This window comes from Blastococcus sp. OS1-29, from assembly GCF_057628075.1.
Window position 1 is genome coordinate 54,883 of sequence record NZ_JBXXJK010000005.1, and the last position, 56,675, is coordinate 111,557.

At 73.3% G+C, this 56,675-nt stretch carries 56 protein-coding genes and 3 tRNA genes (2 of these 59 only partly in view); 12 read left to right on the forward strand and 47 right to left on the reverse strand.

Annotation, left to right across the window (positions count from 1 at the left end; genetic code table 11):
- From rimM to AC2H4J_RS13875, 5 genes are all read right to left on the reverse strand, one after another.
- On the reverse strand, positions 1-251 hold the 5' portion of the coding sequence (gene rimM / locus AC2H4J_RS13855) for a ribosome maturation factor RimM (protein WP_487465453.1). Its footprint begins 289 nt before the window's first position; only the first 251 of its 540 coding nucleotides appear in the window; its start codon is at positions 249-251; its stop codon lies beyond the left edge, outside the window.
- A gap of 12 nt (positions 252-263) precedes the next feature.
- Complete coding sequence (locus tag AC2H4J_RS13860; RefSeq protein ID WP_029339070.1) at positions 264-500, reverse strand: RNA-binding protein; 237 nt, start codon at positions 498-500, stop codon at positions 264-266.
- Positions 501-503: 3 nt separating this feature from the next.
- Entirely contained in the window at positions 504-1,022 is a 519-nt protein-coding gene (gene rpsP, locus AC2H4J_RS13865) for a 30S ribosomal protein S16 (protein WP_487465454.1), read from the reverse strand.
- Between the two features lie 228 nt (positions 1,023-1,250).
- Entirely contained in the window at positions 1,251-2,999 is a 1,749-nt protein-coding gene (locus AC2H4J_RS13870; RefSeq protein ID WP_487465455.1) for a proline--tRNA ligase, read from the reverse strand.
- A 45-nt stretch (positions 3,000-3,044) separates the two neighbouring features.
- On the reverse strand, positions 3,045-3,560 hold the full coding sequence (locus AC2H4J_RS13875; RefSeq protein WP_487465456.1) for a hypothetical protein: 516 nt from the start codon (positions 3,558-3,560) through the stop codon (positions 3,045-3,047).
- 113 nt (positions 3,561-3,673) lie between these two features.
- Between AC2H4J_RS13875 and AC2H4J_RS13880 the strand changes: the two genes are divergently transcribed.
- Together AC2H4J_RS13880 and AC2H4J_RS13885 are read left to right on the forward strand one after the other, a co-directional pair.
- Positions 3,674-4,363, forward strand: a complete 690-nt coding sequence (locus AC2H4J_RS13880) for a response regulator transcription factor (RefSeq protein ID WP_487465457.1) — start codon at positions 3,674-3,676, stop codon at positions 4,361-4,363.
- On the forward strand, positions 4,360-5,604 hold the full coding sequence (locus AC2H4J_RS13885) for a sensor histidine kinase (RefSeq protein WP_487465458.1): 1,245 nt from the start codon (positions 4,360-4,362) through the stop codon (positions 5,602-5,604). The genes AC2H4J_RS13880 and AC2H4J_RS13885 overlap by 4 nt, the downstream gene beginning before the upstream one ends.
- Here the strand turns inward: AC2H4J_RS13885 and AC2H4J_RS13890 are convergent.
- The 8 genes from AC2H4J_RS13890 to AC2H4J_RS13925 form a co-directional block, all read right to left on the reverse strand.
- Positions 5,601-6,707, reverse strand: a complete 1,107-nt coding sequence (locus AC2H4J_RS13890) for an amidohydrolase family protein (protein ID WP_487465459.1) — start codon at positions 6,705-6,707, stop codon at positions 5,601-5,603. The two genes, AC2H4J_RS13885 and AC2H4J_RS13890, sit on opposite strands and share 4 nt — an antisense overlap.
- Complete coding sequence (ffh, locus tag AC2H4J_RS13895) at positions 6,704-8,269, reverse strand: signal recognition particle protein (RefSeq protein WP_487465460.1); 1,566 nt, start codon at positions 8,267-8,269, stop codon at positions 6,704-6,706. The genes AC2H4J_RS13890 and ffh overlap by 4 nt, the downstream gene beginning before the upstream one ends.
- Before the next feature lie 65 nt (positions 8,270-8,334).
- On the reverse strand, positions 8,335-8,487 hold the full coding sequence (locus tag AC2H4J_RS13900) for a hypothetical protein (protein WP_487465461.1): 153 nt from the start codon (positions 8,485-8,487) through the stop codon (positions 8,335-8,337).
- A 132-nt stretch (positions 8,488-8,619) separates the two neighbouring features.
- Entirely contained in the window at positions 8,620-10,983 is a 2,364-nt protein-coding gene (locus AC2H4J_RS13905; RefSeq protein ID WP_487465462.1) for a [protein-PII] uridylyltransferase, read from the reverse strand.
- Positions 10,984-11,026: 43 nt separating this feature from the next.
- Positions 11,027-11,365 (reverse strand): P-II family nitrogen regulator, encoded by a 339-nt coding sequence (locus tag AC2H4J_RS13910; RefSeq protein WP_487465463.1) that lies wholly within the window; start codon positions 11,363-11,365, stop codon positions 11,027-11,029.
- The gene (locus AC2H4J_RS13915) at positions 11,362-12,729 is read right to left on the reverse strand and encodes an ammonium transporter (protein WP_487465464.1); all 1,368 of its coding nucleotides are present in this window, start codon (positions 12,727-12,729) and stop codon (positions 11,362-11,364) included. Before AC2H4J_RS13915 ends, AC2H4J_RS13910 begins: the two co-directional genes overlap by 4 nt.
- Before the next feature lie 199 nt (positions 12,730-12,928).
- Positions 12,929-13,372: a DUF4383 domain-containing protein gene (locus tag AC2H4J_RS13920; RefSeq protein WP_487465465.1), complete on the reverse strand. Its 444-nt coding sequence runs from the start codon at positions 13,370-13,372 to the stop codon at positions 12,929-12,931.
- Between the two features lie 59 nt (positions 13,373-13,431).
- On the reverse strand, positions 13,432-15,777 hold the full coding sequence (locus tag AC2H4J_RS13925) for a putative bifunctional diguanylate cyclase/phosphodiesterase (protein WP_487465466.1): 2,346 nt from the start codon (positions 15,775-15,777) through the stop codon (positions 13,432-13,434).
- Between the two features lie 205 nt (positions 15,778-15,982).
- Between AC2H4J_RS13925 and nicT the strand changes: the two genes are divergently transcribed.
- Entirely contained in the window at positions 15,983-17,092 is a 1,110-nt protein-coding gene (gene nicT, locus AC2H4J_RS13930; protein WP_487465467.1) for a Nickel transporter NicT, read from the forward strand.
- On the opposite strand, the gene AC2H4J_RS13935 is transcribed toward nicT, so the two are convergent.
- Together AC2H4J_RS13935 and ftsY are read right to left on the reverse strand one after the other, a co-directional pair.
- On the reverse strand, positions 17,089-18,645 hold the full coding sequence (locus AC2H4J_RS13935; protein WP_487465468.1) for an FG-GAP-like repeat-containing protein: 1,557 nt from the start codon (positions 18,643-18,645) through the stop codon (positions 17,089-17,091). The two genes, nicT and AC2H4J_RS13935, sit on opposite strands and share 4 nt — an antisense overlap.
- A 44-nt stretch (positions 18,646-18,689) precedes the next feature.
- Positions 18,690-19,892, reverse strand: coding sequence for a signal recognition particle-docking protein FtsY (gene ftsY, locus AC2H4J_RS13940; protein ID WP_487465469.1), 1,203 nt, complete (start codon positions 19,890-19,892; stop codon positions 18,690-18,692).
- 30 nt (positions 19,893-19,922) lie between these two features.
- Here ftsY and AC2H4J_RS13945 point away from each other — a divergent pair, with 30 nt between their 5' ends.
- Positions 19,923-20,720: an endonuclease/exonuclease/phosphatase family protein gene (locus AC2H4J_RS13945; protein ID WP_487465470.1), complete on the forward strand. Its 798-nt coding sequence runs from the start codon at positions 19,923-19,925 to the stop codon at positions 20,718-20,720.
- Here AC2H4J_RS13945 and smc read toward each other — a convergent pair whose 3' ends face one another.
- The 12 genes from smc to AC2H4J_RS14005 form a co-directional block, all read right to left on the reverse strand.
- Positions 20,721-24,227: a chromosome segregation protein SMC gene (smc, locus tag AC2H4J_RS13950; RefSeq protein WP_487465471.1), complete on the reverse strand. Its 3,507-nt coding sequence runs from the start codon at positions 24,225-24,227 to the stop codon at positions 20,721-20,723.
- A 155-nt stretch (positions 24,228-24,382) separates the two neighbouring features.
- Complete coding sequence (locus AC2H4J_RS13955; RefSeq protein ID WP_487465472.1) at positions 24,383-24,574, reverse strand: hypothetical protein; 192 nt, start codon at positions 24,572-24,574, stop codon at positions 24,383-24,385.
- Positions 24,575-24,723: 149 nt separating this feature from the next.
- Entirely contained in the window at positions 24,724-24,993 is a 270-nt protein-coding gene (locus AC2H4J_RS13960) for an acylphosphatase (protein WP_487465473.1), read from the reverse strand.
- Between the two features lie 23 nt (positions 24,994-25,016).
- Positions 25,017-25,892 (reverse strand): bifunctional DNA-formamidopyrimidine glycosylase/DNA-(apurinic or apyrimidinic site) lyase, encoded by an 876-nt coding sequence (mutM, locus tag AC2H4J_RS13965; RefSeq protein ID WP_487465474.1) that lies wholly within the window; start codon positions 25,890-25,892, stop codon positions 25,017-25,019.
- 3 nt (positions 25,893-25,895) lie between these two features.
- Complete coding sequence (rnc, locus tag AC2H4J_RS13970) at positions 25,896-26,642, reverse strand: ribonuclease III (protein WP_487465475.1); 747 nt, start codon at positions 26,640-26,642, stop codon at positions 25,896-25,898.
- A 22-nt stretch (positions 26,643-26,664) separates the two neighbouring features.
- Positions 26,665-26,844: a 50S ribosomal protein L32 gene (gene rpmF, locus AC2H4J_RS13975; RefSeq protein ID WP_487465476.1), complete on the reverse strand. Its 180-nt coding sequence runs from the start codon at positions 26,842-26,844 to the stop codon at positions 26,665-26,667.
- A gap of 2 nt (positions 26,845-26,846) precedes the next feature.
- Positions 26,847-27,374: a YceD family protein gene (locus AC2H4J_RS13980; RefSeq protein WP_487465477.1), complete on the reverse strand. Its 528-nt coding sequence runs from the start codon at positions 27,372-27,374 to the stop codon at positions 26,847-26,849.
- 258 nt (positions 27,375-27,632) lie between these two features.
- Positions 27,633-28,289, reverse strand: a complete 657-nt coding sequence (locus AC2H4J_RS13985; protein WP_487465478.1) for a hypothetical protein — start codon at positions 28,287-28,289, stop codon at positions 27,633-27,635.
- A gap of 73 nt (positions 28,290-28,362) precedes the next feature.
- Positions 28,363-28,851 (reverse strand): pantetheine-phosphate adenylyltransferase, encoded by a 489-nt coding sequence (gene coaD / locus AC2H4J_RS13990; protein WP_487465479.1) that lies wholly within the window; start codon positions 28,849-28,851, stop codon positions 28,363-28,365.
- Positions 28,848-29,402 carry a 16S rRNA (guanine(966)-N(2))-methyltransferase RsmD gene (gene rsmD / locus AC2H4J_RS13995; RefSeq protein WP_487465480.1) on the reverse strand — a complete coding sequence of 185 codons (555 nt, stop codon included), beginning with the start codon at positions 29,400-29,402 and terminating at the stop codon, positions 28,848-28,850. The genes coaD and rsmD overlap by 4 nt, the downstream gene beginning before the upstream one ends.
- Positions 29,403-29,409: 7 nt before the next feature.
- Positions 29,410-31,593: an ATP-dependent DNA helicase RecG gene (recG, locus tag AC2H4J_RS14000; protein ID WP_487465481.1), complete on the reverse strand. Its 2,184-nt coding sequence runs from the start codon at positions 31,591-31,593 to the stop codon at positions 29,410-29,412.
- On the reverse strand, positions 31,590-33,197 hold the full coding sequence (locus tag AC2H4J_RS14005) for a DAK2 domain-containing protein (protein WP_487465482.1): 1,608 nt from the start codon (positions 33,195-33,197) through the stop codon (positions 31,590-31,592). Before AC2H4J_RS14005 ends, recG begins: the two co-directional genes overlap by 4 nt.
- 181 nt (positions 33,198-33,378) lie before the next feature.
- On the opposite strand from AC2H4J_RS14005, the gene rpmB reads away from it, so the two are divergent.
- Positions 33,379-33,561 (forward strand): 50S ribosomal protein L28, encoded by a 183-nt coding sequence (gene rpmB / locus AC2H4J_RS14010; protein ID WP_425427062.1) that lies wholly within the window; start codon positions 33,379-33,381, stop codon positions 33,559-33,561.
- Between the two features lie 254 nt (positions 33,562-33,815).
- Here rpmB and AC2H4J_RS14015 read toward each other — a convergent pair whose 3' ends face one another.
- Genes AC2H4J_RS14015 through AC2H4J_RS14025 form a run of 3 tightly spaced genes read right to left on the reverse strand, consistent with a single transcriptional unit; the run spans position 33,816 to position 35,984 of the window.
- Complete coding sequence (locus tag AC2H4J_RS14015; protein WP_487465483.1) at positions 33,816-34,445, reverse strand: cytidylate kinase-like family protein; 630 nt, start codon at positions 34,443-34,445, stop codon at positions 33,816-33,818.
- Positions 34,433-34,960 carry a GNAT family N-acetyltransferase gene (locus tag AC2H4J_RS14020; protein ID WP_487465484.1) on the reverse strand — a complete coding sequence of 176 codons (528 nt, stop codon included), beginning with the start codon at positions 34,958-34,960 and terminating at the stop codon, positions 34,433-34,435. The genes AC2H4J_RS14015 and AC2H4J_RS14020 overlap by 13 nt, the downstream gene beginning before the upstream one ends.
- Entirely contained in the window at positions 34,944-35,984 is a 1,041-nt protein-coding gene (locus AC2H4J_RS14025; RefSeq protein WP_487465485.1) for a thiamine-phosphate kinase, read from the reverse strand. The genes AC2H4J_RS14020 and AC2H4J_RS14025 overlap by 17 nt, the downstream gene beginning before the upstream one ends.
- A gap of 83 nt (positions 35,985-36,067) precedes the next feature.
- Here AC2H4J_RS14025 and AC2H4J_RS14030 point away from each other — a divergent pair, with 83 nt between their 5' ends.
- Positions 36,068-36,301 (forward strand): Lrp/AsnC family transcriptional regulator, encoded by a 234-nt coding sequence (locus AC2H4J_RS14030; protein WP_487465486.1) that lies wholly within the window; start codon positions 36,068-36,070, stop codon positions 36,299-36,301.
- Positions 36,302-36,374: 73 nt separating this feature from the next.
- Positions 36,375-36,878, forward strand: a complete 504-nt coding sequence (locus AC2H4J_RS14035; protein ID WP_487465487.1) for a DUF3515 domain-containing protein — start codon at positions 36,375-36,377, stop codon at positions 36,876-36,878.
- Between the two features lies 1 nt (position 36,879).
- Here AC2H4J_RS14035 and AC2H4J_RS14040 read toward each other — a convergent pair whose 3' ends face one another.
- Positions 36,880-37,536 carry a hypothetical protein gene (locus AC2H4J_RS14040; protein ID WP_487465488.1) on the reverse strand — a complete coding sequence of 219 codons (657 nt, stop codon included), beginning with the start codon at positions 37,534-37,536 and terminating at the stop codon, positions 36,880-36,882.
- A complete protein-coding gene (locus AC2H4J_RS14045) occupies positions 37,533-38,660 on the reverse strand; it encodes a D-alanine--D-alanine ligase family protein (protein ID WP_487465489.1) in 1,128 nt (375 codons plus the stop codon). The genes AC2H4J_RS14040 and AC2H4J_RS14045 overlap by 4 nt, the downstream gene beginning before the upstream one ends.
- A 62-nt stretch (positions 38,661-38,722) precedes the next feature.
- On the opposite strand from AC2H4J_RS14045, the gene AC2H4J_RS14050 reads away from it, so the two are divergent.
- On the forward strand, positions 38,723-39,511 hold the full coding sequence (locus AC2H4J_RS14050) for a CDP-alcohol phosphatidyltransferase family protein (protein WP_487465490.1): 789 nt from the start codon (positions 38,723-38,725) through the stop codon (positions 39,509-39,511).
- On the opposite strand, the gene AC2H4J_RS14055 is transcribed toward AC2H4J_RS14050, so the two are convergent.
- Genes AC2H4J_RS14055 through AC2H4J_RS14065 form a run of 3 tightly spaced genes read right to left on the reverse strand, consistent with a single transcriptional unit; the run spans position 39,485 to position 42,368 of the window.
- Complete coding sequence (locus AC2H4J_RS14055; RefSeq protein ID WP_487465491.1) at positions 39,485-40,621, reverse strand: cystathionine gamma-lyase; 1,137 nt, start codon at positions 40,619-40,621, stop codon at positions 39,485-39,487. The two genes, AC2H4J_RS14050 and AC2H4J_RS14055, sit on opposite strands and share 27 nt — an antisense overlap.
- Positions 40,618-41,613 (reverse strand): NAD(P)H-dependent glycerol-3-phosphate dehydrogenase, encoded by a 996-nt coding sequence (locus tag AC2H4J_RS14060; RefSeq protein ID WP_487465492.1) that lies wholly within the window; start codon positions 41,611-41,613, stop codon positions 40,618-40,620. The genes AC2H4J_RS14055 and AC2H4J_RS14060 overlap by 4 nt, the downstream gene beginning before the upstream one ends.
- Positions 41,610-42,368 carry a lysophospholipid acyltransferase family protein gene (locus tag AC2H4J_RS14065; RefSeq protein ID WP_487465493.1) on the reverse strand — a complete coding sequence of 253 codons (759 nt, stop codon included), beginning with the start codon at positions 42,366-42,368 and terminating at the stop codon, positions 41,610-41,612. Before AC2H4J_RS14065 ends, AC2H4J_RS14060 begins: the two co-directional genes overlap by 4 nt.
- 145 nt (positions 42,369-42,513) lie before the next feature.
- Here AC2H4J_RS14065 and cofC point away from each other — a divergent pair, with 145 nt between their 5' ends.
- Genes cofC through AC2H4J_RS14080 form a run of 3 tightly spaced genes read left to right on the forward strand, consistent with a single transcriptional unit; the run spans position 42,514 to position 46,106 of the window.
- Entirely contained in the window at positions 42,514-43,140 is a 627-nt protein-coding gene (cofC, locus tag AC2H4J_RS14070; protein WP_487465494.1) for a 2-phospho-L-lactate guanylyltransferase, read from the forward strand.
- A 4-nt stretch (positions 43,141-43,144) separates the two neighbouring features.
- The gene (locus tag AC2H4J_RS14075) at positions 43,145-45,208 is read left to right on the forward strand and encodes an RNA degradosome polyphosphate kinase (RefSeq protein ID WP_487465495.1); all 2,064 of its coding nucleotides are present in this window, start codon (positions 43,145-43,147) and stop codon (positions 45,206-45,208) included.
- Positions 45,192-46,106 carry an NUDIX hydrolase gene (locus AC2H4J_RS14080; RefSeq protein ID WP_487465496.1) on the forward strand — a complete coding sequence of 305 codons (915 nt, stop codon included), beginning with the start codon at positions 45,192-45,194 and terminating at the stop codon, positions 46,104-46,106. Before AC2H4J_RS14075 ends, AC2H4J_RS14080 begins: the two co-directional genes overlap by 17 nt.
- Before the next feature lie 60 nt (positions 46,107-46,166).
- Here the strand turns inward: AC2H4J_RS14080 and leuD are convergent, their stop codons facing one another.
- Together leuD and leuC are read right to left on the reverse strand one after the other, a co-directional pair.
- On the reverse strand, positions 46,167-46,778 hold the full coding sequence (gene leuD / locus AC2H4J_RS14085) for a 3-isopropylmalate dehydratase small subunit (protein ID WP_487465497.1): 612 nt from the start codon (positions 46,776-46,778) through the stop codon (positions 46,167-46,169).
- On the reverse strand, positions 46,778-48,193 hold the full coding sequence (leuC, locus tag AC2H4J_RS14090) for a 3-isopropylmalate dehydratase large subunit (protein ID WP_487465498.1): 1,416 nt from the start codon (positions 48,191-48,193) through the stop codon (positions 46,778-46,780). The genes leuD and leuC overlap by 1 nt, the downstream gene beginning before the upstream one ends.
- A 68-nt stretch (positions 48,194-48,261) precedes the next feature.
- Between leuC and AC2H4J_RS14095 the strand changes: the two genes are divergently transcribed.
- Positions 48,262-48,963, forward strand: a complete 702-nt coding sequence (locus tag AC2H4J_RS14095; protein ID WP_487465499.1) for an IclR family transcriptional regulator — start codon at positions 48,262-48,264, stop codon at positions 48,961-48,963.
- On the opposite strand, the gene AC2H4J_RS14100 is transcribed toward AC2H4J_RS14095, so the two are convergent.
- The 10 genes from AC2H4J_RS14100 to AC2H4J_RS14145 form a co-directional block, all read right to left on the reverse strand.
- Entirely contained in the window at positions 48,960-49,265 is a 306-nt protein-coding gene (locus AC2H4J_RS14100) for a hypothetical protein (protein ID WP_487465500.1), read from the reverse strand. The genes AC2H4J_RS14095 and AC2H4J_RS14100 overlap by 4 nt on opposite strands.
- A 16-nt stretch (positions 49,266-49,281) precedes the next feature.
- Positions 49,282-50,970, reverse strand: coding sequence for a sodium:solute symporter family protein (locus AC2H4J_RS14105; protein WP_487465501.1), 1,689 nt, complete (start codon positions 50,968-50,970; stop codon positions 49,282-49,284).
- Positions 50,971-50,995: 25 nt separating this feature from the next.
- Positions 50,996-52,156 (reverse strand): galactokinase, encoded by a 1,161-nt coding sequence (gene galK, locus AC2H4J_RS14110; RefSeq protein WP_487465502.1) that lies wholly within the window; start codon positions 52,154-52,156, stop codon positions 50,996-50,998.
- Complete coding sequence (gene galT / locus AC2H4J_RS14115; protein WP_487465503.1) at positions 52,153-53,250, reverse strand: galactose-1-phosphate uridylyltransferase; 1,098 nt, start codon at positions 53,248-53,250, stop codon at positions 52,153-52,155. Before galT ends, galK begins: the two co-directional genes overlap by 4 nt.
- 105 nt (positions 53,251-53,355) lie before the next feature.
- Positions 53,356-53,428, reverse strand: a tRNA-Glu gene (locus AC2H4J_RS14120).
- 80 nt (positions 53,429-53,508) lie between these two features.
- Positions 53,509-53,581: transfer RNA gene (locus tag AC2H4J_RS14125), tRNA-Glu, on the reverse strand.
- Between the two features lie 25 nt (positions 53,582-53,606).
- A tRNA-Gln gene (locus tag AC2H4J_RS14130) sits at positions 53,607-53,678 on the reverse strand.
- Between the two features lie 78 nt (positions 53,679-53,756).
- Entirely contained in the window at positions 53,757-54,857 is a 1,101-nt protein-coding gene (locus AC2H4J_RS14135) for a CPBP family intramembrane glutamic endopeptidase (protein WP_487465504.1), read from the reverse strand.
- An 18-nt stretch (positions 54,858-54,875) separates the two neighbouring features.
- Entirely contained in the window at positions 54,876-56,354 is a 1,479-nt protein-coding gene (gene gltX / locus AC2H4J_RS14140; protein ID WP_487465505.1) for a glutamate--tRNA ligase, read from the reverse strand.
- Positions 56,351-56,675, reverse strand: partial view of a fumarylacetoacetate hydrolase family protein gene (locus AC2H4J_RS14145; protein ID WP_487465506.1) — the end only. 494 nt of this gene lie beyond the right edge of the window; only the last 325 of its 819 coding nucleotides appear in the window; its start codon lies off the right edge, out of view; it ends in the stop codon at positions 56,351-56,353. Before AC2H4J_RS14145 ends, gltX begins: the two co-directional genes overlap by 4 nt.

Sequence of the window (56,675 nt, forward strand, 5' to 3'; positions counted from 1 at the left end):
TCGACGTCCTCGCGGGTGGCGTAGACGTCACCGGACGGCGCAGCCAGCTGCAGCAGCAGCGTGCCGCTGTGCCATTTCCGGCCGGTCACCGTGAGCGGCCCGCGCTGCGGCGGGTCGGTCATCAGCACCGCGCCCGGTGCGAACCGCAGGTCCGGGTCGTCGGTGCGCACCTCGACGGTGGCGAGACCACGAACACCGTGGGGTCGGCCGATCCGGCCGACCACCACGGTGTCGTCAGTTTGGTCGCTCAAGGGAGTGCGTGCTCAGCGCCCGTCGGTGTCGACGACGTCGACCCGCAGGCCGCGACCGCCGACGCCGGTCATCACCTGGCGCAGCGCCTTGGCGGTGCGCCCGCCGCGGCCGATGACCTTGCCGAGATCGTCCGGGTGCACCCGGATCTCGAGGGTCTTGCCGCGACGGTTGGTGAGCAGATCGACGGTCACGTCTTCCGGGTGGTCGACGATGCCCTTGACCAGGTGCTCGAGCGCTTCTTCGAGCACGTCTTACTCGGCAGGCGTCTCGGCGGGAGCCGGGGTCTCCTCGGCGGCCGGAGCCTCGGGAGCCTCGGCAGCCGGAGCCTCGGTCGCCTCGGCGGCGGGCGCCTCGGCAGCAGGGGCCTCGGCAGCGGCCTTCTTCGGCGCGGCCTTCTTCTTCGCGGTGGTCGCGTCGGCGGTGGGCTCGTTCATGCCCTCGCGGACGGCCGCCTCGTAGATCGCCTTCTTGTCCGGCTTGGGCTCGGCGACCCGCATGGGGGCCGGCGCCGGCTCGCCCTTGAACTTCTGCCAGTCACCGGTGACCCGGAAGATGGCGGCGACGGCCTCGGTCGGCTGGGCGCCGACGCCGAGCCAGTACTGGGCCCGCTCGGAGTCGACCTCGATGAACGAGGGCTCCTCCTTCGGGTGGTACTTGCCGATCGTCTCGATCGAGCGGCCGTCACGCTTGGTCCGGGCGTCGGCGACGACGATGCGGTAGTACGGCGCGCGCATCTTGCCCAGGCGCATGAGCTTGATCTTGGTGGCCACGGTGGGTGGTGTACTCCTCGAACGCTGTGTGGTTGCTCGCCGGAGCGACGTGTGGGGTTACGCCGGGGCGGAGCGATGGACACGGTCGGCACCGGTGAGAGGGCCGCTGCAGCCGTGTTCGACCAGCCATTGTGCCAGAAGGCGCGCCGGCGCCGACGGCCCCGGTAAGGACCCCGCCCCCCTCACCGCTCGCACGCTCGCGGCGAGCCTCTGGACGGGGCCGAAAAGCTAGCCGCGAACGATGGCCAGAACGCGCGCACCGGCCTCGGCGACCGGGACCTCTTCGCGTTCCCCGGTCGTCCGGTCGCGGACCTCGATGACGCCCTCGGCCAGGCCGCGACCGACGGTGACGATCGTCGGCATGCCCAGCAGCTCGGCGTCCTTGAACTTCACGCCCGGGGAGACCTTGGGCCGGTCGTCGTAGAGCACGGTCAGCCCGGCGCCCACCAGCTCGCCGGCCAGCTCCTCGGCCGCCTCGAAGACCGCGGCGTCCTTGCCGGTGGCCACGACGTGCACGTCGGCCGGGGCGACCTCGCGCGGCCAGACCAGGCCGAGCTCGTCGTGGTTGGACTCGGCGATGGCCGCGACCGCGCGCGAGACCCCCACCCCGTAGGAGCCCATGGTGACGGTGACCAGCTTGCCGTTCTCGTCGAGCACCTTGAGGTCGAGCGCCTCGGCGTACTTGCGGCCGAGCTGGAAGATGTGGCCCATCTCGACCCCGCGCGCGAGCTCGAGGGGCCCGGAACCGTCCGGGGCCGGGTCGCCGGCACGCACCTCAGCGGCCTCGATGACGCCGTCCCAGGTGAAGTCGCGTCCGGCGACGAGGTCGAACACGTGCTTGCCGGGCTGGTTCGCACCAGTGATCCAGCGGGTCCCCGGAACCACCCGCGGATCGACCAGGAAGCGGATCTTCGACTCGTTCTCCGCACCCAGCACCTGCGGGCCGATGTAGCCCTTGACCAGGGCGGGGTGCTGGTCGAACTCGGTGAAGGCATCGACCTCGGCCGGCGCGACCTGTGCCTCGAGGCGCTTGGCGTCGACCTCCCGGTCACCGGGCAGACCGATCACCAGCGGCTCCCGCGTCCCGTCGGGATGCACGAGGGTGACGACGACGTTCTTCAGCGTGGAGGCCGCGGTGTAGCCGGCGTCCGGGAACATCTCCCGCGCCACCGCCACCAGCGTCTCGATGGTCGGGGTGTCCGGGGTGTCCTCGACGTGCGCCTCCGGGAGCCCCTCGAGCGGGATCGCGTCCGGGACGACGGTGGTGACCGCCTCGACGTTGGCCGCGTAACCGCCCGCCGAGCGGACGAACGTGTCCTCCCCGATCTCGGTCGGGTGCAGGAACTCCTCGCTCTTCGAGCCGCCCATCGCCCCCGACATCGCCGACACGATCACGTAGTCCAGCCCGAGCCGGTCGAAGATCTTGATGTAGGCCTCGCGGTGCGCGGCGTAGGAGCGGTCGAGACCGGCGTCGTCGACGTCGAAGGAGTAGCTGTCCTTCATCGTGAACTCGCGGCCGCGGAAGAGCCCCGCGCGGGGCCGCGCCTCGTCGCGGTACTTGGTCTGGATCTGGTACAGCGAGACGGGCAGGTCCTTGTAGGAGCCGTAGAGGTCCTTCACCAGGAGCGTGAACATCTCCTCGTGGGTGGGCCCGAGCAGGAAGTCGTTCCCCCGCCGGTCCTGCAGGCGGAAGAGGTTCGGCCCGTACTCGGTCCACCGGCCGGTGGTCTCGTAGGGCTCGCGGGGCAGCAGCGCCGGGAAGTGCACCTCCTGCGCGCCCATCGCGTCCATCTCCTCCCGGACGACGCGCTCGACGTTGCGGAAGACGCGGAAGCCCAGCGGCAGCCAGGTGAACCCACCGGGGGCGGCCCGCCGGATGTAGCCGGCGCGGACGAGCAGCCGGTGGCTCGGGACCTCCGCGTCGGCCGGGTCGTCACGCAGGGTCCGCAGGAACAGGGTCGACATCCGCAACAGCACGGAGGAAGTCTCCCAGGCCCGGCGAACCTATTCCGCCGCCGGTCCTCAGCCGTCGGCCCCGTGGCCCCCACCGCTGCGGCCGGAGGAGTCGTCGCCGGGGGCGTCGTCGGCGCCGTGACCCCCGTGGTCATCACGACCCGAGGTCGACGACGGGGTCACCTGCGGCGCGGACGAGTCGTCCAGGCGGAAGACCGGGACGCCGTCGGCGCAGGTCACGTGGACCTCGACCTTCTGCTGCGCGGCCTTGAACTCCGTCTGGCCGACCCCGTTCGAGTCGTCGACCGACCAGCCGGCGGCGGGAACTCCGGCGAGCACCGGGGATCCGCTCCCGCAGTCGGCGTACACGGTGCCGCCCACGGTGACGAATTGGTCGGCGGCCGAGGTCGCCGAGGGCACGGCGGTCGGTGAGGCCGACCCGAACGCCAGGGTGGTGGTCGCCCCCACCGGGGACGCCCCTGGGGCCGCCGACGCGTCGACCAGGGACACGGCCAGGAAACCCAGGCCGACAGCTGCCGCCGCCGATGCGGTCCACGCGGCTCCGAGTGCGATGGTGCGCTTCATGCCGCAGACCCTCCGCCGTCTTGGGTTAAGGCCACCCCAAGACGCCGTCAAGGCCGTCACCGGATCGGGGCGGGACGTCCCGGACGGGGGGCGGCCGCATTACCGTCGCCACCGTGGCCCAGCTCCTGGTGGTGGAGGACGACGAACGCATCCGTGCGGCGCTGATCCGCGCGCTGCGCGAGCGGGGGCACGCGGTGAGCTCGGCGGCCACCGCCCTGGAGGGCCTCCGGCAGGCGGTGGACGAGCGACCGGACCTCGTCGTCCTCGATCTGGGACTGCCCGACCTGGACGGCCGCGAACTGCTGCGCATGTTGCGCGCGGTCTCCTCGGTGCCGGTCATCGTGGCGACGGCGCGGGACGACGACCAGAGCGTGGTCCAGGCGCTGGACGCCGGGGCGGACGACTACGTGGTCAAGCCGTTCCCGGCCGGCCAGCTGGAGGCGCGGATCCGTGCGGTCCTGCGCCGGGCGGCGGGCGCGGCCGATGCGGCGATCGCCCCGGTCACGGTCGCGGACCTGCTGGTCGACCCGCGCACCCGCCGGGTGACGCTGGCCGGGGAGCCGGTCGAACTTGCCCCCAAGGAGTTCGACCTCCTCGCCCACCTCGCCGCCCGCGTCGGCACCGTCGTCTCCAAGCGCGAGCTGCTCACCCAGGTGTGGCAGCTGCCGTACGGGGGGTCGGACAAGACCGTCGACGTGCACCTGTCCTGGCTGCGCCGCAAGCTCGGCGAGTCGGCCGCGGCCCCCCGCCTGCTGCAGACCGTGCGCGGGGTGGGCGTGCGCCTGGCGGAGCCCGACGCGTGAGGCGCCAGATCACCCTGCTGGTGGCCGCGACCACCTCGATCGTCCTGCTCGCCTTCCTTCTGCCGGCCGCCTCCCTGGTCGCCAGGGTCGCCGAGGCCCGCGCCCTGGACACCGGGCAGGCGCAGCTGCAGTTCCTCATCCCGGCCGTCGGCCTCGACACCCGCGAGCAGGTGGCGGCCGCCCTCATCGGCACGTCGGGGAACCTCGACGTCGGCGTGCTGTGGACCGACGGCCGATGGCTCGGTGATCGGGGGGCGGACGCCCCCGACACCACCAGCCCGAGCGTCGTGGCCACCGAGGCGGGCACCCGGCTGGTGCAGCCGGTGCAGCGCTCGGACGGGACGGCGGTCATCGACGTCCTCGTCCCGGCCGCGCAGCTGCGGGCCGGCGTGACGCGGACCTGGCTGGTGCTGGCCGGGCTCGGCGTCGTCCTGCTGGTGCTCGCGCTCGCCGTCGCCGACCGCGTGGCGCGCTCCCTGACGCGTCCGGTGGACGATCTCGCAGCCACCGCGCACAAGCTGGGCAGCGGAGACCTCGACGCGCGGGCCACCCCGGCCGGGCCGCACGAGGTGCGCCAGGTCGCGACGGCGGTCAACCGGCTCGCGGGGCGGATCGGTGAGCTGCTGACGGCCGAGCGCGAGACGGCCGCGGACCTCGCGCACCGGCTCCGCACGCCGCTCACGGCCCTCCGGCTGGATGCGGAGGCGCTGGCCCCGGGCGACCGCGAACGGCTGCTGGCCGACGTCGACGCGCTCAGCCAGGGTGTGGACGAGGTCATCTCCGAAGCCCGCCGGACGGTGCGGGAGGGTCTGGGCACGGGCTCCGACGCCGTCGCCGTGGTAGCGGAGCGGGCGCACTTCTGGTCCGCCCTCGCCGAGGAGGAGGGCCGCTCGATGACCGTGCACGCGGACGGCGGGCCGCTGCCCGTGCGGGTCCCCGCCGGCGACCTGGCGGCCGCGGTGGACGCACTGCTCGGCAACGTCTTCTCCCACACCCCCGAAGGGACCCCTCTTGTCGTCGCCGTGCGGCCGAGGACCGGCGGCGGGGCCGAGGTGGTCGTGCGCGACCGCGGCCCCGGGTTGGCCGACGACGCGGTGGCACGCGGGCGCAGCGGCGGGGGGTCCACCGGGCTCGGTCTCGACATCGCGCGGCGGACGGCCGAGGCCAGCGGGGGGCGGCTGCGGATCGGCTCGGCGGCGTCGGGCACCGAGGTCACGCTGGAACTGGGCGCACCCGCCTAGCCGACGACCCGACCGCGCAGCACCATCCGCTGCGGTCGCTGCAAGGTGTCGAGGTCGTGCCGGGGGTCGCTGTCGTACACGACGACGTCGGCCGGCGCGCCCTCCTCGATGCACGGCAGCCCGAGCCATGACCGGGCGCCCCACGAAGCAGCCGCCAAGGCCGCCTCAGCCGGCAACCCCGCCGCGTGCAGCGCGCGCACCTCGTCGGCGATGACCCCGTGCTCGATGCCGCCGCCGGCGTCCGTTCCGGCGAACACCGGCACACCGGCCTCGTACGCGGCACGGACGACGGCCCCCGACCGCGCGTACAGCCGCCGCATCGTGCTGGCGTACGCGGGGAACTTCGCCTCCCCCGCCGCCGCGAAGCCGGGGAAGTTCTCCACGTTGACCAGCGTCGGGACGACGGCGGTGCCGCGCCCGGCCATCTCGGCGACGAGGTCCTCGGTCAGTCCGGTGCCGTGCTCGATGCAGTCGATGCCCGCGCGGATCAGGCCGGGCAGCGCGTCGGTGCCGAAGGTGTGCGCCGTGACCCGCGCACCCTCCTCGTGGGCCGCCTCGATCGCGTCGGCCAGCACGTCGGCCGGCCACTCCGGCGCGAGGTCGCCGACCCCACGATCGATCCAGTCGCCGACCAGCTTCACCCAGCCGTCGCCCCGTCGGGCCTGCGTGCGCACCGCATCGACCAGGTCCGGCGGATCCACCTCGACCGCGAGGCCGGGGATGTAGCGGCGGGGGGCGGCGATGTGCCGTCCGGCGCGGATGATCCGCGGGACGTCGGGCTCGTCGTCCAGGAATCGCGTGTCGACCGGGGAGCCGCAGTCGCGCAGCGCCAGGACACCGGCGGCGCGCTCGTCGAGCGCCTGCTGCCGGGTGGCGTCCCGGTCCTCGAGAGCGCCGCCGCCCGCGCCGATCCCCACGTGACAGTGCGCGTCGACGAGGCCCGGCAGCAGCCAGCCGCCCCGGCTGATCGTCTCGGCGCCGGGCACCGGCTCGAAGGTGAACCGGCCGTCGCGGACCCAGACGTCGCGGTGCTCGCCTTCGGGCAGCACCACACCCGACAGGTGCAGTGCTGCCCCCACCCACCCCACCGGCGGCGCGGTCACCGGCCCGGCCGGTCGTCCTTGAACTGGTCGAAGTTGAGCTTGGTGAGATCGGGCAGCCCCTGCGAGGGGTCGAAGCCCGCCGGAAGACCCGGCATCCCACCCGGGAGGCCGCCAACCGGGGGAAGCCCGGGCGCACCCATCGGCCGGCGCGCCGGCGCCGCCTTCGGCCGGCCCTTGCCCTTCTTGCCCTTCTTCGACTGCGCCTGCATCTGGCGGCCGCGGGCCTTCTTCGACATCGGCCCCATGCCCGGCAGGCCCATGCTGCCGGCCATCTGGCTCATCATCTTCTGGGCCTGGGCGAACCGCTCCAGCAGCTGATTGACGTCGGTGACGCTCACGCCCGAGCCGTTGGCGATGCGCACCCGGCGGGACGCGTTGATGATCTTGGAGTTGACCCGCTCCTCGGGCGTCATCGACCGGATGATCGCCGCGGTCCGGTCGAGGTCGCGGTCGTCGATGTTCTTGATCTGCTCCTTCATCGCGCCCGCGCCCGGCAGCATGCCCAGCAGGTTCGCGATCGGGCCCATCTTGCGGATGGCCATCATCTGCTCGAGGAAGTCCTCGAGGGTGAAGCCCTCGCGCGAGGCGAGCTTGCCGGCCATCCGCTCGGCCTGCTCGGCGTCGAAGTGCTGCTCGGCCTGCTCGATGAGGGTGAGCACGTCGCCCATGCCGAGGATGCGCGAGGCCATGCGCTCGGGGTGGAAGACGTCGAAGTCGGCGAGCTTCTCACCGGTGGACGCGAACATGATCGGCTGGCCCGTCACGTACCGGACCGAGAGCGCGGCACCACCGCGGGCGTCGCCGTCGAGCTTGGTGAGGACGACGCCGGAGAACCCGACACCCTCCTGGAACGCGGTGGCGGTCGTGACGGCGTCCTGACCGATCATGGCGTCGACGACGAACAGCGTCTCGTCGGGCTGGACGGCGTCGCGGATGCCGGCGGCCTGCGCCATCAGCTCGGCGTCGATGCCCAGCCGGCCGGCGGTGTCGACGACGACGACGTCGTGCATGGTGCGGCGCGCGTGCTCGATCGACTCGCGGGCCACCGCGATCGGGTCGCCGACGCCGTTGCCCGGCTCGGGCGCGAACACGTCGACGCCGGCCTGACCGGCCACCACCGACAGCTGCTGCACCGCGTTCGGGCGCTGCAGGTCGGCTGCGACGAGCAGCGGCGTGTGCCCCTGCGCCTTCAGCCAGCGGCCGAGCTTGCCGGCGAGCGTCGTCTTACCGGAGCCCTGCAGACCCGCCAGCATGATCACCGTCGGGGACTGCTTGGCCAGCCGGATCCGGCGGGTCTCGCCGCCGAGGATCTGGATGAGCTCCTCGTTGACGATCTTGACGACCTGCTGCGCGGGGTTCAGCGCCTGGGAGACGTCGGCCCCGCGCGCGCGCTCCTTGACCGCTGCGATGAACGCCCGGACGACGGGCAGGGCGACGTCGGCCTCCAGCAGCGCGATGCGGATCTCGCGCGCGGTGGCGTCGATGTCGGCCTCGGTCAGGCGGCCTTTGCCGCGCAGGCCGGTGAAGACCTTGTCCAGGCGGTCGGAGAGGGTCTCGAACACAGCACGTCCTCGAAGTCGCGGGCGCGAAACGGGTCGCGCCTCCTGACTCCTAGCCTAACGAGCCCCTACGCGGCGACGCGTGCGCGCACGGCAGCGGCGGGCGCGGGGAGACCACCCGAGACGACCGCGGTGCCGCAGTCGGCACAGATCCACTCCGGGCACTCGCCGCCGTCCTCGGTGTGCCCGTCGGGGCAGGGCGGCTGCACGAAGACGGTCACGTCCTCACAGGAGGGGCAGGGCCATGTGCGGCTGTCCAACGGAGGCTCCTCTCGGCGGTGGCTCTTCGGGCAACGGGACCGTTCCGTCCCGGTCCTCCGACCGTCGCACGCGCCACTGACAGAAACCGGGAGCTACCCCGGCGTGTCGACCGCCTCGGGCGCAGGCGCACCCCGGGTGGCGACGATGAGCGCCGCCTCCACCCGCTCCCGCTGCTCCGGCGCCACCGGGGACCCGGAGGGGTTGGCGACGTAGAAGGAGTCGACCGCATCCGCCCCGAGCGTCTCGATCCGCGCCGAGGTGACGTCGAGGCCCTCCGCCGCGATCGCCGCCGTGAGCCGGTAGAGCAGCCCGGCCCGGTCCCCGGCGCGCACCTCGACGATGCCGGTGGCCGCGCCGCTCACCTCGCCGTCGTGCCACGAGATCCGCGGCGGCGCTGCCCGCGCGCCGTCCTGGCGGTAGTCGGCCTCGCGCTGCCGCAGCCGCTCGGCGAGCGGGAGCGTGCCCTCCAGGGCGGCGCGCATCGCGTCGGCCAGGATGCCCGGCACCGGTGCCCGCCCGAAACGCGGGCGCACCGCGAACACACCCGTGCCGTAGCCGTCCTCGACCGACATCTTGGCGGCCCGGACGTCGAGCTGGTTCAGGGCCAGCACACCGGCGCAGGTGCTGAGCAGGCCGGGACGGTCGGGCGCCCCGATGGTGACCTGCTGGCCGTCGGCGACGTCCTCGACCCCCACAGTGACAGCTCCGGGGACATCGAGCAGCCGGCCGCTCGCCTGCGGCTCGGTCGGGTGCAGCACCGGCTCCGGTTCGGGCACCGGGCCCCCGGCCAGCTTGGCCTGCACGCGCCCGACCAGGGCCGCCACCAGGTGCGCCTTCCAGGGCGACCAGGCCGACGCGCTCGTCGCCGCGCCGTCGGCCTGAGCCAGGGCGTGCAGCAGGTGGAGGACCGCCGGGTCGCTCCCGATGGTCGCCGCCACCCGGTCGACGGTGGCGGGGTCGTCGATGTCCCGCCGCGTCGCGGTGGCCGGCAGCAGCAGGTGATGACGGACGAGCACCCGGACGGTCGCGACGTCGGGCGGGGCGAAGCCCATCCGCGTGGCGATCTCGGCCGCGATCGGCTCCCCCACCTCGCTGTGGTCCCCCGGCCAGCCCTTGCCGATGTCGTGCAGGAGCGCGGCGACCAGCAGCAGGTCGGGCCGGTCGACGTCCCGGGTCAGCTCCGCCGCGGCGGCCGCGGCCTCGATCAGGTGCCGGTCGACGGTGAACCGGTGCCAGGGGTGCCGCTGCGGGAGGGACCGCACGCGCTCCCATTCCGGGATCAGCCGGGTCAGCAGTCCCTCCTGGTCCAGCTGCTCGAGCACCGGGACCGCGGCGCGGCCGCTGGCGAGCAGCCGGAGGAACGACCAGCGCGCCTCGGCCGGCCAGGGTTCCGGCACCGGCGGGCTGTGGACGGCGAGCACCTTGAGCGTGTAGGGCGAGAGCAGCAGGTCCGCCCGCGCGGCGGCGGCGGCGGCGCGCAGCAACAGGCCGGGATCGGCGGCCGGCTTCGCGCCCTGGGCGAGCACGACCTCGTCGCCCTGGCGGACCACGCCGTCGGCGAGCGGATCGCGGCGCACCCGCCGGTACCGGCCGCGGGGCCGGCGGACCAGTGCCGCCTCCACCCGCCGCCACGTCTCGTCGGCGACGAACGCGAGCCGCCGCCCGGTCAGGCTCACCTCGCGGAGCAGCGCGTCCTCGTCGACCAGGCCGAGGGCGTCGGCCACCGGCCGCTGCTCCTGGCGGACGAGGACGTCGGCCGGACGGCTGGTCCGGCGGCGCAGCTCGTCCCGGACGTCGAGCAGGAACGCGTACGCGGACTCGAGCTCGGCCGCGGGCTCGTCGCCGAGCTGGGCGGCGGCGACCGCCCGGAGCACCTGCCCCTCGCGCAGGCCGCCGTAGGCCTCCTTGACGTCGGGCTCGAGCAGGAAGGCGAGCTCCCCCAGCTGCCGAGCCCGGTCGCGTCGCAGGTCGCGCAGCTGCGGGAGGAGCCGGGAGGCGGCCTGACGCCAGCTGGTGTGGGTGGCCGACCGGAGGCGGGCGGCGAGGTCGGCGTCCCCGGCCACGAGCCGGGCATCGAGCAGACCGAAGCCGGCCTTGGCGTCGGTCGAGGCGACCGAGACGGCCTCGGCGACGGAACGGACGGAGTGGTCCAGGCGGACACCCGCGTCCCAGATCGGGTACCAGAGGGCATCCGCGACCGCGGCGATCTCCGGCCGGTCCTCGTGGACCAGCACCAGGTCGAGGTCCCCGTGCGGCGGCAGCTCGCGCCGTCCCAGGCTCCCGACGGCGACCAGCGCGATGCCGTCGGTCCCGGTGCGCGGAGGCGCACTCCCCCGCCGCGGCTTCGACGGCGGCGTCCCACGCACGGCGTCGTCCAGGAGGCCGGCCAGCCACGCGTCGACCGCGTCGTTCCGCTCGGGACGGTTCAGTCCCGGCAGTCCCTGCAGGTCGAGCACGCGTCCCCCTCGATCACGCACCGGCCGGCCTCCTGTCGAGCACCTAGAGGGCGTCGTCCCCGCGTTCGCCGGTCCGCACCCGGACGATCTCATCGATCGTGGTCACCCAGACCTTGCCGTCCCCGATCTGCCCCGTGGAGGCCGCCTCGACGACGGCCTCCACGACGCGGGAGGCGTCGAGCTCGCTGACCACGACCTCGATGCGGACCTTCGGCACGAAGTCCACCTGGTACTCGGCACCGCGGTAGACCTCGGTGTGGCCGCGCTGGCGCCCGAAGCCCTGGACCTCGCTGACGGTCAGCCCCTGGATGCCGATCAGCTCGAGGGCGTTCTTGACGTCGTCGAGCTTGAACGGCTTGACGATCGCGGTGATGAGCTTCATGCCCGGACTCCTTCGGTGTGACGAGCCATGCCGTCCGTCGATGGGGCATGCGCCTGGCCGACGACAGATGTTGCCCCACCGGTGCCGAGCGACGCGAAGTCGTAGGCGGTCTCGGCGTGCTCCGCGCTGTCGATCCCGGCCACCTCGTCCTCCTCGGTGATCCGGAAGCCCATCGTCTTCTGGATGACGGTGCCGATCACGTACGTGACGACGAAGGAGAACACGAGGACGGCGAGCGCCCCCACGACCTGTCGCCACAGCTGGTCGACGCCGCCGCCGTAGAAGAGACCGTCGACACCGGCCGACGTCGCCGCCGAGGCGAAGAACCCCACGGAGATCGTGCCCCACAGGCCCCCGACCAGGTGGACGCCCACGACGTCGAGGGAGTCGTCGTAGCCGAGCCTGTACTTCAGTCCCACGGCGAGGGCGCAGAGGACACCGGCGACGGCGCCGATGAGGATGGCACCGATCGGGGTGACCGACGAGCAGGACGGCGTGATCGCGACCAGGCCGGCCACGACGCCGGACGCGGCGCCCAGCGAGGTGGCGTGGCCGTCGCGGATCCGCTCCGTCGCCAGCCAGCCGAGTGCGGCAGCGCCGGTGGCCACCAGGGTGGTCACCCACACCTCGGCCGCCTGCCCGTTGGCCGACAGGGCGGACCCGGCGTTGAACCCGAACCAGCCGAACCACAGCAGGCCGGCGCCGGTCATCACCAGGGTCAGGTTGTGCGGCCGCATCGGGTCACGCCCGAAGCCGCGCCGCGTGCCGAGCACCAGTGCGAGGGCGAGGCCCGCGGCACCGGCGTTGATGTGCACCGCGGTACCCCCGGCGAAGTCGATCGCCTTCAGGCTGTTGGCGATCCAGCCGCCGACCGCGGACTGCGCCCCGTCGAACGCGAAGACCCAGTGGGCTACGGGGAAGTAGACGATCGTGGCCCAGACGCCGGAGAAGACCATCCAGGGCCCGAACCGCGCGCGGTCGGCGATCGCACCGGAGATCAGGGCGACGGTGATGATCGCGAACACGGCCTGGAAGGCGACGAAGGCCATCGACGGGATGGTGAAGACCAGGTGCGTGGCCGCGAAGCCCTTGTCGACGCCCTCCGTGCCCAGCAGCTTCGACAGGCCGAAGAACTCGAACGGGCTGCCGACGAGACCGCCGCCGGCGTCGTTGCCGAACGCCATCGAATAGCCGTACAGAACCCAGAGCACGCTGATCAGCGCGAGCGCCCCGAAGCTCATCATCATCATGTTCAGAACGCTCTTCGCGCGGACCATGCCGCCGTAGAAGAGCGCCAGACCGGGGGTCATCAGCAGCACCAGCGCGGCGCTGGTCAGGACCCAGGCGGTGTCGCCGGTGTCCACGGCAACCTCCTGACGGTGTGGGAGTCGGACCACCGTCCCGGAGCCGGGCGGTGTTCGCGTTCACCGTGCCGTCGCCCTGTTTCCGCCGTGCGTGCTGAGTTGTTTCGGTGCCGTGAACTCCGTGCCGCCCGTCGCCCGGCATGTTCCACCGGTGTTGCGGACGCCGCGGGCGTGGCCAGGCCACGCCCGCGGGGAACGGTCAGGCGGCGGAGCGACCCTCGTCACCACCGGCCGCCAGGGACCCGAAGTACAGGGCGAGGGTCGCGGTGGCCAGGTGCAGGAAGTTGTCGGGGTCGGCGAAGCCCGACATACCGAGGACGTCGGTCACCCCCATGAAACCGAGCACCGTCACCAGCCCCAGGACGACGCCGATCGCGAGGTTGGCCAGACGCGCGGTGGTGTGCCGCGGCACGGAGGCCAGCCAGACGAGGGCGAGGACCACGTGGACGACGTTGTGCAGGGGGTTCACCGCGAAGATCAGCAGCGTGTGATGGTCGTGGCCGGCGAAGTCGCTGAAGCCGGTGACCGCGAAACCGGCGAGGCCGACGAGCAGGTAGACGACGCCGAAGACGGCGGCGAAACGCTGGGCGGGGGTCCACGCGCGCAGGCCGGTGACGGCAGGACGGGTCGGGGAGGTGGTCATGGTCGCTTTATCGGCGTCGGAGTCCCCGACTCCACACGAGTCCTCAACGAACAGGTCGCTCAGGGCGAGACGGTCCGAACCGCCGCCGGGTCGAGGCTCCAACCGGGCTCGTCCGTCTGGCGGACGAGCAGCTCGCCGAGCGCATCGGCCGTGAGCGGCCGGGCGAAGTAGAAGCCCTGGCCGTACTGGCAGGCGAGGCCCCGCAGCGTGGTCACCTGCTCGGGCGCCTCGATCCCCTCGGCCACCATCTGCAGGCTCAGCGCGTGCGCCAGCTGGCTGATCGCCGACACCATGACCGAGCGCTGTCCACCGTTCTCGCCGCCGACCGCGAGGCCGGGATCCTGGTCGGCGATGCGGTCGACGAAGGACTTGTCGATCTTGAGGATGTCGACCGGCAGGTTCTCCAGGTAGGCCAGCGAGGAGTAGCCGGTGCCGAAGTCGTCGACGGCCAGCCGCACGCCGAGCGCACGCAGCTCCAGGAGCGTGCCCACTGTCGTGGGCAGGTCGACCAGCAGCAACGTCTCGGTGATCTCCAGGACGAGGTGGGCCGGATCCAGCTGCGCGTCCTCGAGCGCGGCGCGCACCGAGCCGACCAGGCCGGGCTCGTCGAGCTCGCGGGCCGACAGGTTGACGCTCACGGTCATCGGCGGGTGCGTCGTGTAGTCGCGCTGCCACGCAGCCATCTGCCGGCAGGCCTCGCGGAGCACGTACCGGCCGATCGGGACGATGAGTCCGGTCTGCTCGGCCAGCGGGATGAAGTCCAGCGGGGGCACGAGGCCGCGGTCGGGGTGCTGCCAGCGGACGAGCGCCTCGACACCGGCGAGCCGGCCGGTCTCCAGCTCCACGGTGGGCTGGTAGTAGACCGTGAACTCGCCCCGCTCAACGGCGCGGGTGAGCTCCGCCTTGAGCTGGAGCTGGCCGATGATGGCCGAGTCCATGTCGGGGGCGAAGACCGCCGAACGCCCCTTGCCGGCTTCCTTCGCCGCGTACATGGCGACGTCGGCGTGCCGGAGCAGCTCGGCGGCGTCGTGCTGACCGGCAGCACCGGTCGCGATGCCCACGCTGGCGGTGATCCGGACCTGCGCGTCCGCGCCGCCGCCCGGGAAGGGCTCGGACAGGGCGGCGAGCAGCCGGTCGGCGGTGGCCGTCGTCCGGGCCGGGTCGGCGCCGTCCTCGATGAGGACCGCGAACTCGTCGCCACCGAGGCGCGCGATGGTGTCGCTGGGACGCAGGACTCGGCGGAGCCGCTCGGCGACGGCGACCAGCAGCTCGTCACCGGCGGAGTGGCCCGCGCCGTCGTTGACGGCCTTGAAGTCGTCGAGATCGACGAACAGGACCGCCACCGGCGTCGCGCGACGGTCGGTGCGGGCCAGGGCGTGCTCGAGCCGGTCGGCGAAGAGCGCGCGGTTGGCCAGTCCGGTCAGGGCGTCGTGGAAGGCGTTGTGCTGGAGCTGGGCCTGGAGCTGCTTCTGCGCCGTGACGTCGCGGGTCGTGACCACGACCGCCCGCACGTCCGGGTCACCGAGCAGGTTGGTGTGGATGTTCTCCACGTGCCGGTAACTGCCGTCGCGGTGCCGGAGCCGCAGGTGGGAGATCGCGGTCTCCTGGTCGCCGGCGATGGCCTGGGCGCGGGCGGACAGGTAGGTCAGCCGGTCGTCGGGGTGGACCAGCTCGACCAGCTGCGTCCCGGTGAGCTCGTCAGCGGCGTAGCCGAGGAGACGGGTCACCGACGGCGTCTGGTACGTGATCGCCAGGCGGTCGTCGATCAGGGTGATCAGGTCCGAGGAGTTGTGCACCAACGCCTGGAACCGCGCCTCACCGCGGGCCGTCGCCGCGGCGACGCCCTCTTCACCGGAGCGGCGGGCGGCCTCGAAGCGGCGGAACAGCAGCCCGGCCATGACGGCGGCGAAGACCATCATGAACAGCGTCTCGAAGTCGGCGACGCGGCCGGCGCTGTCATTGGCCTCGCGATGCCGGGCGTCGGCCTTCTCCACGGCAGCGTGCAAGCGGTCGCTCGCGTCCTGGGCGGCAGCGAGCACGCTGACGGTGCCGGAGGTCGCTCCGGCGCCGGTCAGGGCCTCCCGGGCGGCGGCGGACGCGCGCCGGTAGTCGGTCACGGCGGTGGCGACGTCGGCGTCGTCGGCGGCATCAGGGGTGGCGGCGACCCGTCGAGCCGCGGCGTCGACCGCGGAGCCCGCGTCGGCGAGGGCTGCGGCGTCCGGCAGTCCGGTGGTGGTCTGCCAGAGCAGCGCGTCCTGCGCGGAGGCAGCGGCATAGAGATCGGCGAACAGCACGTTCGCCTGCGAGCGGGCGTCCGCCTGGTGCCGGAGCGCCACGACGCTGAAGCCCATTCCGAGGGCGATGTTGAAGGCGAGGACGACCGCCAGCCAGCGGCGCCAGGACATGCGCGCGCGGCGACACAGTCGTGCGAGGCCACCGGCCACGTCCCGTTCCTTCCCGCCGTGCGCCGGCCACGATGGCGGCGTCCTCCTCCTGATCGGACGTGTCCTGCCGGAACTGAAGGTCGGCGCCGGGACTCACCCCCTGTGGGGAGACGGCCACCTCGTCCCGGGGTGCTTGTTGCGAACAGTTCGCAGTAAGGTCGCTGGCGTGACGACGGCGACCCGGGCGGAGCTGCGGACCTCCACGACACCGGGTGGTCGGTTCTCGCGACGGGACCGCCGGTCGATCCTCGGGATGGCGGGGTTCGTGGCCCTGCTGCACGTGGTCGGCTGGGGCGTGCTCGTATTCGCCGTCGCGCCGCACGAGTACCGGCTCGGCAGCACCGGCGTCCTCGGCGTCGGCGTCGGGCTGACCGCCTACATGCTCGGCGTCCGCCACGCGTTCGACGCCGACCACATCGCGTCGATCGACAACACCACCCGCAAGCTGGTCGGCGAGGGCCGGTCGTCGGTCGGCGCCGGGTTCTGGTTCTCCCTCGGCCACTCCTCGGTCGTCTTCGCGGCGAGCCTGCTGCTCGTCGCCGGCGTCCGATCGGTGGCCGACGCCGTCCAGGGCGGCGACTCCCAACTGGCCACGACCCTCGCCCTGGTGGGCACGCTCGTCGCCGGGTGCTTCCTCGTGCTCATCGGCCTGATGAACCTGGTCGCCGCGGTCGGCATCGCGAAGGTGTTCCGCCGGATGCGCAGCGGCGAGTACGACGAGGCCGAACTGGAGCGTCACCTGCACAACCGCGGCTTCCTCGCCCGCCTGCTGAGCCGGGTCACCCGGCGGGTGAGCAAGCCCTGGCACCTCTACCCGGTGGGCCTGCTCATGGGCCTGGGGTTCGACACCGCCACCCAGGTGGCGCTGCTGGTGCTCGCCGCCGGGTCGGCCGCGTTCGTGCTGCCCTGGTACGCGATCCTCGTGCTGCCGGTGCTCTTCGCCGCCGGCATGAGCCTGTTCGACACCGCCGACGGCGTCCTGATGTCGCGTGCCTACGGCTGGGCGTTCCTGCAGCCGGTGCGGAAGGTCTTCTACAACCTCGCCGTCACCCTGCTGTCGGTCACCGTCGCGCTGGTCATCGGGCTGATGGTCCTCACCGGGCTGGTCGTCGACCGGCTCGATGTGGACTCCGGACCGCTCGCCTGGATCGCGTCGCTGGACCTCGGCTACGTGGGATTCGGGATCGTCGGGCTGTTCGTGGCCACGTGGGCCGTGGCGCTGGCCGTCTGGCGGTTCGGCCGGATCGAGCAGCGCTGGATGCCCGAACAGCGTTAGCCGACACCGGCGACGAGCGTCAACTCGTCCCAGCCGATCCCGATCAGGGACTGACCGCTCCAGCCACCGGCGCCGTTACCGGCGTAGTCCCACAGCGTGCCGTCGGAGCGGGCGGCCAGGACGTCCGGATACCCGTCCCCGGAGAAGTCCCCGGCGGAGAACACCCGCGGGAACGGCAGCCACCCTTCGCCCACCTGCCGCTGCGACCGCCAGCCGCCGAACCCGTTGCCCGAGAAGAGCCACATCGCACCCGTGGGCGAGACGCCCAGGACGTCGGGGTAGCCGTCGCCGTCGAAGTCACCCGCGCCGAAGACCTGCGACCACCCGGAGAAGCCGATGCCGACCTGACGCGGGGCCCCCCAGCCACCGCCGCCCGCTCCGGGGTAGAGCCACAACGTCCCGTCGTCCTTCCGCAGGCACATCACGTCGGGGTGGCCGTCGCTGTCGAAGTCGCCGGGTGAGAACACCGTCGAGCAGACGTCCCAGCCGACACCGACCTGCTGGGTGCCACTCCAGCCGCCTGCGCCGTTCGTCCGGTACATCCACAGCGACCCGTCGGCACTCTTGCGGTAGAGCAGCGCCGGGTGCCCGTTGCTGCCGAAGTCCCCCGCGAAGAACATCGTGTCGGCGAGCTGCCAGCCGACGCCCGCCAGCTGTTGGCCACGCCAGCCGCCGGCCCCGTTGCCGAGGTAGGCCCACAGGTTGCCGTCCGGGCGGGTGCCCAGGACGTCGCCGAACTGGTCGCCGTCGAAGTCCGTGTTGTTCCCGCGCAGGCCGCTGCCGCCGTCGAGGCCGACGAACGCGTATCCGTTCGCGCGGTACCAGGCGATGATCCGGGGCAGCGCGGCGACCGTGTTGCCCCGGAACGGGGTCACCTGCGAGTCGGGCTCGTGGCTGGCCTTGGCGTCGTGCATCAGGACGATCGGGTGCGCTTGTCCGCCGATGTTCGTCGCGGCGCTGACGATCGCGTCCACCGATGCCTGGGAGTAGAAGGCGGGTTGCTGCCAGTCCAGGGTGTCCACGCTCCACAGCACGCCGGACGTGCCGGTCTGCTGGGTCGCGGTCAGGACGTTGGTCGTGAAGCCGCCGGGCGGCCGGAAATAGCAGGGAGTCCGGCCGGTCAGCACGGTCTGCTGCGACGCCGTCCGAGAGATCTGGTCGGTGAGGTAGGGCACCGTCCAGCCGCCCGGCACCGCCGACGGGTAGTCGTGGTCCCACGAGTGGTCGGCCAGCAGGTGCCCGTCCGACACGATCTGCCGGGTCATGGCCGGCCAGGTGGCGTCGTGGGCGCCCGTGTCGAAGAAGGTCGCTCGGACGTCGTACTCCCGCAGGACCTTCAGGACCTGCGGGAGGAACGGCCCGGGCCCATCGTCGAAGGTGAGCGCCACCGTCCGGGCTGCCGTCGCCGGCGCACTGGTGATGAAGCCGGTCGCAGGGGGCGGGCAGGTCTGTGCCGCGGCCGGCCGGCTGCCGACCGTGGAGACGCCGCCCAGCGCGACGCCGAGCACGGCGGCGAGAACGAGCGGGCGGTGGACGAGCCGGCGCGACCCCATGGGGACCTCCCCCCGGGCCGCCGCTCAGCCGCCGCGACCCGGGTTCAGTCTCCCGCTCCGACGAGGGCTTCGGCGAAGGTTTTTGCGACGAACGGGGCGAGGTCGTCCGGTCCTTCGCCGAGTCCGATCAGCTTCACCGGGATCCCGAGCTCGCGTTGGACGGAGACGACGATGCCGCCCTTTGCGGTGCCGTCGAGCTTGGTGAGGACGACGCCGGTGACGGTCACCGCCTCGGTGAACACGCGGGCCTGCACGATCCCGTTCTGCCCGGTGGTCGCGTCCAGGACCAGCAGCACCTCGGTGACCGGCGACTGCTTCTCGACGACCCGCTTGATCTTGCCGAGCTCGTCCATGAGACCGGACTTCGTGTGCAGCCGGCCGGCCGTGTCGACCACGACCGTGTCGACCTCGGCCTCGACGCCGGTCCGCACCGCCTCGAACGCCACGGCCGCCGGGTCGCCGCCCTCGCGCCCGCGGACCGTGAGGACCCCCACCCGCTCGCCCCAGGTCTCCAGCTGATCGGCGGCGGCGGCGCGGAAGGTGTCGGCGGCGCCGAGGACGACGCTCTTGCCGTCACCGACGAGCACGCGGGCGATCTTGCCCACGGTCGTCGTCTTCCCGGCGCCGTTGACGCCCACCACCAGGACGACGCCGGGCCGCCCGTCGTGCCGGTCGGTGCTCAGCGTCCGGTCGAGGTCGGGCCCGAGGACGGCGGTGAGCTCGTCGACCAACAGCTCGCGGAGGTCGGCGCCGGAGGCGGTGGCCAGCACCATCGACTTGGTCCGCAGCCGTTCCACGATCTGGGTGGTCGCGGCCACGCCGACGTCGGCGGCGAGGAGGACCTCCTCGAGCTCCTCCCAGTCGTCCTCGGTGAGCTTCTCGCGCGCGAGCACGGTGAGCAGCCCGCGGCCCAGCGAGGACTGCGACCGGGCCAGCCGTGAGCGCAGCCGGACCAGTCGCCCGGCCGAGGGCGGCGGGGTCTCGAAGGTCAGCCCGGGCTCGGGGACGGCGGGCGGCAGCTCGACGGCGGGCGGCGCCTCGGGGGCGGGCGGCGCCTCGGGGGCCACCGCGTCGGGCTGGTCGACCGGCGGTGCGGGCCGCTCCGGGGCGCGGGGCCGGGTCAGGGTCGTGCCGGCCGCCGCGTCGTCGTCCAGGCGGGCCGTCCTGCGTCCGCGGCCGACCAGCAGGGAGATGCCGGCGATCAGCGCGAGGACCAGGATCGCGATCGCGATCAGCACGAATTCCATGCCCCGCAGTGTCCCTGACAGGCTGGGTCCATGACCAAACCGGCCCCGGGTCCCGACCAGCCGCCCATCCCGGTGCGGCTGGTGACGTTCAACATCCACCACGGGGTTGGCGACGACGGGCGGCACGACCTCGCGCGGCTGGCCCGGGTGCTGGCCGCCGCCGACGCCGACGTGATCTGCCTGCAGGAGGTGGACCGGCACTTCGGCGACCGCAGCGAGAACGTCGACCAGGGCCTGCTCCTGGCGCGGGCGCTGGACATGCAGCTGGCCTGGGGCCCCGCGGTCGACGAGCCGCGCCCGGACGGCCGGCCGCGCGGCGAGTACGGGAACGCCGTGCTGTCGCGCCTGCCCATCCTGATCAGCGACGTGCACCGGCTGCCGGGCGGCGGGGAGCCGCGCAGCGCGCTGCGGACGATGATCGAGCTGGACGGCGGCGCGCTGTGGGTGACCGACACCCACCTGAGCCGCACCGGCGCAGACCGCGCCGCCCAGATCGCGGCCGTGGCGGAGCTGCACACCGGCCCGATGGAGACGGGCATCGTGGTGGGCGACTTCAACACCGCACCCGACGCGCCCGAGCTGTCCGCCCTGCGGCAGCGGTTCACCGATGCCTGGGAGCTGGCCGGCGAGCGCGACGACCGGTCGGGCTGGCGGTTCTGGCAGCACGACGGTGGGAACACCCATCCGGCGCGGTCGCCGCACCGGCGGATCGACCAGGCCTGGGTGACGGCCGGCGTGGACGTGACCTCGGCCCTGGTGCTCGACGGCGGCGGCGCGTCCGACCACCTGCCGCTGCTGGTCGAGCTGGCGGTCCGCAGCGGCGTCTGACTAGGCGGTCTCCAGTTCCCGCAGCCGCTGGCTGATCACGCCGGTGATCCCGTCGCCGCGCATGCTCACGCCGTAGAGGGCGTCCGCGATCTCCATGGTCCGCTTCTGGTGCGTGATGATGATCAGCTGCGACGTCGAGCGGAGCTGCTCCACCAGGGTCAGCAGCCGACCCAGGTTGACGTCGTCGAGGGCGGCCTCGACCTCGTCGAGCACGTAGAACGGTGAGGGCCGGGCGCGGAAGATCGCGACGAGCAGGGCGACCGCCGTCAGCGAGCGCTCGCCGCCGGAGAGCAGCGACAGCCTTTTCACCTTCTTGCCCGGCGGGCGCGCCTCGACCTCGATGCCGGTGGCCAGCAGGTCGTCGGGCTCGGTCAGGACGAGCTTGCCGTGGCCGCCCGGGAACAGGGTGGCGAAGACCTGCTCGAACTCGCGCTGCACGTCGGCGAACGCGGACGCGAACACGTCGTGGATGCGCTCGTCGACCTCGCGGACGACGGTGAGCAGGTCGCGCCGGGTGGACTTGAGGTCCTCGAGCTGGGTGGCGAGGAACCCGTGCCGTTCCTCCAGCGCCGCGAACTCCTCCAGGGCGAGTGGGTTGACCTTGCCGAGGGTGGCCAGGTCGCGCTCGGCCTTGGCCGCGCGGCGCTCCTGGACGGCGCGGTCGAACGGTTCCTCGCCCGACTGCGGCCCGTACTCGGCGAACAGTGCCGGCAGGTCGACGCCGTACTCCTCGGCCGCCCGCACCTCCAGCGCATCGATCCGGTACCGCTGCTCGGCGCGCGCCACCTCGTCGCGGTGCACCTCGTCGGTCAACCGGTCGAGCTCGCCGGTCGCGGTGCGCACCCGGGCGCGCACCTCGAGGAGCTCGGCCTCCGCCGCCGTCCGGCCCGAGGCGACGGCGTCCCGCTCGGCGGCCGCCCGCGCCACCGAGGTCGCGAGGGCCGCGAGCGCGACCTCCGCGTCCGTCCGCACCGCCGAGGCGACCGCCGCTCCCCGCTGCCGGGCCTCGCGAGCAGCAGCCGCACGTTCCCGCCCGGCCCGCTCCTGCCGGGCCTGACGGCGCAGCGACTCGGCACGCCCGTGCAGCGCGCGGGCGCGCTCCTCCGCCGTGCGCACGGCGAGCCGCGCCTCGGTCTCCCCCTGCCGGGCCGCCGCGACCTCGGCCTGCAGCCGATCACGCTCGGCGGTGGACGGCTCCTCCTCGACCGGCGCGGCCTCCGCCTCGGCCAGGCGCTGCTCGAGCCCTGCCAGCGACTCCTGGACCTGCTCGAGCGCCTGCTCCGCCCGGACCCGGGCGGCGAGGTGCCGCTCGGCCTCGGCACCGGCCGAGCGGGCGGCCGCGCCGAGCTCGGCCAGTTCGGCCGCGACCGTGGACCGCGTGCGGTCGAACGCCTGCCGGGCGGCGAGGGCCGCGTCGACATCGGCGGACCGGAGGGCCGCGGTCTCCCGGGCAGCGGCGAGCTCGTCGGCGAGGGCTGCGGCGCGAACGGCGGCCCGGCCCAGCTCCTCCTCGGCCTCGTCGACACGGGCCCGCACCACCAGGTTCGACGGCGCATCGCTCTGCCCGCCGATCGCCCAGTCGGCACCGACCAGGTCGCCGGCGGCCGTGACCGCCCGGACCCGGGGGTGGGTGCGGACGAGCGCGACGGCGGCATCCAGGTCAGGGACGACGGCGACCCGCTCGAGCGCCCGGGCCAGGGCGGGCTGCAGCTCGGCCGGCGCCTGGACCAGGTCGAGGGCCCAGCGGACGCCGTCCGGGAGCTCCGGCCAGCCGTCCCGGGGAACGGGCGGGAGGCCACCGGTCACGAGCAGGCCCGCGCGGCCCCCGTCGGACTCCTTGAGGTGCGCGAGCGCGGCGGCCGCCTCGGCGACACCCGAGACGACGACCGCCTCGGCCATGCCCCCGAGCGCCGCGGCGATCGCGAACTCCGCGCCCGCGGAGACGGTGAGCCGGTCGGCGACCGGGCCCACGACACCGGCGAGGCCCGAGCCCAGCACCGCGGCGGCGCCGTCGGCGGGGGTCAGGCCCTGGGCCAGGGCGTCCCGGCGTGCCTGCCAGGAGGCACGGTCGCGCTCGGCGGCCCGCTCGGCCTGGGTGAGCTCGGTGACCAGCCGCGCGGCCTCCGCGTGGGCGGCGACAGCGTCCTGATGGGCGGTGACCAGGGCGATGTCGCCGTCCTCGTCGCCGGCCAGCTCCGTCCGGCGGGCGGCGAGCCGCTCGGCGGCGACCTCGGCCCGGTCGGCCGCCTCACCGGCCGCGAGCGCCAGCCGCTCGATCTCCGCCTGGCCGGCATGCACGCGCGAGCGGGCCGCGGCGACCTCGCCGGAGAGCCGGGCAAGGCCCTCGCGACGATCGGCGAGTGCGCGAGCCGCGGCCACCCAGGCGCGTTCGGCCGCCGCGAGAGCCGTGTCGAGCTCTGCCCGCAGGGTGACCGCGCCGGCGAGTCGGGTGCGTTCGGCCTCGAGCCCGGCGGCGAGCTCCGCCTCGGTCGCCGCCACGCGGTCGGCCTCGGCGTCGAGCTGGTCGGGATCGCGGCCGGGCGCCGCCGCGGGCGCCACCGCGGACAGGTGCCGGTGCCGCTCCGCGGCCAGCTGGGCGATGCCCCGGAAGCGCTCGGTCAGCGCGGAGAGCCGGTACCAGGTCTCGGAGGCGCCCTGCAGGAGGGGCGCGCTGGCGGCCAGCTCCGACTCCAGCTCCGCCTCGCGCCGCGAGGCGATGGAGTGCTCCCGCTCGACCAGGGCGCGCTTCTCGCGGGCCGCCGTCTCGTCGGCGACGTCCCGGTCGAGGGCGTCGCGCAGCTGCACCAGGTCGTCGGCCAGCAGCCGCAGGCGGGCGTCACGCAGGTCGGACTGCACCCCGGCGGCGCGGCGGGCGACCTCGGCCTGGCGGCCCAGCGGCTTGAGCTGGCGGCGCAGTTCGGCGGTGAGGTCGGCGAGCCGGTCGAGGTTGTGCTGCATCCCGTCGAGCTTGCGGAGCGCCTTCTCCTTGCGCTTGCGGTGCTTGAGGACGCCGGCGGCCTCCTCGATGAAGGCGCGACGGTCCTCGGGACGGCCGGAGAGGACGGCGTCGAGCTGGCCCTGCCCGACGATGACGTGCATCTCGCGGCCGATGCCGGAGTCGCTCAGCAGCTCCTGGACGTCGAGCAGCCGGACCTTGTCGCCGTTGATCTCGTACTCGCTCTCCCCGGAGCGGTACATGCGGCGGGTGATCGACACCTCGGTGTAGGCGATCGGCAGCGCGCCGTCGGCGTTGTCGATCGTCAGGGTCACCTCGGCGCGGCCCAGCGCCGGCCGGCCGGCCGTGCCGGCGAAGATGACGTCCTCCATCTTGCCGCCGCGCAGGCTCTTGGCGCCCTGCTCGCCCAGAACCCAGGCGATGGCGTCGACGACGTTGGACTTACCGGACCCGTTGGGGCCGACGACGGCGGTGATGCCGGGCTCCAGCCGCAGCGTGGTGGCGGACGCGAAGGACTTGAATCCCTTGAGCGTCAGGCTGGAGAGGTGCACAGAACAGGCACCCTACCGGGGAAAAGAGCAGAACCCTGGGAAGTCGGGGGCGATGGTGCGACTGTGACGAACGGGTTCAGTTCAAGGACCCCGTCCCCCTCAGCGCTCGCGAGCTCGCACCGAGCCTCCGGGCGGGGCCAAGGGATCAGTCGAATTCAAGCAAGGGCGGGCTCGGCGGTGTCGCCGGCCATCGACAGCAGCTCGTGGGCGATGGCCGCGTCGCGCTGCTCGCGGAGGGCCTCCAGCTCCTTCTCCAGCCGCCGCACCTTGGCGCGCAGGGCCGCGTTCTCCTCCGCTACTCGGAGCTCCGCGGGTGCGACGACGTGACCGAACAGGGCCTTGGCCATGACTGCGGCGGCCTTTCCAGCGAGGAGGGTGAGCCCGGCGCCCCGGGAAGCGGTCGGCGCGAGCTGTGGCATCCCCAGGGTGACAGGCCCGGAGACGCTGGTCAACGCGGGACCGGCCTACTCCCCGTGTCGAGGGAGTGTCGTCTTCATCACCCTGTGGTGAACCCCGTGCCGCCCTCCACCGGCGCGGACCGGCGATCCACGCGCGACACCGAACCGGGCGCGCGGGGGCCGTCCAGCGCGGCGACGAGTGCGGCGACGTCGTCCTCGGGCCCTTCGACGACGACCTCGACCCGGCCGTCGGGGAGGTTGGTGGCCGACCCGGCCAGGCCCGCTGCGGTCGCGAGCTCGCGGACGAACCACCGGTACCCGACGCCCTGCACGTGCCCCGACACGACGGCGACGACGCGGGTGGTCATGCCTTGCGGGCCCGCGGGCTCTGTCATTGCCGCCGGGTCCGCGGCCGTGGCTGGCAGGTCGGGCAGCTGTAGCTCGACCGGTTCATGAAGGACTCGCGGCGGATCGGGGTGCCGCACCGCGGGCAGGGCCGGTCGGCCTGCCCGTAGACGGCCAGGAAGCGGGAGAAGTAGCCGCTCTGCCCGTTGACGTCGACGTAGAGGGAGTCGAAGGAGGTGCCGCCCTGGGCCAGGGCCTCCCCCAGCACGTCCCGGACGCCGTCCAGGAGGTCGGCCACCTGAGCACGGGTGAGCTTGTCGGTGGGGCGCCCGCCGTGCAGCCGGGCTCGCCACAGTGCCTCGTCGGCGTAGATGTTGCCGACCCCGCCGATCAGCGTCTGGTCCAGCAACGCCCGCTTCACCTCGGTGCGCCGGCGGCGCAGGGCCGCGGTGAACCCGGCCTCGTCGAAGCTCTCGTCCAGCGGGTCGATGGCGATGTGCGCCAGCCTGCCCGGGATCTGCTCGCCGTCGGCCTGCTCCACCGCCAGCCCGCCGAACGTGCGCTGGTCGACGAACCGCAGCTCGCGGCCGCCGTCGGTGAAGGTGAACCGGGCGCGCAGGTGGGTCTCGTCGGGCGAGGAGGGCTTCTCGACGAGCAGTTGCCCGCTCATGCCGAGGTGGCCGACCAGGGCGGCGCCGGTCGGCGAGCCGTCGGACTCGGCCAGCGGCAGCCAGAGGTACTTGCCGCGGCGATGGGCGGCGGTGAGGGTGCGGCCGGTCAGCGTCGCGACGAAGTGGTCGATGCCCTCGAGGTGCCGCCGGACGGCGCGCGGGTGGTGCACCTCGACGGCCGCGACCGTGCGGCCGGCGACCCACTGCTCCAGGCCCCGGCGGACGACCTCGACCTCGGGAAGCTCGGGCACGGCTCAGCCCTCGAGGAGGGTGTCCGACAGAGACCGCCAGGCGGCCTCGGCGGCCTCCTGCTCGGCGGCCTTCTTCGTCCGGCCCGCGCCCCGGCCGTACTCGGTGCCGGAGAGGACGACCACCGCGGTGAAGGTCTTCGCGTGGTCGGGGCCGTCGTCCTCCACGAGGTAGCTGGGGGCGCCCAGCCCGCGGGCGGCGCCGAGCTCCTGGAGGCTGGTCTTCCAGTCCAGGCCGGCGCCGCGCGTGGCGGCCTCGACCAGCAGCGGATCGAACAGCCGGTGCACGAGCTGCGCGGCCGTGTCCAGGCCGCAGCCGAGGTGGACCGCGCCGATCAGCGCCTCGACCGCGTCGGCGAGGATCGAGTCCTTGTCGCGGCCCCCGGTGCTCTCCTCACCACGCCCCAGCAGGAGCTGCGGGCCGATGCCGCCGTCCCCGAGCCGACGGCCGACCCCGGCGAGGGAGGTCATGTTCACGACGGAGGCACGCAACTTGGCCAGCTGACCCTCGGGGAGGTCGGGCTGGCTGCGGTACAGCTCGTCGGTGACGACCAGCCCGAGCACCGAGTCGCCCAGGAACTCCAGGCGCTCGTTGGTGGGCAGGCCGCCGTTCTCGTACGCGAACGACCGGTGGGTCAGCGCAAGACCGAGCAGCCCGTCGGGCAGCTTGACGCCCAGGGCGTCGTGCAGCCAGCGGGCGGCCCGATCAGCGTGCGTGGCCCCACCCGGCGCGTGCGGGTGAGTGCCTTCCACGACGGTGCTCAGCGCCGTGGGGTCAGACCGAGAGGACCTGACGGCCGGCGTACTGGCCGCAGTTCGGGCACGCCACGTGCGGGGGCTTGAGCTCGCCGCAGGCGCGGTTCGGGCACGGGGCCAGGGTCGGCGCGGAGGCCTTCCACATCGAGCGGCGCGAGCGGGTGTTGGAGCGGGAAGTCTTCCGCTTCGGGACAGCCACGGTCAGTTCTCCTCAGTGGTGGGGATCTCGCCGGGGGTGCCCGACGAGGAAGTGGTGGGGGTGCCGAACTTCTCGGCGAGCCCGGCCCAGCGCGCGTCCACGATCTCGTGGGAGTGGTCGGCCGGCAGGTCGTCGAGGCGCTGACCGCAGTCGACGCAGAGGCCGGCGCAGTCCTCGGTGCAGACGGGTGCGAGGGGCAGGTTCAGCACGACGGTGTCACGAGCCAGCGGGGCGAGGTCGAGGAAGTCCCCCTCGATACGGCGGACCTCGTCCTCCTCGCTGGTGGCCTCGGTCGTGCTGCCCTCGTAGGCGTACAGCTCCTGCACGTCGAGGTGCAGCGTGTCCTCGATCGGCTCCAGGCAGCGGGCGCACGACCCGGTGACGGGGACGTCGAGCTCGCCGGTGACGAGCACGCCCTCCATCACCGACTCCAGCCGCAGCTGCAGGTGCACCTCGCCGCCTGCCGGCACGCCGATGAGCTCGACCCGCCAGCCCTCGGGGGCGGGCACCGTGCGGTCGATCTCCTGCATGCTTCCGGCGCGGCGGCCCAGCTCCCGGAGGTCGATCCGCCAGGGGTTGGCTGCAGGACGCCGGTCACCCGCGGTCCGTGGACCCGGGGACACAGCGCCGGAGCGGTTCGAGGCAGCGGCAGGCATGTCAGTACTCGCGGTAGGCAGTGGGGTGATGGGCCCGGCCGGGGGCCACCCCATGAACAGCGGGGCCACCGGCGGTCGGACCAGGCAACGAGACTACCCGATCCGCCGCGGCGGTCGACGGGCAGCGAGGGGTCAGGGCTCGCGCAGGTTCGAGCGGGCCGTCTCGACCGAGTGCAGCATGCGCTCGAGCGTCGTCCCGAAGTCGGCGAGCCGGCTGTCGACGTACTGGTCCACCTCTGCGCGCATGCGGGCGACATCGGCGGCGGTCTGGGCGCCGAGTTCGTCGGCGCGGGAGACCGCGCCCCGGTAGACCTCGGTCTCGGTGATCAGCCGCTCGTGCTCGGCGACGGCCTCGGCGATCAGCGCCTCGCGGCGCGCGCGTCCGTCGCCGATCAGCTGGTCGGCCTCCGCCTCCGCGTCGGCGAGCAGCTGGTCGGCCTCTGCCTGCGCACGGGCCAGCAGGTCGTCGCGCTGCCGGCGGGCGGTGCCGAGCAGGTCGTCGCGCTGGCGGTGCGCCGCGGCGAGCAGCTGCTCCGTCTCGGTCCGGGTGCGGCCGGTGAGCCGCTCGGCCTCGGCCTGGGCCTGCTGGAGGATCTCGGTGCGCTGCTCGACGATGGCGCCGGCGGCCTGGACGTCCTCCGGGAGGGACTCCCGCAGGTCGTCGAGCAGGTCCAGCAGGTGGTCGCGGGGGACCATGCAGGAGCCCGACATCGGCACGCTGCGGGCGTTCTCGATGACCGTCGTCAGCTCGTCCACGGTCTCGTAGAGGCGGTAGACGACCTCGGTCATACCGCCTCCTGGCTGGCGCTCGTCGGCCGCATGCCCGACGGTGCTCTGTCCTCGCGTGATCTCGCAAGGTCGATCACGAGCCCTTGCCCTTCCGGGCGTGCTCCAGCAGCCGGTCATTGACGGCCTTCGGGACCAGACGGGAGACGTCGCCACCGAAGTTGGCGATCTGCTTGACCAGGCTCGACGACAGGTGACCGACCTGCGGGGCGGTCGGCACGAACAGCGTCTCGATGTTGGCCAGCTCGCGGTTCATCTGCGCCATCTGGAGCTCGTACTCGAAGTCGCTGACCGCCCGCAGACCCTTGACGATCACCGGGATGTCATGGCTGCGGCAGTAGTCGACGAGCAGCCCCTGAAAGCTGTCGACGACGACGTTGGCCAGGCCCGCGACGGCCTCGCGCAGCAGCTCCATGCGCTCGTCGACCGAGAACAGGCCGGCCTTGCCGGGATTGACCAGCACGGCGACGACGAGCTCGTCGTAGAGGCTCGCGGCCCGGTTGATGACGTCGACGTGACCGTTGGTCACCGGGTCGAAGGATCCGGGGCAGACGGCACGCCTCACGAGGAGCGACCGTACCGGAGCTGAGCCTCGCCGTACCGCCGGTCGCGCAGACCGGTCAGCGGTGTCGGCCACGCCCACTCCTTCTCGCGGCTGGGCCGCTCCACCACGACGACCGCCTCGGGGGCCAGCCAGCCGTGGTCGGCCAGCGCTCGCACCACGTCCTGGACCTCCTCGACCGGCGTCGCGTACGGCGGGTCGGCGAGCACCAGATCGAACCGTGCCGGCGCCGTCCCGCCGACCACGGTGGGCACGGAGCCGGCGATCACCCGACCGCCCGGCAACCCGACCGTGGCCAGGTTCTCCTTGAGCACCGGCAGCACGCCCGGCCCCGACTCGACGAAGACGACCGTCGCCGCCCCGCGGGACAGCGCCTCGAGGCCGAGCGCCCCGGAGCCGGCGTAGAGGTCCAGGACGGCGGCGCCTCGGAGGTCCATGAGCGCGGTCAGCGAGTTGAACAGGGCCTCCCGCGCGCGGTCGCCGGTGGGGCGGACGCCGGTGCGCGGCACCTTGAGACGCCGTCCGCCGGCCACACCCGAGATCAGCCGGGTCATGCGTCGCTCATGCCTTCTCGAGCCACTCGGCGCGCTCGTCGGTGGCCATCGCGGCCACCTCGGCGGCCAGCCCCGGGTGGTCCGCCAGGCCGCGCTCGGTCTCGAGGAGGGCCGTGGCCTCGCTCCGCGCGGTGGCGATGAGTTCCTCGTCCTCGAGCAGGGAGAGCATGCGGATGCTCGTGCGCGTGCCGGACTGCGCCGAGCCGAGCACGTCGCCCTCGCGCCGCGTCTCGAGGTCGAGTCGGGCCAGCTCGAAGCCGTCGGAGGTCGCCGCCACCGCGGCCAACCGCTGCCCGGTGCTCGACTGCATCGGGACGTCGGTGACGAGGAGGCAGAGGCCTGCGTGCTTGCCGCGGGCGACGCGGCCACGCAGCTGGTGCAGCTGGCTGACGCCGAAGCGATCGGCGTCCATGACGACCATGACGGTTGCGTTGGGGACGTCCACCCCGACCTCGACCACCGTCGTGGCGACCAGCACGTCGATCTCCCCGGCCGCGAAGGCCCGCATGCGGGCCTCCTTGTCCTCGGCGCCGAGCCGGCCGTGCAGCACGTCGAGCCGCAGCCCCGCGAGCGGACCGTGGCGGAGCAGCTCCGCGACGTCGAGCACGGCGACCGGGGGCTTGCGGTCGTCGTTCCCCGGCGGGGCGCCGTCGGCGTCCTCGGGCTCGTCGTCCGGACCGTCCTGGTCGCCGATGCGAGGACAGACGACGTACGCCTGGCGCCCGGCCGCGACCTCCTCCCGGACCCGCTGCCACGCGCGGTCGATCCAGGCAGGCTTCTCCACCTGGGGGACGACGGAGCTGGAGACGCCACCGCGCCCGCTGGGGAGCTGGCGCAGGGTGGAGGTCTCCAGGTCGCCGTAGACGGTCATGGCCACGGTGCGCGGGATCGGCGTGGCCGTCATGACCAGCACGTGCGGAGGCCGGTTGCCCTTGGCGCGCAGGGCGTCGCGCTGCTCGACGCCGAAGCGGTGCTGCTCGTCGACGACGACGAGACCGAGGTCGGCGAAGTCGACGCTCTCCTGCAGCAGCGCGTGCGTGCCGATCACGATGCCTGCGCGGCCGTCGGCGACGGCCGCCCGGGCCTCGCGCCTCGCGGCTGCCTTCAGCGAGCCGGTCAGCAGCGTCACGCGGGTGCCGGACGGGTCGCCGTCGAGCTCGCCGGCGCGACCGAGCGGGCCGAGGAGCTGGCGGATGCCGCGGGCATGCTGGGCCGCGAGGACCTCGGTCGGCGCGAGCAGGGCGGCCTGTCCCCCGGCGTCGACGACCTGCGCCATGGCACGCAGGGCGACGACCGTCTTCCCCGAGCCGACCTCACCCTGGAGGAGACGGTGCATGGGTTGCTCGCGGTCGAGCTCGGCCGCGAGCACGTCCCCGACCTCGCGCTGGCCGTCGGTGAGCTCGAAGGGCAGCGCCGCGTCGACGGCGTCGAGCAGCCCTCCGGCGACCCGTGGCCGGGCGATGCCGGGCTCCAGGGCCGCCGCCCGCCGCCGGGCGGCGAGGGTGAGCTGGAGGATCAACGCCTCGTCCCACTTCAGCCGGTCGGTCGCGCGTTCGACGTCCTCGTACGTGGTGGGCCGGTGGATGTCGAGCAGTGCGGCCGGCAGCGACAGCAGGCCGTGACGCGCGCGGATCTGCTCGGGCAGCGGGTCCTCCACCAGGTCGGCGAAGCCGCCGCCGGCGCCGAGGAGCAGTTTCACCGACTTCTGGATCACCCAGCTCGAGACGTCCTTGCTGGCCGGGTAGATCGGCACGAGCGCGCGGGCCCAGTCGGTGTCGTCGTCGGCCCCGTCGAGCAGGTGCATGTCGGGGTGCGCGAACTGCTTCTCTCCGCGGTACTCCCCGACCGTGCCGGCGAACATGCCCCACGCGTCGGGCCGCAACTGGGCGTGCCGGTGGTTGAAGAAGACGAGCTTCATGCGGCCGCTGCCGTCGCCGACCACGACCTCGGTGAGCGTGCCCCGGCGGTTCTTCATCGGGCGGGTGTTCACCGAACGCACCTGGGCCAGGACGGTCACGCGGTCGCCGACCTGGACGTCGGCCAGATCGGTCTGCTCACCGCGGCGGGCGTAGCGGCGGGGGTAGTGCCGGAGCAGGTGGCGGACCGTGTGCAGGTTGAGCTGCTCGGCCATGCCCTTGGCCGTCCTGGGACCGAGCACGCGGGACAGCGGCGTCTCGAGGGTGACGCTCACTCGACACCGACCTGCAGCAGGATGCCGTCGGCGCCGCCGCCGTACCGGGTCACCTCGATCGTCGGGTGCGCGGTGGCCAGGTGGCGGCAGACCTGATCGCCCAGAGCCTCGTCGCGACCGATGACGAGCGTGGCCATCTCCCCACCCGCCGAGAGCAACCGGTCGAGGAGCTCGCACGAGACGGCGGCGAGGTCGTCGCCGATGAGCAGGACGTCGCCCTCGGCGGATCCGAGGACGTCGCCGGGGCGACAGGTTCCGGCCATCGTGAGGGCCTCCTGCTCGGCGATCGTGACCTCGGCCCAGCGGGTCGCCGCGGCAGCCTCCGCCATGGCGATCAGGTCGTCGCCGAAACGCCGCGCGCGGTCGGCGACCGCGAGGGCGGCCAGGCCCTGCACCGGCGACCGGGTGGGGAGGACTCCGACGTCGCGGCCGAGCTCGCGGGCACGGGCGGCGGCGCGGGCGGCAACCGCCGAGAGTGACACGTCGTTCGGCAGGACGACGACCTCGACGGCGGCGGAGGCGATCACCTCGTCGAAGATCTCGTCCTCGCTGACGCCGTCGGGACCGCTGCGGACGACCCGGGCGCCCTCGCCCAGGAAGAGGGCGGCGAGGCCGTCGCTGCCGGCGATGGCGATCACGGCGCGGGCACCGGGCACGGGCGCCGACGGGAGCACCGGAGCCAGCGGGGTGACCGAGATGCGGTAGGGGCGCCCGGCCTCGATGCCCGCCTCGATCGCGGCTCCGACGTCCGCCACGTGCACGTGGACGTTCCACTCCCGGCCCTCAGGGGTGTCGACGCCGACGACGACGAGGCTGTCGCCGAGCTCGGCGAGGCGGTGGTGCAGCCGCTCGATCGCGCCTTCATCGCTGTCGGCGAGGAGGTACTGGACCTCACTGCCCGGACCGGCCGGGGGCTGGTGCGGCAGGTGCTCGCCGGAGTGGCGGTGCCCGTGGTCACGCCTGGCCAAGGGGGCGCGGGCCGGTTCGACGCCGGTCACCGTGGTGACGAGCGCGTCGAGGACGAGACAGAGGCCGGCGCCTCCGGCGTCGACCACACCGGCGTCGCGCAGCGCCTGCAACTGGTCGGGGGTGTGCTCGAGCGCGGCGCGAGCGCCGTCGGCAGCCGCCCGGACGACGTCGGCGAGATCGGCAGCTCCCGCGTCGACCGCGGCCACGGCGGCCTCCGCGCTCGCCCGCGCGACGGTGAGGAAGGTGCCCTCCTCGGGGTCGGCCACCGCGGTGTACGCCGTGTCGGCGGCCTTCTGCAGCGCGGTCGCGAGGGCGGCTCCGTCGGCCGGCGGCTGGCCGGCGAGCTGGTCGGCGAGGCCGCGGAGGAGCTGCGCCAGGATCGTGCCCGAGTTGCCCTTGGCCCCCAGAACCGCGCCGCGGGCGAGGACCGACCAGGCCGACTCGGTGGTGCGCGGACCCTGGACGTCGAGGGCGGCGACCGCGGCCTGCGCGGTGAGCAGCAGGTTGGTGCCGGTGTCGCCGTCGGGAACCGGGAACACGTTGAGGTCGTCGAGCCGGGTCCGGGACGTGGACAGGGCGTCGACCGCGGCCCGGTACCACGCACCGACCGCGGCATCGTCCAGCGCCTGCAGCACGGGCGGAGGGTACCCAGACGGTCTGACAGGATCGGTCCGGCGAGCGGTTCCCGGGCCGGACAGGGGGGTGCGGCGACGTCCGCCCCCGGGAGCGGTTAGACTTGTCGACGGTCTTGTTGCGGGTGCTGCCTTGCCCCGCTGTCTGTGAACGATTCTCTGGGAGTGATCAACCGTGGCTGCCGTGTGCGATGTGTGTGGCAAGGGGCCCGGTTTCGGTATGTCGGTGTCGCACTCGCACCGCCGCACGCCGCGCCGTTGGAACCCGAACATCCAGTCCGTGCGGGCGCTCATCGCCCCCGGCAACCGTCGCCGGATCAACGCGTGCACCTCGTGCATCCGCGCCGGCAAGGTCGTGCGCGCCTGACCTGAGGGTCGGCGCGTCCCGGTGGTCCCGGGTGAACCCCGGAGGTCCTCGACCTCCGGGGTTCTTCGCGTGCGCACCGTGTGGACCCGCAGCACCGCACCCACGCCTCCGACTCCCGCCGCCCGCGTTCGACGCTCGGACGGGTCACCGGGAACGGCGGACCGCAGTCCGAGCATCCCCCCGGCATGCCGAGCCGACCCGTGGAGACCGTCGTCGACGGCGGACGACAGACCTCCCCGAAACTCCGGAGGACGTCAGACTCCGGTCAGGCCTCGACCACGCGCCGCCGTCACGATGAGCTCCACCACCGTCTCCAGCGGCACCGCCGTCGTGTCGATCACCAGGTGGTAGTGCTGCGCGTCCGCCGGGTCGCACCGGTAGAAATGCCGCACGTAGGCCTCCCGGGTGCGGTCGTTGGCCTCCATCTCGCGGCGGACCTCGTCCGAGGACCGGCCCGACCGCCCGACCGCCGCGTCCAGGCGCCGGTCGCGCGGGCCGTCCAAACGCACGTGCAGCGCGTCCGGCCGTTCCTTCAGCACGAGTGCGCCCGCTCGGCCGAGCACGACTCCCCCGGCGCCGTCGGCGATCTCCGCCAGCACGCGCTCGGTCTGCTCCCGGTAGGCACGGGCGTCGGGCAGGTTCGACGTCGGCAGCACCCCGCCGACCGGGTCGGGCATCGTCCCCAGCGAGGCGACCAGCCGCCAGAGCCCGCGGACGACGGTCTCGTCGTTCGCCTCGGCCTCCGACACCGGCACTCCCAACCGGACGGCCACCTGCGCCGCGATCGCGCGGTCGTGGAACGGCATGCCCAGCCGCTCGGCCACGGCCCGCGACACCTCGGCGCCCGCGGCCCCGTACGCCGCCGACACGGTCACGACGCCCATGTCGACCCCTCCGTCTCCGTCCCGGGGGCGAGATCCTTCCCCAGGAACACCGCCCCTGGCGAGCAGGCGTAGATGCCGTATCCCTCGATCGGGCCGTAACCGAGGTCGGTGTACAGAGCCACGGCCTCCGGCTGCTCCTGGCCGGTGTTCAGCACGACAGAGGCATGCCCGGCCCGGGCGGCGCCGTCCTCCAGCGCCGCGACGACCACCTGCGCGAGCCCGCGGCGGCGGAACCGGGGCACGACGTACACCCGCTTGATCTCCGCGACGCCGGGCGACTGGACACGCCACGCCCCGCATCCGGCCGGCTCGCCGTCGATCTCCGCCACCAGGAAGATGCCGAGCGGCGGCAGGAACTCGGCGGCATCGACGACGGCCGCGTCCCGCCCGCCGTAGCGACGCACGTACTCCTCCTGCACCTGCTCCACCAGGTCGTGCGCCACCGGGTGGTCGTAGGGCAGGGGGCGCAGGGTGACCGCGGTCCCGTCGCGCAGTCGTTCAGCCGAAGTGGACATGCCCGGGTCCTTCCGCGCCCACCGCCTGGACGGCGTCCGCAGCGGGGCGGCCGTCGACGAACACACCCGCGCGCCGCGGGCCGGTGCGCACCGTCCCGATCGCCGACCAGCCCTCGGGGAGCGGGGTGCGTGCGGGGAAGGTCGCGACCAGGGCGTGATCCTCCCCGCCGGTGAGCACCCACGACATCGGGTCGACCCCGAGCGCCGCGCCCACCTGCTGCAAGGCGCCCGGCGGCTCGAGGCACACCCGCTGGAGAGCTCCGCCGTCCAGGTCGACGGTGACCCGGCTGTCGGCGGCGAGGTGGCCGACGTCGGCCAGCAGGCCGTCGCTCACGTCGCACATCGCCGACGCCCCGGCCTCCGCCGCGGCCGGCCCGGCGGCGTACGGCGGCGCCGGACGGCGGTGCGCCGCCACGGCCGCGATCGGGCTCGAGAAGCCCCGGCGCAGAACGGCGAGGCCGCACGCCGCCCAGCCGAGCCGGCCCGCGAGCGCCACCACGTCCCCGGGGCGCGCCCCCGAGCGCAGCACCGGCGCCCGGCCGCCGAGATCACCCAGCGCGGTCACCGAGAGCACCACCGCCTCGCTGTCCGGGGCCGACGCGACCAGGTCCCCACCGACGACGGCGGCGCCGAGCGGGCCACACTCCGCGGCCAGCCCCGCGGCCACTCCCTCCAGCCACGACGTCGGGGTGCTCGACGGGCAGGCCAGGCCGACGAGCAGCGCGGTCGCGGTCCCACCCATGGCGGCGATGTCGGCCAGGTTCGCCGCGGCGGCCTTGTGCCCGATGTCCTCCGCCGACGACCAGTCGCGCCGGAAGTGCCTGCCCTCGACGAGGACGTCGGTGCTCGCGACGACCCGGCCGTCGGACGTCTGCAGCACCGCACCGTCGTCGCCGGGGCCCACGAGCGCGGCCCGCGCCGAGCCGGCCTGGGCGAGCACCCGGGTGATCACGCCGAACTCTCCGACGACGCGGACGCTGTCGGCCGGATCACCGCGGGGAACGAGGGGGCGGGGGCGAGTCACCTGTCCCATCCTGCCGCTGCGGTAGGTTGCCGATCTGTCCGCCACCCGGCAGGACGGCCGCACTGCCCGAGGAAAGGTCTCCCGTGGTCCACGCCTACATCCTCATCCAGACCGAGGTCGGCAAGGCCGCCCAGGTCGCCACCACCATCGCCGAGATCGACGGCGTGACGAAGGCCGAGGACGTCACGGGTCCCTACGACGTGATCGTCCGCGCCCAGGCCGAGAGCGTCGACGAGCTCGGCCGCCTGGTCGTCGCCCGCGTCCAGTCGGTCGACGGCATCACCCGCACGCTGACGTGCCCCGTCGTCAACATCTGAGTCAGCCCTGAGCGAGGAGAGCCGCCCCCGCGACCCGCTGCGCCGGGTCGCGCTCATCGCGACCGCGATCCTCGTGCCGGTGGTCGTCGCGCTGGTCGTGCTGGTGAACGTGCTGGGCGGCTCCGACGACGCGCCCGCCGACGTCTCGGGCGCCACGGCGACCGCACGGGAGGACCTCCCGGTCCTGCCGGTGGAGGTCCCGCCGGTCACCCCCGAGGCCGAGGCCTCGTGTCCGGCCCTGATGAAGACGCTGCCGCTGGAGCTGTCCGGTCAGCAGTCCCGGCGGGTGAAGTCGGACACGCCGTTCGCCTACGCCTGGGGCGATCCACCGGTGGTCCTGGTCTGCGGGGTCGACCGCCCCGCCGGCTACGTCGTCGGCGCCCCGGCCATCCAGATCAACGGCGTCCAGTTCTACGTCGACACCGACGCCCCCGACACGACCGTGTGGACGACGGTCGACCGTCCGGTCTACGTGCAGATCTCGCTGCCGTCGTCGGTCGACAGCGCCCCGGTCACCGCCCTGACGCCGCAGATCGCCCAGGCCCTCCCCTATCGGGATCCGCAGCCCGGCCGGTGACTCACGGCGGCAGGCGGTCCAGCTGCGCCCGGACGACGGCGCGGACCTCCTTCTCCGCGGCCCCCAGCGACTCCGCGACGGAGGTCACCGAGACGCTGAACGCGCCGTGCCCGCACCAGGCCAGGGCCGCGGGCCCGCCCAGCGACGCCTGGGCGTCCGCGTCGTCGACGGTGAGCATCCGGCAGCCACCCGGTAGGTCCGGCGGGTTCTCGTGGACGACGGCGCCGTACTTCTCGGCGTCGTTCCGGGCGAGGTCCCGGGCGTAGGACCCGGCCCCCGCCCGCGCGCCGAACTGGTCGACGAAGACGCCGGTCATGGGTCCCGACCCCGTCCCCCAGAACCGTTCCCACCCGTAGCGGTAGCCGTACCGCTCCAGCACGTCGCGCTCGCGCCGCGGATCGTCGGAGTAGTCGGCGATGTCGTCCATCGACTTGGGTCCGGCCGGCGGCTGCAGCTCCTCGTCGGGCAGCCGCGGCAGACCGGAGGGCACCTGCGTCACGACGAGGTCGCTCAGCTCGTCGACCGATTCCGGGGTCGGGACGGCGGCGGCCGGGGTCGGCGCCCCTTCCATGGTGCGCGCGCAGCCGGCCGCCGTGGGCAGGCAGGTGAGCACGGCGAGCAGGACGGCGTCCCGGAGGCTCGGCCGCCCGCCGATCACCGAACCGGCCGCGAGCCGGCCGCCAGCGCGGTGGCGATCAGCCGGTCGACGAGTTCGGGGTAGGGAACGCCGCTGGCCGCCCACATGCGAGGGAACATCGAGATCGGCGTGAAGCCCGGCATCGTGTTCACCTCGTTGATCACCAGGGTGTCGCTGCCGTCGGGCGCCGTACCCAGGAAGAAGTCGACCCGCGCGAGCCCCCGGCAGTCCATGGCGAGGAACGCCCGGCGGGAGGCGTCCTGCACCGCCGCGGTCTGCGCCGGCGTGAGGTCGGCCGGCACGTCGAGGTCGACCGAGTCGTCGAGGTACTTGGCCGCGAAGTCGTACCAGTCGACCCCGGCCCGCAGCCGGATCTCCGCAGGCAGACTCGCCTCGGGCAGGCCGGTGCCGGGATCGGCCAGGACACCGCACTCGATCTCGCGGCCGGGCAGCGACGCCTCGACGATGACCTTCGGGTCGACCGCTGCCGCTGCTGCCACCGCCTCCGGGAACTGCGCCCAGTCGGTGACCTTGGTGATGCCGATGCTCGACCCCGCCCGGGACGGCTTCACGAAGACCGGCAGACCCAACCGCTCCCGCGCCGCCTCGTCGAGGACGGCGGGGTCGGCGCACACCGCGCCGGTGGCGTCCCGGAGAACCACGTGGTCGCCCTGCGGCAGCCCGGCCGCCGCGAGGAGCTTCTTGGTGAACTCCTTGTCCATCGACGCCGCGCTCGCGAACACCCCGGAGCCGACGTACGGCAGCCCGGACATCTCCAGGAGCCCCTGGATCGTGCCGTCCTCGCCGTACGCGCCGTGCAGCACGGGGAAGACGACGTCGACCTCGGTCAGCGCCGTGCCGATGGCGGCGGCCGGCTCCAGGACGGCGAGCCCGCGCCCGGCCGGATCGCCGACCAGCGACACCGCCGTCCCGCCGCTGACCTCGGGCAGGTGACCGTCGGTGATGGCCAGGCGCTGGTCCGGATCGGCCAGCACCCACCCGCCCTCGCGCGTGATCCCGACCGGAACCACCTCGTAGCGGTCGGGATCGAGCGCAGCCATCACGCTGCCCGCCGACACGCAGGAGATGGCGTGCTCAGCGCTGCGGCCGCCGAAGACGACCGCGACGCGCAGCTTCTCACCCATGCAGGGCCCCGTTCCAGCTCATCACCGCGACCCTAGTGGAGGTGGTGTGGCAACCTCTCGGAGTGCGCGAGAACGCGGCCGTCGACGCCGTCCCCGGGGCCGATCCCGCGTTCTCCCTCGGCTTCCGCCTGGCCGGTGCCGCGGTCCACCTGTACACGGCCAGTGGCTCGGTCCTCGGCCTGCTCATCGTCCTGGCCGCCATCGACGGCGACGTCGAGGCCGCGCTGTGGCTGGGCCTGGCGACGCTCTTCATCGACGGCACCGACGGCATGCTCGCGCGGCGCTTCCGGGTCAAGGAGACGATCCCCTGGTTCGACGGCGCCCTGCTCGACAACATCGTCGACTACCTGACCTACGTCTTCGCGCCGCTCGTGCTGCTGTGGGCGACCGGCTACCTGCCCCGGGGCCCCCTCGGCTGGGTGGTGGCGGCACTGCCCCTGCTCGCGTCCTGCTACCAGTTCTGCAGGGTCGACGCGAAGACCGCCGACCACTTCTTCCTGGGCTGGCCGAGCTACTGGAACGTCCTCGCGTTCTACGTGATCGTGCTCGACCTCGGCGAGCTCGTGACCGCCGCCCTGCTGGTCGTGTTCGCGGTGCTCGTCTTCGTGCCGATCCGCTACCTCTATCCGTCCCGGATGCGCTCCCTGCGAGGGCTCACGCTCACGCTCACCGTCGTCTGGCTGGTCACGTACGCGGTGCTCGTCGTCCAGCTGCCCCACCCGAACCCGTGGGTGGTGGCCGTCTCGCTCGGCTACATGGCCTACTACTGGGGCCTCAGCATCTGGCTGACGGCACGCGGCGCCGGTGCCCGGCGCGTCGCGCGATCAGTCGAGGGCAGCCAGGGCGACTGAGAGGTCCTGGACCAGGTCCGCGGTGTCCTCGATGCCGCACGACAGCCGCACGAAGCCCGGGGCCACGGCGTCCCCGCCCCACTGGGCCCGCCGGTCGATCGTGCTGTGCACCCCGCCGAAGCTGGTGGCGGCGGTCCACAGCTGCGTGCGGGAGATCAGCGTCGCCACGGCGGCCTCGTCGGCCAGGACGGCGGAGACGATCCCGTTCGGCCGCAGCATCTGCCGGGCCGCGAGGGCGAACGAGGGGTCACCCGCGCGCCACGGCCACCGGACGCCGGTCACCGCCGGGGAGCCGGCCAGGAGGTCGGCCACCGCCGCCGCGGTGGCCGCCTGACGGGCCAGCCGCAGGTCCAGCGTGCTCATCGAGCGGTGCCCGAGCCACGCCTCGAAGGGGCCCGGCGTGTTCCCGGTGAGGTTCCGCCAGCGCTGCAGGCGGTCGAACAGGTCGTCGTCGGTCGTGCTGACGTGGCCCAGCAGCAGGTCGCTGTGCCCGGTGAGCGCCTTGGTGTCGCTCCCGATCGTCAGGTCGGCGCCCAGCTCCAGCGGGCGCTGACCCAGTGGCGTCGCGGTGGTGTTGTCGACCGCCACCACCGCCCGCGCCTGGTGCGCCGCCGCCGCCACCGCCGCGATGTCGCAGACGTCCAGCTCGGGATTGCTCGGCGTCTCGAGCAGCACCAGCCGGACGCCGGCCAGCCCCCCGCGCGCGGCCACCGACTCGATCTCCGGCGTGGCGACGTAGTCGACGGAGACCCCGAAGCGCGTCAGCTCGTCGCGGGCCAGCAGGCGGGTCGCGTAGTAACCGTCCGACGGCAGGACGACCCGGTCTCCGGCGCGCACGCACGTGAACACCGCCGCGCTGATCGCGGCCATCCCCGTGGCGAAGGACAGGCACCGGCCGCCGTCGAGCGCACCCACGGCCGCCTCGAACTCGCGCAGGGTCGGGTGCTCGGTGCGCGCGTAGGCGTCCAGTCCCCCGGCGCGCGGCGGCCGGTCGCCGAGGTGGAACGGCGCCGCGAACACCGGAGAGGGCCGCAGGGGCGCACCCGGGACGGGCTCGCCCTCGCCGCCCCGGACGGAGCGCGTGCCGTCGCCCCAGGTGGACGGCGTCACTCCGGCTTCGCCTCGCGCGACATGATCTCCTTCACCATCTGCGCCGGCGACTCGCCCTCGTGGCAGACGCGGACGACGGCCTCGGTGATCGGCACGTCGACGCCCCGGGCGCGCGCGAGGTCGAGCACCGACCGGCAGCTCTTCACGCCCTCCGCGGTCTGCCGCGTGCTCTCCTGCACCTCCTCGACCGACATCCCCCGGCCGAGCTTCTCCCCGAAGGTCCGGTTCCGCGACAGCGGCGAGCTGCAGGTGGCCACGAGGTCACCCAGCCCGGCGAGCCCGGCGAACGTCGTCAGCTCCGCCCCCAGCACGAGGCCGAGGCGGGCGGTCTCGGCCAGGCCGCGAGTGATCAGCGACGCCCGGGTGTTGTCGCCGAAGCCCAGGCCCTCGGCCATCCCCACGGCCAGCGCGATGATGTTCTTCACCGCCCCGCCCAGTTCGCAGCCGACCATGTCGGGATTGGTGTACGGCCGGAAGTAGGGCGTGTGGCAGGCCGCCTGCAGGGTCGTCGCCCGGTCGGCGTCCGTGCACGCGATCACCGTGGCGGCCGGCTGCTCCTCGGCGATCTCCCGGGCGAGGTTCGGCCCGGAGAGGACGGCGACCCGCTCGGGGGCGGCACCGGTCACCTCGGCGATGACCTCGCTCATCCGCTTCGTCGTCCCCAGCTCGATGCCCTTCATGAGCGAGAGCAGCGTGGCGTCCGGGGGCAGGAGGTCCGCCCACTCCTCGAGGTTGCCCCGCAGCGACTGCGACGGGACGGCGAGGACGACGATGCCTGCGTCCCGCAGGGCCTCCGCCGGGTCGGCGGTCGCGCACACCGCCGAGGGCAGTCGCACACCGGGCAGGTAGTCCGGATTCTGGCGCTGCTCGGTGATCGCCGCAGCCAGCTCCGGACGCCGCGCGTGCAGCATGACGTCGCAGCCGGCATCGGCGAGCACCTTCGCGAAGGTCGTCCCCCAGGAACCGGCTCCGAGCACCGCGGCCCGCGTCACGCAGCAGTTCCGGGGACGTCGCCGGGCAGCTCGCGCCGCGGACGGGGGTGGAAGGTCGACGGGGCGGGCTCGTGGCGCAGCTCGGCCAGCTGGTCGCGCACCCGGGTCATGATCAGGTCGGTCGTCTCCCTCAGCATCTGGGCCGACAGCGGAGCGCCGTCGCGAAGCTGTGCCCGCGCGGCGGAGAGGTCGATCGGCTCCCCGACCAGGTAGTCGGCAGGTGCGCGCAGGCGCAGGTGGAACTTCTTGCGGTGGTAGTCGTGCACCGCCTGCGGTCCCCACTGGGCGACCGGGACGACGACGGCGTCGGTGGTCAGGGCGAGGCGGGCCACCCCGGTGCGCGCCTGCATCGGCCACCAGTCCGGATCGCGGGTGACCGAGCCCTCGGGGTAGATCACGATGACGTTCCCCGCCGCCAGGTCGGCCCGGGCCGCGTCGAGCGCCGCGTGCGCGTCGGCGGAGAACCGGGCGACCGGGATCTGCCCGGCGCTCTTGAGCAGCGGACGGAGCACGCCCTTGAACACCGACTCCTTGGCGAGGAAGTGCGGCATCCGCCCGCTGTCGAACACCAGCCGCGCGCACGCGATCGGATCGAAGATCGACACGTGGTTGGCGACGACCAGCACCGGGCCGCGGGGCGGCAGCCGCTCGGCGTGCCGGTACCGCAGCCGGAACATCAGCGAGGCGAAGGGATAGACCAGCACGATCGCGACGCACATCCCGAACGGCGGCACGCCCCGCGTTCGCCATTTCATCGGACGGCGATCGGACGTCTCCTCGGCCACGGGCCCCCTTCCCCTCGACGCGGTGTCTGCTCGTGCGCGTGTGATCATGCCCATGATCGACCTCCGTCGCCGCCCCGCCGCGCACCGGGGGGTCGCGCCATGCTCACATGGGTCCGTGCCCAGCTGGTCGGTCGTCGTCCCCGCGAAGCGGCTGGCCGTGGCGAAGACGCGGCTGCGTCCCGTCACCGCGCCGCTGGGTCACGGCCACGACGACCTGGTGCTCGCCCTGCTCGCCGACACGGTGACCGCGGCCCTCGGCAGCGAGGTCGTCGGCGAGGTGGTCGTGGTGACCGACGACCCGGCGGCGGCCGACCTCGTGCGCGGACTCGGGGCGCGCGCGGTCGCCGACGAGCCGGACGCCGGGCTCAACGCCGCCCTCGACCACGGCGCATCCGTCGCCCGGCACGCCGCGGTCGCGGCGCTCTCCTCCGACCTGCCGGCACTGCGCCCCGAGGAGTTGGCGGCCGCCCTGGCCGCCGCGTCCGCCGTTCCGCGCGGGTTCGTCGCCGACGCCCACGGCACCGGCACGACCCTGCTCACCGCCCTCGCCGCGCCGCTGCGCCCGTCGTTCGGGCCGGGCTCGGCGCAGGCCCACCGGGCGAGCGGCGCCGTGCCCCTGTCCGGACACTGGCCGGGGTTGGTGCGCGACGTGGACACCGAGGCCGACCTCCGGGACGCCCTGGCGCTCGGTGCGGGACCACGCACGACGGCGTTCGCCGTTCACCTGGGTGGGGCACGATGAGCGGGTGCCCCCCGAGAGCCCGACCCGGCTGCCCGCCGACCGGTTCCTGAACCGCGAGCTGTCCTGGCTCGACTTCAACGCGCGGGTCCTCGAGCTCGCCGAGGACGACACCCTGCCGCTGCTGGAACGGGTCAAGTTCCTGGCGATCTTCGCGAGCAACCTCGACGAGTTCTACATGGTGCGCATCGCCGGCTTGAAGCGCCGTCAGACCACGGGCCTCAGCGTCCGGTCGCCCGACGGCCTCACCATCCGTGAGCAGCTGGAGCTGGTCACGCAGCGCACGCAGGACCTCGTCCAGCGGCACGCCGACGTCTTCATCAAGGACGTCAGCCCGCGACTGGAGGAGGCCGGCATCCGGATCGTGCACTGGGCGGACCTGGCCGACGACGACGCCCGCCGGCAGCGCGAGTACTTCCGCGACCAGGTCTTCCCGGTGCTCACCCCGCTGGCGGTCGACCCCGCGCACCCGTTCCCCTACATCAGCGGGCTGTCGCTGAACCTCGCCGTCAGCGTCCGCGACCCCGACAGCGGCGTCGCCCACTTCGCGCGGGTCAAGGTGCCCAACAACGTGCCGCGGTTCGTCCGCGTCGGGCCGGCGGACGAGTCGGCGGCGTTCCTCCCCCTCGAGGACCTCATCGCCGCGCACCTGCCGCAGCTGTTCCCGGGCCTCGAGGTCGTCTCCCACCACCTGTTCCGGGTCACCCGCAACGCCGATCTCGAGGTGGAGGAGGACCGCGACGAGGATCTCCTCCAGGCCCTGGAGCGCGAGCTCGCCCGCCGGCGGTTCGGACGCGCCGTCCGGCTCGAGGTCACCGAGACGATGGACCCGCAGATCCTCGACGTCCTGCTCAGCGAGATGGAGATGAAGCCGCAGGACGTCCTGCAGGTGCCGGGCCTGCTCGACCTGGGCGCCCTGATGGCGTTCTACGACCTCGACCGCCCGGAGCTCAAGGACGAGCCGTTCGTGCCGGCCACCCATCCCCGGTTGTCCGACGGCGAGACGCCCAAGAGCGTGTTCGCCACGCTGCGCGAGGGAGACGTCCTGCTGCACCACCCGTACCACTCGTTCGCGACCAGCGTGCAGCGGTTCATCGAGCAGGCGGCCTCCGATCCGAACGTGCTGGCCATCAAGCAGACCCTGTACCGCACCTCCGGCGACTCGCCCATCGTCAACGCGCTCATCGAGGCCGCCGAGGCCGGCAAGCAGGTCGTCGTCCTGGTGGAGATCAAGGCGCGCTTCGACGAGGAGGCCAACATCAGCTGGGCCCGATCGCTGGAGCGGGCGGGCTGCCACGTCGTGTACGGGCTGGTGGGGCTGAAGACCCACTGCAAGACCGCGCTCGTCGTCCGGCGGGAGCACGGCGTCCTGCGGCGGTACTGCCACATCGGCACCGGCAACTACAACCCGAAGACCGCCCGGATCTACGAGGACCTCGGCGTCCTCACCGCCGACCCGCGGGTGGGTGCCGACCTCACCGACCTGTTCAACGTCCTCACCGGCTACTCGCGGCAGACCAACTACCGCACCCTGATGGTCGCCCCGCACGGCATCCGCAGCGGGCTGATCGAGAAGATCCGGCGCGAGGCGCGGCACGCCGCCGAGGGCCGGCCGTCGGGCATCCGGTTCAAGCTGAACAGCCTGGTCGACGAGCGGATCTCCGACGCGCTCTACGAGGCGTCCACCGCCGGCGTCCCGGTCGACCTGCTGATCCGCGGCATCTGCGCGCTGCGTCCCGGGGTCCCCGGGCTGTCGGAGAACATCCGGGTGCGCTCGATCGTGGGCCGGTTCCTGGAGCACTCGCGCGTCATGTCCTTCGCGAACGGCGGCGACCCGGAGTGGTGGCTGGGCAGCGCCGACCTGATGCACCGCAACCTCGATCGACGTGTCGAGGTGCTGCTGCGCGTCTGCGACGAGCACGCACGCGCGGAGATGGGCCGGATCTTCGAGGCGGCGCTGGCCGACGACATCCGCTGCTGGGAGCTGGGCAGCGACGGGTCGTGGACCCACTTCGACGGCGAGGACTTCCAGGCCGCGCAGCTGGAGCGGGTCGGTGAGCTCGCCGGCTGAGGGCCGGGTCGTCGCCGCGGCCGGCGGTGCGGTCTGGCGGCGGACGGCCGGTGGAACGCTGGAGGCCGTCGTGGTCCACCGGCCCCGGTACGACGACTGGTCGCTGCCGAAGGGCAAGCTCGACGCCGGTGAGCACGGGCTGACCGCCGCCGTCCGCGAGATCGACGAGGAGACCGGCCTCGAGGTCCTCGCCGGTCGGCGCAGCATCCGCACGACCTATCCCGTGCTCGAGGGCCTCAAGCGGGTCGACTACTGGGTGATGCAGGCGCTGGGGGGCACGTTCGACCCGGACGACGAGGTCGACGAGCTGCGCTGGCTCCCGCTGCCCGAGGCGGCCGCCCTGTGCTCCCACGACCACGACCGGGCAGTGCTCGCCGATCTCGCCCGCGCCGACGTCCCGCTCATGCCCACGCTCGTGCTCGTCCGGCACGGCCGGGCCGGCGACCGCGCGGACTGGGACGGTCCGGACGACCTGCGGCCGCTCGACCCGCGGGGTCGGCATCAGGCCCAGCGGCTGGCCCGGGTGCTGCCGCTGTTCGGCCCGACCGCGGTGTACTCCGCCCGCCGCACGCGGTGCGAGCAGACCGTCGCTCCCCTCGCCGCGTGCCTGGGGTTGCCGGTGCTCCCCCTGCCCGAGGTGGGCGAGGAGGAGTTCGCCGATGATCCGGACGCCGGCATGGCGGTCGTCGAGCGGTTTCTCGAGCCGCGGGACGAGCCGGGCGTGACCGTGGTCTGCAGCCAGGGTGGCGCGATCCCGTCGGTGCTCATGCGCCTGGGGGTCCAGTTCGCAGCCACCCGCAGCTACCCGCCGTCGGCGAAGGGCAGCGTCTGGGTTCTGGGCGGCCGGCCGGGGTCGCTGTCCGCGGACTACTACCGCGACCTCGAGCCCGAGTTCTGAAGGCCCCCTCCAGGGGCACCGCCCTGAGCGTGCGAGGGGTGGGTAGGAGGGGGTCCTCTTTCAGATGACGGGCAGCGCCTTCGGGAGGAACGACGGACGCGTCGCCTCGAAGGCCTCGATGTCGGGCAGGTTGCGCTCGGTCAGGCCGATGTCGTCCAGCCCTTCGAGCAGCCGCCACCGGGTGTAGTCGTCGATCTCGAACGGTCGCCTGATGACCTCGCGGTGTCGCTCGTACGAGACTTCCTTGGCGTTGAGGTCGACGGTCACCGGCGTGGTGGGGTCGGCCTCCACCGCCGCCCAGAGCGCCTCGACGGCGGCCTGCGGCAGCAGCACGGTGAGCAGGCCGGCCTTGGTCGAGTTGTTGCGGAAGATGTCGGCGAACCGCGAGCTGATGACGACCCGGAAGCCGCCGTCCATCAGCGCCCAGACGGCGTGCTCCCGGGAGGAGCCGGTGCCGAAGTCGGGGCCGGCGACCAGCACGGAGGCCTCGGCGTACTGCGGCTGGTTGAGCACGAAGTCGGGCTCGTTGGTGCGCCAGGCCTCGAACAGCCCGTCGGCGAAGCCGGTGCGGGTGATCCGCTTGAGGTACACGGCCGGGATGATCTGGTCGGTGTCGACGTTGCTGCGCCGCAGCGGGGCGCAGGTGCCGGTGTGGGTCGTGAAGGCGTCCATCAGACGGTCACCGTGTCCTTCAGGTCGGCCGGGGCGGTCAGCTTCCCGGTGAGAGCGGTCGCGGCGGCCACGGACGGCGACACGAGGTGGGTGCGACCGCCCTTGCCCTGGCGGCCCTGGAAGTTGCGGTTGCTGGTCGAGGCGGAGCGCTCACCGGGCTTGAGCTGATCGGGGTTCATGCCCAGGCACATGGAGCAGCCCGCGCCGCGCCACTCCGCGCCCGCGTCGATGAACACGCGGTCGAGGCCCTCGGCCTCGGCCTGCGCCTTCACCGCCACGGACCCGGGGACGACGAGCATGCGGGTGTCGGGGTCGACGTGCTTGCCGCGCAGCAGCTCGGCGGCGACCCGGAGGTCCTCGATCCGGCCGTTGGTGCAGGAGCCGAGGAAGACGGTGTCGACCTTGATGTCGCGCAGCGGGGTGCCGGCGGTCAGGCCCATGTAGGCCAGCGCCTGTTCGACGTCGCGGCGCTCGCCCTCGTCCGCGAAGTCGGCCGGGTCGGGGACGCTCCCGTCGATCGGCAGCCCCTGCCCGGGGTTGGTGCCCCAGGTGACGAACGGCGTCAGCGACGAGGCGTCGATGTGCACCTCGCGGTCGAACACGGCGCCCTCGTCCGTGCGCAGCGTCGTCCAGTACTCGACGGCGGCATCCCAGTCCGCACCCTGGGGCGCGTGCGGGCGGCCCCGCAGGAACTCGAAGGTGGTCTGGTCGGGGGCGATCAGCCCGGCCTTGGCGCCGGCCTCGATCGACATGTTGCAGATGGTCATCCGGGCCTCCATCGAGAGCTTCTCGATGGCGCTGCCCCGGTACTCGATGACGTGCCCCTGGCCGCCACCGGTGCCGATCTGGGCGATGACGGCGAGGATGACGTCCTTCGCGCTCACGCCGGGCGGGAGCTCGCCGTCGACGTTCACGGCCATCTGCTTCGGGCGGTACTGCGGCAGCGTCTGGGTGGCCAGCACGTGCTCGACCTCGCTGGTGCCGATGCCGAACGCCAGCGCGCCGAACGCGCCGTGGGTGGAGGTGTGGCTGTCACCGCAGACGATCGTCATGCCCGGCTGCGTCAGCCCCAGCTGCGGGCCGATCACGTGCACGATGCCCTGGTCGCGGTCGCCCATGGGAGCGAGCCGGATGCCGAACTCGGCCGCGTTCTTCCGCAGCGCCTCGATCTGCGCGCGGCTGACCGGGTCGGCGATGGGGGCCAGGATGTCCAGCGTCGGGACGTTGTGGTCCTCGGTCGCCATCGTGAGGTCCGGACGGCGGACCGTCCGCCCCGCGGCCCGGAGGCCGTCGAACGCCTGCGGGCTCGTGACCTCGTGCACGAGGTGCAGGTCGATGTAGAGCAGGTCGGGCTCGCCCGCGACGCTGCGCACGACGTGGGCGTCGTAGACCTTCTCCGCCAGTGTCTTCGCCACTGTTCTTCCCCTCACCGGACATCTCACCCGCATTTGTATCCCACAACGTGAGATGCGAGTATTGCTGTGTGGGACAGCCTAACCCCGTCGCCGTCTTGGACAAAGCGGTGGCCATTCTCCGCGCCGTCGCCGACGAGCCGGCGACGCTCGCCGAGCTCGTCAGCCGCACCGGCCTGCCCCGGGCGACGGCGCACCGACTGGCCGTGGCGCTGGAGGGACACCGGCTGGTCCGGCGCACCGCGGAGGGTTCCTGGGCCCCCGGGCCGGCGCTGACCGAGCTGGGCCGGGAGGGCGCCGATCTCGCCGACCTGGCCGGCCGGCACCTGGTGACGCTGCGCGACGCCAGCGGCGAGAGCGCCCAGTTCTACGTGCGGGACGGCGCCACGCGGGTGTGCGTCGCCGCGGCCGAGCGCACCAGCGGGCTGCGCGACACCGTGCCGGTCGGCGCCCGGCTGCCGATGACGGCGGGGTCGGCGGCGCACGCGCTGCTCGCCTTCACCCCCGCCGAGGAGGTCACCCGCCTCCTGCCCGCGGCGAGCTTCACCGCGCGGACGCTGCTCGAGGTCCGGCGGCGCGGCTGGGCGCACAGCATCGCCGAGCGCGAGCCCGGCGTGGCGTCGCTGTCGGCGCCGGTACGGGACGCGAGCGGTGGCGTGCTGGGCGCCGTGTCCATCTCCGGCCCGGTCGAGCGGTTGGGCCGGCGGCCCAGCCCGGAGATCGTCGGCGCCGTCCTCGATGCGGCGGCCGCGATCTCCCGGTCGGCGCGTTAGTCCCCCTGCTCGAGGTTCCTGCGAACGATGTCCTGCTTCTCGTCGTCCTTCGGCGGCGCGACCACGATCGGGCGCAGGCGCGACCACAGCGCGAACACAAGCGCGAAGACGATCATGGCGAGGCCGACCCAGAGATTGGCGTTGAAGCCCTCGGTCTTCTTCAGGGCGTCGGCGCCGTTGTCGACCAGGCCCATCACGACGAGGACGACGCCGTAGAAGCCGATCAGGGCGGCGATGACGTTGCGGACGTCGAAGGCGCCGGCGGCGTGCTTCTCGCCGGACCCGTGCTCTGCGGTGCTCATCGGGGTGGCTCCTGACTCATCGGAAGATGACATTGAGAGCGATGACCATCACCAGCGAGATGCCGGCCAGCCTCGTCGGCGACCGGTACCAGGGCAGGCTGGCCGCCTCCGGGTCGGTGCGCTGTTCCCTGGGCGTCTCGGAGTAGACCAGTCCGGCCAGTTCCTTCACCGGCTTCTGCGCGGTCACCTGGCTGACGACCACGCTGACGACGATGTCGACGACGAACGCCGCTGCCGCCGCGACGAAGCTCGCCCCCTGGCCGCGGAGCGGCAGTGCGCCGACGGACAGGGCCCCGAGCGAGTCCTCGCTCAGGATCGCGACGCCGACGGCGGCGAGCGTGCCCGAGACGAGGCCTGCCCAACCGGCCGTGGCGGTCATGCGCTTCCAGAACATGCCGAGGATGAAGGTGGCGAACAGCGGCGCGTTGAAGAAGCCGAACAGGGTCTGCAGGTAGTTCATGAGGTTGGTGTAGCCCGACGCGATCAGCGCCGTCCCGATCGCGATGATCGTCGCCCCGAGGGTCGCCAACCGGCCGACGTTCAGGTAGTAGTGGTCGGGCCGGTCCTTGCGGACGTAGGTCTGCCACAGGTCGTAGCTGAAGACGGTGTTGAAGGCCGAGATGTTGGCCGCCATGCCCGCCATGAACGCGGCCAGCAGCCCCGCCAGCGCGACGCCGAGCAGGCCGTTGGGCAGCACGTCGCGCATCAGGTACAGGATCGAGTTGTTGTAGTCGAAGTTCTTGTCGCCGGCCGCCTTGGCCTTGGTGACCTCGGGCACGAGCACCGTGGCGATGAGGCCCGGGATGACCACGATGAACGGCACGAACATCTTGGGGAACGACCCGATGATCGGCGTCGCGCGGGCGGCGGAGATCGAGTTCGTCGCCATGGCCCGCTGCACCTCGACGAAGTTCGTCGTCCAGTAGCCGAACGACAGCACGAAACCCAGCCCGAACACGATGCCGATCACCGACCAGAAGGGGCTGGAGAAACCGGTCAGGTCGGTGGCCGGCCAGGATGCGAGCTGGTCGGCTCCTCCGCCATTGGCGTGGGTGACCTTGTCGATCAGGCCGCCGATGCCACCCACGCGGTGCAGGCCGATGAGCATCAGCGGCAGGAGCGCGGCGACGATGACGAAGAACTGCAGGACCTCGTTGTAGATGGCCGCCGACAGCCCGCCCAGCGTGATGTAACTCAGGACGACGATCGCGGCGATGATCAGCGAGACCCAGAGCGGCCAGCCCAGCAGCAGCTGGACGATGTGCGCCAGCAGATAGAGGTTGATGCCGGCGATCAGCACCTGCGCGACCGCGAAGCTGATCGCGTTGACCAGGTGCGCGCCCGTGCCGAACCGGCGCCGCATGAACTCGGGGACGCTGCGGACCTTCGACCCGTAGTAGAAGGGCATCATCACGACGCCCAGGAAGAGCATCGCCGGGACGGCACCGATCCAGAAGTAGTGCATCGTCGCCATGCCGAACTGCGCGCCGTTGGCGGACATGCCGACGATCTCGACCGCGCCGAGGTTCGCCGAGATGAACGCCAGACCGGTGACCCACGCGGGCAGGGACCGGCCGGACAGGAAGAAGTCGAGGCTGTCGGAGACCCGGCGCCGCGCGGCGAACCCGATCAGCAGGACGACGGCGAAGTAGACGACGACCAGGGCGTAGTCGACGACGTTCGCGTCCAGTCTCAGATCACTCACGCTGCGCTCGCTTCCGGGAGGAGGGTCAGGCCAGGCGCCGCGCGCCCGTCGAGGGGACGGTCACGAACGTGCGGGGCTCGCGCGCGCCGTCGCGGGCGAAGCGCCCGGCGATCGCGGCGGTGACCGTGTCCACCGCGTCGGCGTCGACCAGCGCGATGGCGCTGCCCCCGAACCCCCCGCCGACCATGCGGGCGCCGTGGGCACCGGCCGACAACGCCGCCTCGACGATGGCGTCGAGCAGGGGAACCGAGATCTCGAAGTCGTCCCGCAGCGATGCGTGCCCGGCGGTCAGGATCGGCCCGATCGCGCGGGGGTCTGCATCCCCCTGCAGCGCGGCGACCACCTCCAGCACCCGGGCGTTCTCGGTGACGATGTGCCGCGCCCGGCGCAGCAGGACGTTCCCCTGCGGACCGGCGTCGGCGAGGACGTCCAGGGCGGCGACGTCGTCGACCTCGCGCAGCAGCCGGACCCCGAGCCGCTCCGCCGCCGTCTCGCACTCCTGCCGGCGGTCGCCGTAGCCGCCGTCGGCGTGGTCGTGGGTGACGCCCGAGTCGACGACGAGCAACGCCAGCCCGGCCGCGGCGAGGTCGAGCGGTATCTGCTCGCTGACCAGGTCACGGGTGTCGAGGAACAGCGCGTGCCCGGCCGTGCAGAGCACCGAGGCGGACTGGTCGAGGATGCCGGTCGGGGCTCCCACGAAATCGTTCTCCGCCGAGCGCGCGAGCTCCACCAGGTCGGGGGGGCGCAGGTCGGGACCGACGAGATCGCGGAGAGCCAGCGCGACCGAGCAGGTCAGCGCGGCGGACGAGGAGAGCCCCGCCCCGACGGGCACGTCGGTGTCGACGAGCACACTCACCCCGCCCAGCAGCCGGTCCCGGAGCCCGAAGACCACGCCGGCCGGATACCCCGCCCAGCCGTCGGGGCGGCCGGGCGCCAGCTCCTCGATGCCGAGCTCCACGACCTCGCCGTCGCCCTGGAGCGAGGCGAACGCGACCCGCCCGTCCTCGCGCCGCGCCACCGCCGCGCGGGTGGTGTGCTCCATGGCCACCGGCAGCACGTAGCCGCCGTTGTAGTCGGTGTGCTCGCCGATCACGTTGACCCGGCCGGGCGCCGCCCAGACGCCCTCGGGGTCGGTGCCGAACCGCTGCGCGAACCCCGTGCGCGCCCGCTCGACCTCGGCGCTCATCCGACGACCACGGCGCGCAGCTGCTCGGCGACGTCCTCCGGGTTCGTGTCGGTGATGAACGCGCCCATCCCCGACTCCGACCCGGCCAGGTACTTCATCTTCCCGGGGGCGCGGAGCAGCGAGAACAACTGCAGGTGCAGCCACCAGTCGTCGCGGCCCTCGTGCACCGGGGCCTGGTTCCAGGCGGCGATGTAGGGCATCGGGGCCTCGAACCGGCGGGCGAACCGCGCGAGCACGTCGAGGTAGACCTCGACGAAGCCGTCCCGCTCGGCGTCGGTGAGTGCCGGGATGTCGGGCACCCGGCGCGTGGGGAACAGCTGCACCTCGTACGGCCAGCGGGCGGCGGCCGGGACGAACGCCGTCCAGTGCTCGTTGGCCGTGACCACGCGCGGACCCGACCGTTCGGCGGCCACGACCTCGGCGAACAGGTCGCCGCCACCCGCCTCCCGGTGCCGGCGCACGGAGGCGAGCAGCTTCTCGGCCCGCGGCGGGAGGTACGGGTAGCCGTAGATCTGCCCGTGGGGGTGCGACAGCGTCACCCCGATCTCCTCGCCGTGGTTCTCGAACGGGAAGACGTACTCGATGCCGTCGATGGCCCCGAGTGCCTCGGTGCGGTCGGCCCACACATCGACGACCAGGCGGGCCCGGTCGGCTCCCAGGTCGGCGAAGACGCGGTCGTGCTGGTCGGTGAAGCAGACGACCTCGCAGCGGCCGAAGCCCGGACGCAGTTCGGCGATCGGGTTGCCCGGCGCCCCGGCGGGGACGTCGCGGTCGACACCGGTGGCCAGCGACGGGAACCGGTTCTCGAAGACGACGACCTGGTAGTCGCTCTCCGGGATCTCGGTCGGGCGGCCGGGTCGGGACGGGTCGAGCGGGCACTCGTCGGCGGGCGGCAGGAAGGTGCGCGTCTGCCGGTGGGATGCGATGGCGACCCACTCCCCCAGCAGCGCGTCGTACCGCAGCTGCGACCGGGTGGCGACCGCCGGCAGGTCGCGGGTGTCGACCGCGTCGCGCGGGACGGAGTCGGAGTCGGAATCGGAGTCGAAGTAGATGATCTCCCGGCCGTCGGCCAGTCGACGGCTCGTACGGATCACGACAGGACGCTATCCCCCGTGAAGATCATCGGGCCACTCGGCACCGGAGACGACGAGAGCCCCCGGTCGTGGACCGGGGGCTCTCGAGCGCCCGAGCGGGCGGCGTAGCCCCGAAGGGATTCGAACCCTCGCTACCGCCGTGAGAGGGCGGCGTCCTGGGCCGCTAGACGACGGGGCCGTGCAGCACCGATTCTGCCATGCGGCCGCCCGGGAACGGCGAGAGCCCCCGGTCGAGGTGACCGGGGGCTCTCGAACGCGTAGCCCCGAAGGGATTCGAACCCTCGCTACCGCCGTGAGAGGGCGGCGTCCTGGGCCGCTAGACGACGGGGCCGTGCGGGAGGAACCCAAGTTCCTCGCTGGGGTACCAGGACTCGAACCTAGACTAACGGAACCAGAAACCGTCGGGCTGCCAATTACCCCATACCCCATGGGTGGCACCTCGCGGCGCCGCAGAAGACGATACCTGACGGCGCGACCGCCCCCGCCACCCACCCCGGCCGGGCGCGTCAGGCGGCGGCGACCGGCTGGGGGCGGCCCGGTGTCCGCAGGTCCAGTGCCGCGGTACGCGTCTCGGGGTGCAGCCGGTCCCGCGAGCGCGCGACCACGGCCACGTACGCCGCCGCCGACAGCACGCTGACCAGCAGCAGGACGGGATCGAGCCCGCCGGAGTACGACCCGGTGTCGACGCCCTCGCCGAGCGCCCCGGCGAGCACGAACACCAGCACGTTGTTCACCGCGTGCAGCACGATCGCCGCCTCCAGGCCGCCGGTCAGCCAGACGACCGCCGAGGCCGCCAGCCCGAAGGCGAACCGGTCGAGGAACGTGGGGACGTCGGGCGGCAGGTGCGCCGCGGAGAAGATCGCGGCGGTCAGCACACCGGCCAGCACGGCCCCGGCCCGGGGCGACCGCACCCAGCCGGCGATGCACTGGCTCAGGTACCCGCGGAACAGGTACTCCTCCGCCGCCGACTGCAGCGGGGTCGTGAGAACGACGACGAGCAGCAGCCAGCCGAACGACGCGACCGGCCCCGTGGCCGGCTGGCCGGCGAACAGCACGCTGATCAGCAGCGACACCGCGATGCCCACGCCGAGCGTGCGCAGCGCGATGAGCGTGTACGGCAGCACCAGCCGCCTCCGCAACCGGCCGAGCACCGACGACGACCAACCGCGGCCCATGCCGTGCACCGCGACCCAGGCGAGCCACACCACCGGGATGGCGACGATCAGCGACAGGTTGGTGATCAGCAGCGTGACCGGGTCGGCGAGGTCCAGGCGATCGACGTCCGCACCGGCGGCGATCCCGGCGAGGACGACGAGAACGGCGGCCACGAAGTAGACGACCGCGAACAGCAGCAGACCGAGCAGCGGCCGCCACCAGCCCCAGTCCCGCGACCGCATGGCCCACAGGAAGGGCTGCGGGACGTCGTGCGGCGGGGTGCCGGGCGGGGGCGACCACCGCAGCGCGGGCGGCGGCGGCATCGCCCACGGAGCCGGTGGGCCCCAGGGCGCCGCCGGCGGCTGCCACGGAACCGGTGGGACCGGGTACGGCGGGCGGATCGTGGGTGGCGGCCCGGCGTAGGGCTCATCGCCCGCGCCCGGCAACGTCATCCCGCAGTCATCCGGCAGTCACCCCGCCGACGGCCGCTCGGTCAGCGCCCGGGCGGCGGCCAGCCGGCCCAGCGCGCGATCACGGCCCAGCAACTCGATCGACTCGTACAGCGGCGGGGAGACCGTGCGGCCGCTGATCGCGACACGGACGGGCCCCAACGCCTGCCGGGGCTTGAGTCCCAGCCCCTCGACCAGGGCGCCCTTGAGGGCCTCCTCGATGGCGGGGATCTGCCAGTCGGCGAGGTCGCGCAGCGCGGTCGCGGCGGCGTCGAGGACCGCGGCGTCGTCCGGGCGCAGGTGCTTGGCGGCGGCGGCGTCCTCGACCTGGACGTCGTCGACGAACAGGAAGCCGAGCAGGCCGACGGCGTCGGAGAGCACGATCATCCGCTCCTGAGCCAGCGGCGCGATGGCCTCCAGCACCCGCTGCTGCTCGGCGGTGAGTGGGTCGGCCACCAGCCCGGCCGCGGCCAGGAAGGGGATCACCCGCTCGGTGAACTCCGCCACCGGCAGGGCGCGCAGGTGCGTGGCGTTGATCGCTTCGGCCTTCTTCAGGTCGAACCGGGCCGGGTTCGCGCTCACCCGGGTGACGTCGAAGGCCTCGACCATCTCCGCGGGCGAGAAGACGTCGCGGTCGTCGGCGATCGCCCAGCCCAGCAGCGCCAGGTAGTTGATCAGCCCCTCGGGCAGGAAGCCGCGCTCGCGGTAGACGTCGAAGTTCGACTGCGGGTCGCGCTTGGACAGCTTCTTGTTGCCCTCGCCGAAGACCAGCGGCAGGTGCCCGAACCGCGGCGTGCCCCGGGCCACGCCGATGTCGGTGAGCGCCCGGTAGAGGGCGATCTGCCGCGGGGTCGAGGGGAGCAGGTCCTCGCCCCGGAGCACGTCGGTGACACCCATCAGCGCGTCGTCGACCGGGTTCGTGAACGGGTACAGCGGCACGCCGTTGCCCCGCACCAGCACGAAGTCGGGCACCGACCCGGCCGCGAAGCGGATCTCGCCACGGACGAGGTCGGTCCACACCAGGTCCTCGTCGGGCATCCGCAGGCGCAGCACCGGCTCGCGCCCCTCGGCGCGGAAGGCCGCCTTCTGCTCGTCGGTGAGGAAGCGGTCGTGGTTGTCGTACCCGAGCTTGGTGTCCTGGCCGGCGGCGAGGCGGCGGGCGTCGACCTCCTCGTTGGTGGAGAACGACTCGTAGGCGTGCCCCGCGGCCAGGAGCTTGCCGGCGACGTCGGCGTAGACCTCGTGCCGCTCCGACTGCCGGTACGGGCCGTGCGGGCCGCCGACCTCCGGGCCCTCGTCCCAGTCCAGGCCGAGCCAGCGCATGCAGTCGAGCAGGTGCCGGTAGGACTCCTCCGAGTCGCGGGCGGCGTCGGTGTCCTCGATGCGGAACACGAAGGTGCCGCCGGTGTGCCGGGCGTGGGCCCAGTTGAACAGCGCCGTCCGCATGGCCCCCACGTGCACCAGGCCCGTGGGTGACGGGCAGAAGCGGGTGACGCTCATCGGGCGCCCGCCGTCGACACCGGCTCGGCGGACGTGACGGTGTTGGACAGCGTGCCCAGGCCCTGGACCGTGCACTCGACCACCTGGCCGGGCCGGATCGGGCCGACCCCGGACGGCGTGCCGGTGAGGATCACGTCGCCGGGCAGCAGCGTCATGACCTGGGAGATGTAGGAGATCAGCGTCGGCAGGCCGAAGATCAGCTGGCTGGTGCGGCCCTTCTGCCGGAGCTCGCCGTCGACGGTGCAGGAGATCTCGAGGTCCGTCGGGTCCAGGCCCAGCCCGCCGAGGTCGGTCTCGATCCACGGGCCGATGGGGCAGAAC

Bases quoted from the DNA above. Each gene is read 5' to 3' on its own strand.
- AC2H4J_RS13875 (WP_487465456.1), bottom strand. From the start codon at position 3,560: ATGAAGCGCACCATCGCACTCGGAGCCGCGTGGACCGCATCGGCGGCG.
- AC2H4J_RS13910 (WP_487465463.1), bottom strand. From the start codon at position 11,365: ATGAAGCTCATCACCGCGATCGTCAAGCCGTTCAAGCTCGACGACGTC.
- AC2H4J_RS13920 (WP_487465465.1), bottom strand. From the start codon at position 13,372: ATGACCACCTCCCCGACCCGTCCTGCCGTCACCGGCCTGCGCGCGTGG.
- AC2H4J_RS13925 (WP_487465466.1), bottom strand. From the start codon at position 15,777: ATGTCCTGGCGCCGCTGGCTGGCGGTCGTCCTCGCCTTCAACATCGCC.
- AC2H4J_RS13935 (WP_487465468.1), bottom strand. From the start codon at position 18,645: ATGGGGTCGCGCCGGCTCGTCCACCGCCCGCTCGTTCTCGCCGCCGTG.
- ftsY (WP_487465469.1), bottom strand. From the start codon at position 19,892: ATGGAATTCGTGCTGATCGCGATCGCGATCCTGGTCCTCGCGCTGATC.
- AC2H4J_RS13945 (WP_487465470.1), top strand. From the start codon at position 19,923: ATGACCAAACCGGCCCCGGGTCCCGACCAGCCGCCCATCCCGGTGCGG.
- AC2H4J_RS13955 (WP_487465472.1), bottom strand. From the start codon at position 24,574: ATGGCCAAGGCCCTGTTCGGTCACGTCGTCGCACCCGCGGAGCTCCGA.
- AC2H4J_RS13960 (WP_487465473.1), bottom strand. From the start codon at position 24,993: ATGACCACCCGCGTCGTCGCCGTCGTGTCGGGGCACGTGCAGGGCGTC.
- AC2H4J_RS13980 (WP_487465477.1), bottom strand. From the start codon at position 27,374: ATGCAGGAGATCGACCGCACGGTGCCCGCCCCCGAGGGCTGGCGGGTC.
- AC2H4J_RS13985 (WP_487465478.1), bottom strand. From the start codon at position 28,289: ATGACCGAGGTCGTCTACCGCCTCTACGAGACCGTGGACGAGCTGACG.
- rsmD (WP_487465480.1), bottom strand. From the start codon at position 29,402: ATGACCCGGCTGATCTCGGGTGTGGCCGGCGGACGGCGTCTCAAGGTG.
- AC2H4J_RS14015 (WP_487465483.1), bottom strand. From the start codon at position 34,445: ATGGGCGTCGTGACCGTGTCGGCGGCGTACGGGGCCGCGGGCGCCGAG.
- AC2H4J_RS14020 (WP_487465484.1), bottom strand. From the start codon at position 34,960: ATGTCCACTTCGGCTGAACGACTGCGCGACGGGACCGCGGTCACCCTG.
- AC2H4J_RS14045 (WP_487465489.1), bottom strand. From the start codon at position 38,660: ATGGGTGAGAAGCTGCGCGTCGCGGTCGTCTTCGGCGGCCGCAGCGCT.
- AC2H4J_RS14065 (WP_487465493.1), bottom strand. From the start codon at position 42,368: ATGAAATGGCGAACGCGGGGCGTGCCGCCGTTCGGGATGTGCGTCGCG.
- leuD (WP_487465497.1), bottom strand. From the start codon at position 46,778: ATGGACGCCTTCACGACCCACACCGGCACCTGCGCCCCGCTGCGGCGC.
- AC2H4J_RS14100 (WP_487465500.1), bottom strand. From the start codon at position 49,265: ATGAGCACCGCAGAGCACGGGTCCGGCGAGAAGCACGCCGCCGGCGCC.
- galK (WP_487465502.1), bottom strand. From the start codon at position 52,156: ATGAGCGCCGAGGTCGAGCGGGCGCGCACGGGGTTCGCGCAGCGGTTC.
- AC2H4J_RS14135 (WP_487465504.1), bottom strand. From the start codon at position 54,857: ATGACGTTGCCGGGCGCGGGCGATGAGCCCTACGCCGGGCCGCCACCC.
- gltX (WP_487465505.1), bottom strand. From the start codon at position 56,354: ATGAGCGTCACCCGCTTCTGCCCGTCACCCACGGGCCTGGTGCACGTG.